This window comes from Streptomyces sp. CNH189, from assembly GCF_000527195.1.
In genome coordinates this window covers 57672-115342 of the sequence record NZ_AZUS01000025.1, presented here as the reverse complement: position 1 = coordinate 115342, position 57671 = coordinate 57672, and the positions used below count along the sequence as shown (strand labels likewise).

Annotated in this window: 44 protein-coding genes and 4 pseudogenes (1 of these 48 only partly in view); 28 read left to right on the top strand and 20 right to left on the bottom strand. The window is 68.2% G+C overall.

Annotation, left to right across the window (positions count from 1 at the left end; genetic code table 11):
• The first annotated feature begins 47 nt into the window (after window positions 1–47).
• From B100_RS0128990 to B100_RS0128970, 4 genes are all read left to right on the top strand, one after another.
• Window positions 48–515, top strand: a complete 468-nt coding sequence (locus tag B100_RS0128990) for a nuclear transport factor 2 family protein (protein WP_024887897.1) — start codon at window positions 48–50, stop codon at window positions 513–515.
• A 462-nt stretch (window positions 516–977) separates the two neighbouring features.
• Entirely contained in the window at window positions 978–1805 is an 828-nt protein-coding gene (locus B100_RS0128980; RefSeq protein ID WP_024887896.1) for an alpha/beta fold hydrolase, read from the top strand.
• A 286-nt stretch (window positions 1806–2091) separates the two neighbouring features.
• Entirely contained in the window at window positions 2092–5058 is a 2967-nt protein-coding gene (locus B100_RS0128975) for an SNF2-related protein (protein WP_024887895.1), read from the top strand.
• The gene (locus B100_RS0128970; protein ID WP_024887894.1) at window positions 5055–6419 is read left to right on the top strand and encodes a hypothetical protein; all 1365 of its coding nucleotides are present in this window, start codon (window positions 5055–5057) and stop codon (window positions 6417–6419) included. The genes B100_RS0128975 and B100_RS0128970 overlap by 4 nt, the downstream gene beginning before the upstream one ends.
• Before the next feature lie 230 nt (window positions 6420–6649).
• Here B100_RS0128970 and B100_RS0128965 read toward each other — a convergent pair whose 3' ends face one another.
• The 3 genes from B100_RS0128965 to B100_RS0128955 form a co-directional block, all read right to left on the bottom strand.
• Complete coding sequence (locus tag B100_RS0128965; protein ID WP_024887893.1) at window positions 6650–7102, bottom strand: DUF1801 domain-containing protein; 453 nt, start codon at window positions 7100–7102, stop codon at window positions 6650–6652.
• A gap of 159 nt (window positions 7103–7261) precedes the next feature.
• Window positions 7262–9292 carry a SpoIIE family protein phosphatase gene (locus B100_RS0128960; RefSeq protein ID WP_024887892.1) on the bottom strand — a complete coding sequence of 677 codons (2031 nt, stop codon included), beginning with the start codon at window positions 9290–9292 and terminating at the stop codon, window positions 7262–7264.
• 239 nt (window positions 9293–9531) lie between these two features.
• Complete coding sequence (locus B100_RS0128955; protein ID WP_024887891.1) at window positions 9532–10431, bottom strand: SDR family NAD(P)-dependent oxidoreductase; 900 nt, start codon at window positions 10429–10431, stop codon at window positions 9532–9534.
• Window positions 10432–10499: 68 nt separating this feature from the next.
• Between B100_RS0128955 and B100_RS0128950 the strand changes: the two genes are divergently transcribed.
• Both B100_RS0128950 and B100_RS0128945 read left to right on the top strand, forming a co-directional pair.
• Window positions 10500–11153 carry a TetR family transcriptional regulator gene (locus B100_RS0128950; RefSeq protein WP_024887890.1) on the top strand — a complete coding sequence of 218 codons (654 nt, stop codon included), beginning with the start codon at window positions 10500–10502 and terminating at the stop codon, window positions 11151–11153.
• 117 nt (window positions 11154–11270) lie between these two features.
• A complete protein-coding gene (locus B100_RS0128945) occupies window positions 11271–14033 on the top strand; it encodes a LuxR C-terminal-related transcriptional regulator (RefSeq protein ID WP_024887889.1) in 2763 nt (920 codons plus the stop codon).
• 462 nt (window positions 14034–14495) lie between these two features.
• On the opposite strand, the gene B100_RS0128935 is transcribed toward B100_RS0128945, so the two are convergent.
• Window positions 14496–15617 carry an aromatic ring-hydroxylating oxygenase subunit alpha gene (locus B100_RS0128935; RefSeq protein WP_024887888.1) on the bottom strand — a complete coding sequence of 374 codons (1122 nt, stop codon included), beginning with the start codon at window positions 15615–15617 and terminating at the stop codon, window positions 14496–14498.
• A gap of 928 nt (window positions 15618–16545) precedes the next feature.
• On the opposite strand from B100_RS0128935, the gene B100_RS37355 reads away from it, so the two are divergent.
• Window positions 16546–16701, top strand: coding sequence for a hypothetical protein (locus B100_RS37355; RefSeq protein WP_199785297.1), 156 nt, complete (start codon window positions 16546–16548; stop codon window positions 16699–16701).
• A 237-nt stretch (window positions 16702–16938) separates the two neighbouring features.
• Here the strand turns inward: B100_RS37355 and B100_RS0128925 are convergent, their stop codons facing one another.
• The gene (locus tag B100_RS0128925; RefSeq protein WP_024887887.1) at window positions 16939–18396 is read right to left on the bottom strand and encodes an oxygenase MpaB family protein; all 1458 of its coding nucleotides are present in this window, start codon (window positions 18394–18396) and stop codon (window positions 16939–16941) included.
• A complete protein-coding gene (gene uppS / locus B100_RS0128920; RefSeq protein ID WP_078541244.1) occupies window positions 18393–19271 on the bottom strand; it encodes a polyprenyl diphosphate synthase in 879 nt (292 codons plus the stop codon). Before uppS ends, B100_RS0128925 begins: the two co-directional genes overlap by 4 nt.
• Window positions 19272–19614: 343 nt before the next feature.
• Between uppS and B100_RS0128915 the strand changes: the two genes are divergently transcribed.
• On the top strand, window positions 19615–19827 hold the full coding sequence (locus tag B100_RS0128915) for a hypothetical protein (RefSeq protein ID WP_024887885.1): 213 nt from the start codon (window positions 19615–19617) through the stop codon (window positions 19825–19827).
• Between the two features lie 937 nt (window positions 19828–20764).
• Here the strand turns inward: B100_RS0128915 and B100_RS0128905 are convergent.
• Window positions 20765–21148: a contact-dependent growth inhibition system immunity protein gene (locus B100_RS0128905; RefSeq protein ID WP_024887883.1), complete on the bottom strand. Its 384-nt coding sequence runs from the start codon at window positions 21146–21148 to the stop codon at window positions 20765–20767.
• 89 nt (window positions 21149–21237) lie between these two features.
• Window positions 21238–21771: a hypothetical protein gene (locus tag B100_RS0128900; RefSeq protein WP_486585728.1), complete on the bottom strand. Its 534-nt coding sequence runs from the start codon at window positions 21769–21771 to the stop codon at window positions 21238–21240.
• 102 nt (window positions 21772–21873) lie between these two features.
• On the opposite strand from B100_RS0128900, the gene B100_RS0128895 reads away from it, so the two are divergent.
• Complete coding sequence (locus tag B100_RS0128895) at window positions 21874–22506, top strand: hypothetical protein (protein WP_024887881.1); 633 nt, start codon at window positions 21874–21876, stop codon at window positions 22504–22506.
• Window positions 22410–22819: pseudogene (locus tag B100_RS36000) on the top strand (DUF4259 domain-containing protein); the annotation flags it as partial. The gene B100_RS0128895 and the pseudogene B100_RS36000, both read left to right, overlap by 97 nt.
• Before the next feature lie 85 nt (window positions 22820–22904).
• On the opposite strand, the gene B100_RS0128890 reads toward B100_RS36000, so the two are convergent.
• On the bottom strand, window positions 22905–23489 hold the full coding sequence (locus tag B100_RS0128890) for a DinB family protein (RefSeq protein ID WP_024887880.1): 585 nt from the start codon (window positions 23487–23489) through the stop codon (window positions 22905–22907).
• 516 nt (window positions 23490–24005) lie between these two features.
• Window positions 24006–24302: an SDR family oxidoreductase gene (locus tag B100_RS34405; protein ID WP_078541231.1), complete on the bottom strand. Its 297-nt coding sequence runs from the start codon at window positions 24300–24302 to the stop codon at window positions 24006–24008.
• 283 nt (window positions 24303–24585) lie between these two features.
• On the opposite strand from B100_RS34405, the gene B100_RS0128880 reads away from it, so the two are divergent.
• From B100_RS0128880 to B100_RS35995, 3 genes are all read left to right on the top strand, one after another.
• The gene (locus B100_RS0128880) at window positions 24586–25239 is read left to right on the top strand and encodes an NAD(P)H-dependent oxidoreductase (protein ID WP_024887878.1); all 654 of its coding nucleotides are present in this window, start codon (window positions 24586–24588) and stop codon (window positions 25237–25239) included.
• A gap of 221 nt (window positions 25240–25460) precedes the next feature.
• Complete coding sequence (locus B100_RS0128875; protein WP_024887877.1) at window positions 25461–26111, top strand: NAD(P)H-dependent oxidoreductase; 651 nt, start codon at window positions 25461–25463, stop codon at window positions 26109–26111.
• Window positions 26112–26471: 360 nt separating this feature from the next.
• Window positions 26472–26603, top strand: a complete 132-nt coding sequence (locus tag B100_RS35995) for a CGNR zinc finger domain-containing protein (protein ID WP_106967118.1) — start codon at window positions 26472–26474, stop codon at window positions 26601–26603.
• A gap of 176 nt (window positions 26604–26779) precedes the next feature.
• On the opposite strand, the gene B100_RS0128870 is transcribed toward B100_RS35995, so the two are convergent.
• Window positions 26780–27880 carry a Gfo/Idh/MocA family protein gene (locus B100_RS0128870; protein ID WP_024887876.1) on the bottom strand — a complete coding sequence of 367 codons (1101 nt, stop codon included), beginning with the start codon at window positions 27878–27880 and terminating at the stop codon, window positions 26780–26782.
• Between the two features lie 232 nt (window positions 27881–28112).
• Entirely contained in the window at window positions 28113–28577 is a 465-nt protein-coding gene (locus B100_RS35990) for a hypothetical protein (protein WP_078541229.1), read from the bottom strand.
• A gap of 491 nt (window positions 28578–29068) precedes the next feature.
• Between B100_RS35990 and B100_RS0128865 the strand changes: the two genes are divergently transcribed.
• Entirely contained in the window at window positions 29069–31447 is a 2379-nt protein-coding gene (locus tag B100_RS0128865) for a SpoIIE family protein phosphatase (protein WP_051490090.1), read from the top strand.
• A gap of 427 nt (window positions 31448–31874) precedes the next feature.
• On the opposite strand, the gene B100_RS0128860 is transcribed toward B100_RS0128865, so the two are convergent.
• Window positions 31875–33359 (bottom strand): MFS transporter, encoded by a 1485-nt coding sequence (locus B100_RS0128860; protein ID WP_024887874.1) that lies wholly within the window; start codon window positions 33357–33359, stop codon window positions 31875–31877.
• A gap of 652 nt (window positions 33360–34011) precedes the next feature.
• The gene (locus B100_RS0128855) at window positions 34012–34593 is read right to left on the bottom strand and encodes a TetR/AcrR family transcriptional regulator (protein WP_024887873.1); all 582 of its coding nucleotides are present in this window, start codon (window positions 34591–34593) and stop codon (window positions 34012–34014) included.
• Between the two features lie 146 nt (window positions 34594–34739).
• Here B100_RS0128855 and B100_RS35985 point away from each other — a divergent pair.
• From B100_RS35985 to B100_RS35980, 5 genes and pseudogenes are all read left to right on the top strand, one after another.
• Window positions 34740–35118: pseudogene (locus tag B100_RS35985) on the top strand (transposase); the annotation flags it as partial.
• 53 nt (window positions 35119–35171) lie between these two features.
• Entirely contained in the window at window positions 35172–35687 is a 516-nt protein-coding gene (locus tag B100_RS0128845; RefSeq protein WP_486585727.1) for a zinc-binding dehydrogenase, read from the top strand.
• A gap of 732 nt (window positions 35688–36419) precedes the next feature.
• Window positions 36420–37016 carry a nuclear transport factor 2 family protein gene (locus B100_RS0128840; protein ID WP_078541227.1) on the top strand — a complete coding sequence of 199 codons (597 nt, stop codon included), beginning with the start codon at window positions 36420–36422 and terminating at the stop codon, window positions 37014–37016.
• A gap of 54 nt (window positions 37017–37070) precedes the next feature.
• Window positions 37071–38171, top strand: a complete 1101-nt coding sequence (locus B100_RS0128835; protein ID WP_024887870.1) for a Gfo/Idh/MocA family protein — start codon at window positions 37071–37073, stop codon at window positions 38169–38171.
• 285 nt (window positions 38172–38456) lie between these two features.
• Complete coding sequence (locus B100_RS35980) at window positions 38457–38933, top strand: SRPBCC family protein (protein ID WP_486585726.1); 477 nt, start codon at window positions 38457–38459, stop codon at window positions 38931–38933.
• Here the strand turns inward: B100_RS35980 and B100_RS35975 are convergent.
• A protein-coding gene (locus tag B100_RS35975) for an IS5 family transposase (protein ID WP_486585729.1) occupies window positions 38930–39738 on the bottom strand; the annotation gives its coding sequence in 2 pieces (ribosomal slippage) (window positions 38930–39423 and window positions 39423–39738; 810 coding nt in all). The two genes, B100_RS35980 and B100_RS35975, sit on opposite strands and share 4 nt — an antisense overlap.
• Window positions 39739–39867: 129 nt before the next feature.
• Between B100_RS35975 and B100_RS0128820 the strand changes: the two genes are divergently transcribed.
• Both B100_RS0128820 and B100_RS0128815 read left to right on the top strand, forming a co-directional pair.
• Window positions 39868–41073, top strand: a complete 1206-nt coding sequence (locus B100_RS0128820; protein ID WP_024887867.1) for an acyl-CoA dehydrogenase family protein — start codon at window positions 39868–39870, stop codon at window positions 41071–41073.
• A 154-nt stretch (window positions 41074–41227) separates the two neighbouring features.
• The gene (locus B100_RS0128815; protein WP_024887866.1) at window positions 41228–41665 is read left to right on the top strand and encodes a nuclear transport factor 2 family protein; all 438 of its coding nucleotides are present in this window, start codon (window positions 41228–41230) and stop codon (window positions 41663–41665) included.
• Window positions 41666–42410: 745 nt separating this feature from the next.
• Here the strand turns inward: B100_RS0128815 and B100_RS0128810 are convergent.
• From B100_RS0128810 to B100_RS0128785, 5 genes and pseudogenes are all read right to left on the bottom strand, one after another.
• Window positions 42411–45908 carry a S8 family serine peptidase gene (locus tag B100_RS0128810; protein WP_486585725.1) on the bottom strand — a complete coding sequence of 1166 codons (3498 nt, stop codon included), beginning with the start codon at window positions 45906–45908 and terminating at the stop codon, window positions 42411–42413.
• Between the two features lie 797 nt (window positions 45909–46705).
• Window positions 46706–47308: pseudogene (locus B100_RS36690) on the bottom strand (transposase).
• 198 nt (window positions 47309–47506) lie between these two features.
• Complete coding sequence (locus tag B100_RS0128795; RefSeq protein WP_024887864.1) at window positions 47507–48490, bottom strand: zinc-dependent alcohol dehydrogenase family protein; 984 nt, start codon at window positions 48488–48490, stop codon at window positions 47507–47509.
• A gap of 107 nt (window positions 48491–48597) precedes the next feature.
• Window positions 48598–49170: a TetR/AcrR family transcriptional regulator gene (locus B100_RS0128790; RefSeq protein WP_024887863.1), complete on the bottom strand. Its 573-nt coding sequence runs from the start codon at window positions 49168–49170 to the stop codon at window positions 48598–48600.
• A 542-nt stretch (window positions 49171–49712) separates the two neighbouring features.
• On the bottom strand, window positions 49713–50150 hold the full coding sequence (locus tag B100_RS0128785; RefSeq protein ID WP_024887862.1) for a DsrE family protein: 438 nt from the start codon (window positions 50148–50150) through the stop codon (window positions 49713–49715).
• 1730 nt (window positions 50151–51880) lie between these two features.
• Here B100_RS0128785 and B100_RS0128770 point away from each other — a divergent pair.
• The 7 genes and pseudogenes from B100_RS0128770 to B100_RS0128745 form a co-directional block, all read left to right on the top strand.
• Window positions 51881–52399 (top strand): cupin domain-containing protein, encoded by a 519-nt coding sequence (locus tag B100_RS0128770; protein ID WP_024887861.1) that lies wholly within the window; start codon window positions 51881–51883, stop codon window positions 52397–52399.
• 594 nt (window positions 52400–52993) lie between these two features.
• Window positions 52994–53983 (top strand): NADP-dependent oxidoreductase, encoded by a 990-nt coding sequence (locus B100_RS35960; RefSeq protein WP_486585724.1) that lies wholly within the window; start codon window positions 52994–52996, stop codon window positions 53981–53983.
• A 129-nt stretch (window positions 53984–54112) separates the two neighbouring features.
• Window positions 54113–54234: pseudogene (locus tag B100_RS37790) on the top strand (IS982 family transposase); the annotation flags it as partial.
• A gap of 452 nt (window positions 54235–54686) precedes the next feature.
• The gene (locus B100_RS35955) at window positions 54687–55226 is read left to right on the top strand and encodes a DoxX family membrane protein (RefSeq protein ID WP_486585723.1); all 540 of its coding nucleotides are present in this window, start codon (window positions 54687–54689) and stop codon (window positions 55224–55226) included.
• Between the two features lie 137 nt (window positions 55227–55363).
• Window positions 55364–55804 carry a nuclear transport factor 2 family protein gene (locus B100_RS35080; RefSeq protein WP_024887858.1) on the top strand — a complete coding sequence of 147 codons (441 nt, stop codon included), beginning with the start codon at window positions 55364–55366 and terminating at the stop codon, window positions 55802–55804.
• A gap of 297 nt (window positions 55805–56101) precedes the next feature.
• Window positions 56102–56932, top strand: coding sequence for an alpha/beta fold hydrolase (locus B100_RS0128750; protein WP_024887857.1), 831 nt, complete (start codon window positions 56102–56104; stop codon window positions 56930–56932).
• Window positions 56933–57438: 506 nt separating this feature from the next.
• A protein-coding gene (locus B100_RS0128745; protein ID WP_024887856.1) for a cysteine hydrolase family protein crosses the window boundary here: on the top strand, window positions 57439–57671 show its beginning. 415 nt of this gene lie beyond the right edge of the window; the window shows 233 of its 648 coding nt (coding positions 1–233); it begins with the start codon at window positions 57439–57441; its stop codon lies beyond the right edge, outside the window.

Genomic DNA, 57671 nt, shown 5'->3' with positions numbered 1-57671 from the left:
AGCCCTGCGGTGACCGGGCAGGCCGTCACGACAACGCTGGAGCAGCCATGGCAGACCACCCGCCGGTACCACCGTTCACCTACGAGACCGCAGTCCAGAAGGTGCGGATGGCGGAGAACGGCTGGAACAGCCGTGATCCGCACAAGGTGTCACTCGTCTACGCGGAGGATTCCCGGTGGCGTAACCGCGATGAATTCGTCACCGGCCGGGAAGGCATAGTCGAGTTCCTCACGCGCAAGTGGAGCAGGGAGCTGGACTATCGACTGATCAAGGAACTGTGGGCATTCGGCGGCAACCGCATCGCGGTGCGATTCGCCTACGAATGCCATGACGAATCAGGGCAGTGGTACCGCTCGTACGGCAACGAGAACTGGGAATTCAACAGGGACGGCCTCATGGCGGTGCGGCATGCCTCGATCAACGACCTCGCCATCAACGAGTCCGAGCGCCGGTATCACTGGCCGCTCGGTCCCCGCCCGGAGGGGCATCCGGGACTGAGTGATCTCGGATTCTGATCCGGCTGCCGTGAAGTGGGCGCGACCGGCGTCCGGTTGAACCACCAAGGCTCCGCCTGCGGCGGTCCCTCGTCGCCGACCGGGGCGGAACGAGGCGCGATGACCAACGGGGGGCTGGTGCTGGCGGAGGCGCGGTCGCCAATTCGTCGGTGCGATCGCCTATCTCTCGCTGTGCGTCGTCGTCGGATCGGTTGTCCTTCGCCGGTGCCGAGATCGCCAGGGCGCTGTGGTGAGCATCGCCACCGGCCGGCAGGGTTCGCCGGGGGCGTTCGACGTGCCGGCATTGCGCCAGCCGGGTTAGGCTGGCGGAAAGACGCGACCTTAGGCCGCCCCAGGCTATTGGCCCTGCCGTCGCCGACCACGCGTCAGGTGCGGTGCATGTGGATGAGGGGCCGGCGGCCGCAACAGGCGCTGAACCCCACCGCGGTGCGGAGTTCCCGGAACAGCATGAAGGAACAACTCATGTCCTTCGTAACTGCCGACGACGGTACGGACATCTTCTACAAGGACTGGGGGAGCGGCCAACCCGTCGTCTTCTCCCACGGCTGGCCCCTCAACGCCGATGCCTGGGATCCCCAGCTGAAGCTGATGGCCGACAACGGGTACCGGGCCATTGCCCACGACCGGCGTGGCGGTGGTCGTTCCGGCCAGAGCTGGGAGGGCAACAACCTCGACACCTACGCCGACGACCTGGCCGCCGTGATAGAGAAACTGGACCTCCGCGACGTGATCCTGGTCGGACACTCCACAGGCGGCGGCGAGGTGACCCGCTACATCGGCCGGCACGGCACGGACCGTGTCGCCAAGGCGGTGCTCGTGGGCGCCATTCCGCCCCTCATGCTCAAGACCGACGACAATCCCGAGGGAACCCCGATCGACGTGTTCGACGACATCCGTAAAGGGGTGGAGACCGACCGCTCGCAGTTCTACAAGGACCTGAGCGCGTCGTTCTACGGTGCCAACCGTGAAGGCTCCACGGTCACCCAGGGCACGCGCGACGAGTTCTGGCTCTGGAGCATGACCGTCGGCATCAAGGGTGCCTACGACTGCGTCAAGGCCTTCTCGGAGACGGACCTCACCGAGGACCTCAAGAAGATCGACGTACCCACGCTGATCATCCACGGCGACGACGACCAGATCGTCCCGATCGCCGCCGCCGGCGACAAGAGCTCCCAACTGGTCGAGAAGGCGGTCTACAAGGTGTACCCAGGCGCGCCCCACGGCCTGGCCATGGTGCCCAAGTTCGCCGAGACGTTCAACGCCGACCTGCTGGAGTTCGCATCGAGTTGAGCCGTCCTGCCTCGCCGTGCGCTCCGGCCACTACAGGGGCACGGCAGGATCTGCGGAATTCACGATCCGACTAGGAGTTGAGGGCACGTGGGGTCGGGTGCTGGGGGACGACGGGAGCTGAAAACTGCGTCCCACCCTGGGTCGGGCGAGCGGTCGCGCCGTCATGTGACGTACCGTCTGTGCCGTCTGTCCGCGACCGACTCGGAGCTGGTTGGTCGGCGGTAGGCATCCTGGCGGCGCGACCGCTGGGGCGGGCTGTAGTCGTCGGGGGAGAGTGTCGGGTCGCATGGAGTGGATGTCACCGCAGCAGGCGGCGCCGCTGGCGCGGTGCGCGGCTGTGTTCGAACCGAGAGATCCGGCCCGCACCGGCCGGATCGCCTTCTTCGACCCGGCCGGTGCCCCGCCGCCGCAGGTGCCCGGGGGCGAGCCGGGCGTGGCGGACCTGGTCGTCCCGCACGGTGACGGTCTCGCGGTGCGGACCCTGCCCGTGCTGCGCCTGACACCGGCCCGCGCCCTGCCCGTCCTCCTCCTCGCCCACCGCACCGCCACCACCCCGACCGCCGCCACCTCCAACGGGGTTGACGGCGGTCGGCCGCATCCCGCCGCCGCCTACTGGGGAGCCGTCCTCGCCCTCGCCCTGCACCTGACCGCCCGGGAGCGGCTGCTGCCCGGCGTCTCCCCGGCCGGTTACGACACCTGGCGGGCCGGACCGTTCGACGCCGCCGACATCGCCCGCCTCCGCGCACTGCAGCAGGCCGCGCCCGGCGAGGCGGTCGCCGTGCCCGGCAGCGACCCCGCCGTACTGGTACGGGCCTTCCTCGACGCGGTCGCCGACACCCTGCCGCGTACCCCCGCCGCCCGCCTCGCCACCGGGCGGGAGGCGTTCGCCGCGGCCGAACCGCAGCATGTGCCGCACCTGCGTACCTGGGCGGAGGAGATCTCCGCCGGCCTGGATTCCGGCCTGCGGATGTCCCTGCGCGTCGACCTCACCACCGGCCCGCCCGACACCCCCCACCCCGACCCCGGTCCCGACTCCCACCCCGGTCCCGACTCCCACGCCGGCCCCGGCCCCCACCCCGACGCCGGCCTCACCGCACGGGAACGGGACGGGTGGCCGCGGCCGCGTCTGGTGCCCCGCGCCCACAGCCTGGCCGACCCCACCCTCGCCGCGGACGCCGACGAACTTTTCGCCCGCGCCGACCACGCCCTCGGCCCCCGCGCCCAGGCCGACATGGTGTCCGCCGTGCGCCGCGCGGCCGGCGTGTGGCCGGCCCTGGAACGGCTGCTGCCCGTCCCGCACGCCCTGGACCTCACCGACGGGGAACTGCGCGAACTGCTGGACGGGGCTGCGGGCCGGCTGGCCGGGCACGGCATCGACGTCACCTGGCCCGAGACCCACGCCGGGGCGCTCACGGCCCGCGCGGTGGCCGGCGCCGACCGCGAACCGCCCGCCGACCTGCGGTCGTTCTTCACCGGGGACGGCACCGTCGACCTGCGCTGGCGCCTGGAACTCGACGGCGAACCGCTCACCGAGCGCGAGGCCGCCGCGGTCGCCGACGCCGGGGCCGTGGTGCGGCTGCGGGACCGCTGGATCCTGGTCGGCGCCGACATCGTCCGCAAGGCCCGCCGTCGCCGGCTGCCGCCGCTCACCGCGATCGAGGCACTCGCCGTCGCTCTCACCGGCTGCACCGACATCGGCGCCGAACGGGTCCGCGTCGCCCCCACACCGTGGCTCGACGCCCTGCGCCACGCCCTCACCACCCCCCACCCCGGCCCCGGGCCGGCCGGACAGCCCGCCCGGCTGGCCGCCACCCTGCGCGACTACCAGCTGCGCGGCGTGCACTGGATGGACCGCATGACCTCCCTGGGCCTGGGCGGCTGCCTCGCCGACGACATGGGCCTGGGAAAGACCGTCCAGCTGATCGCCCTGCACCTGCTGCGCCAGGAACGCCCCGCGGAGCGCGGCCCCACCCTGGTGGTGTGCCCGGCCTCCCTGCTGGGCAACTGGGAACGCGAGGTGGGACGCTTCGCACCCGGCACCCCCGTGCGCCGTTTCCACGGCCCCGCCCGCACCCTCACCGGCGCCGACGACGGTTTCGTCCTCACCACCTACGGCACCATGCGCCTGGACGCCCCCCGGCTAGCCGCCCACCCCTGGGGCCTGGTCGTCGCCGACGAGGCCCAGCACGTGAAGAACGCGCGTTCCTCCACCGCCGCCGCGCTGCGCCTGATCGGCGCCCGCGCCCGCATCGCGCTCACCGGCACCCCGGTGGAGAACAACCTCTCCGAACTGTGGGCCCTGCTGGACTGGACCACGCCCGGACTGCTCGGCACCCACCACCGATTCCGCACGCGCTGGATCGCCCCCATCGACAGCGAACGCACCCGCACCACCACAGCGGAGGCGGCGGGGGAGCAGCAGCCGACCGCCCGGCTGCTGTCGGAGTTGGTGCGGCCGTTCCTGCTGCGCCGCCGCAAGACCGACCCGGGCATCGCCCCCGAACTGCCGCCCAAGACCGAGACGGACCAGCCGGCCGCCCTCACCGCCGAGCAGGAGGCCCTCTACCGGGGGCAGGTGGAGTCGGTGATGGCCGAGATCAAGGCGGCAGCCGGCAGCGGCATCGCCCGCAGCGGCCTGGTGCTGAAACTCCTCACCGGCCTGAAGCAGATCTGCAACCACCCCGCGCAGTTCCTCAAGGAAGGCAACGACGCGGCGTTGGCGGGCCGTTCGGGCAAACTGGAACTGCTCGACGAACTCCTTGCCGCCATTACCGCCGGCGGCGGCGCGGCACTGGTGTTCACCCAGTACGTGACCATGGCCCGCCTCCTCGAGCGGCACCTGCGCGACCGCGGCATGCCGGCCGGGCTGCTGCACGGCGGCACCCCGGTCGCCAAGCGGGAGGAACTGGTGCGCCGGTTCCAGGACGGGGAGTTCCCCGTCTTCCTGCTGTCGCTGAAGGCGGCCGGCACCGGACTGAACCTCACCCGCGCCGACCACGTCGTGCACTACGACCGCTGGTGGAACCCGGCGGTGGAGGCACAGGCCACCGACCGCGCCCACCGCATCGGCCAGATGCGGCCGGTGCAGGTGCACCGGCTGATCGCCGAGGGCACCGTCGAGGACCGCATCGCCGCCCTGCTGGAGGCGAAGAAGGAACTCGCCGACGCCGTCCTCGGCACCGGCGAACAGGCCCTGACCGAACTGACCAACGAGGAGCTGGCCAACCTGGTGGAACTGAGGAGCACGACATGAGCCGGGCACACCACGCCGCCGCCCGCGGCTTTCCCGCCTTCCCGGCACGCCGCGGCGGGCGCGCGAGCGGCCAGTCCTTCTGGGCCCGGCAGTGGACGGCGGCCGTCGAGGACGTCTGGCCCGAACAACAGCCCCTCAGACAGGGCCGGTCTGTCGCCCGCAGCGGCCGCACCGGCCCGCTCACCGTCAGTCCCGGCCGCGTCGCCGCCCGGACGGAGGAGGGCGAGCGGACCTGCACCACGCGGCTGACCCTGACCGTCCTCGACGACGACGCCTGGGACAGCCTGTGGGAAAGGGTTGCCGACCGGCAGGCCGCCACCGAGGCGCTGCTCGCGGGCGAGCTGCCCGAGGACCTGCTGGAGGCCGTCGAGGACGCCCGGGCGCGGATGCTGCCCGGCTACGGCGACCTGGACGCCGACTGCGACTGCGACACCCTCGACCACCCCTGCCCGCACGCCATCGCCCTGGCCTACCAGCTGTCCTGGCTCCTCGACGACGACCCCTGGCTGCTGCTGCTGATCCGGGGCCGCAGCGCCGAACAGGCGGTGGAAGACCTCACATCGACTCTGCTGCTACGCGCCCTGACCGCCGACGCCGCCACCGACGACGACGAGGATGCCGACGGCGACGGCGGGGGACCCGACGCCCTCACACCGGCCACGGACGGCATCGCGCCGGACGGGCAGGGCGGGGCGTACGACGCCGACACCCACCCCCACCAGCAGGCCGCCTACGCCCGCCCCCGCACCGCGCTGCCCGCCCTGCCTCCGCTGCCCGAACCGCCCGCCGCGCTCGGTGAGCCGCTCACCGGCATCGAGGCCGATCCGCTGGACCGGCTCGCCGCCGACGCGGGTGTGTACGCCCGTGAACTCCTCGCCCACCTGCACGGGTTCGCCGACGCACCGCCGGAACCGCTCGACGAATGGCAGGACACGGTGCGCCTGGCGGCCACCCACCCCGCCCCGCGAGCCGTGGAGCGCCTGCGCGCCGGCTGCGGCCGCCCCGCAGGCGAACTGGACCGCGCGGTGGCCGCGTGGCGTACCGGGGGCCGGGCGGCCCTGGAGGTGCTGGAGCGGTCCTGGGAGCCCACCGAGCAGCAGACCGCCCGGGCCCGCACCGCGCTGGCCGTCGGCTGGGAGGAGGTGCTGCCCCGTATGGACATCGACGGCAACCACTGGACCCTGACCGGCCGCGGACTGCAGCTGCGCCTGGGCCGCGACGGCCGCTGGTACTCCTACCGCCTGCGCGACACCATGTGGTGGCCCGCCGGCCCCTCGTGCGCCGATCCGGCCGAGGCACTGGCCGAACTGCTGGCTCCGGCGGACGAAGAGGCTCCTGGCGGCGGCTCGGCAGGCGGCTGATCCCGGCCGGACGCGGTGCCGCCCTTGGGCATGCCGGGTGCGGCCCGTGTGGTTTCACCAGTCCGGGGCCGGCGGGCCGCGCCCTGGTGGCCGGCCCACCCGCGGCGCCCTGGGCGGTCACTGCCGAACTCGCCCGCGCCGGCTCGCTACTGGGACACGTCCTGCCCGACTTACCGCCGGGCAGCGCCCGAGGCCCGGGGGCCACGTTCCGGGGCACCCGGGGGACAGGGTCAGCCGACCGCCCGCTTAACCAGCGCGCCGATCTGTTCCGACACCTCGGGTGTCACCTCGGTGAGGGCGAACCCGGCCGCCCACATGGCCCCGTCGTCCAGCTTAGCGTGGTCGCTGAACCCCAGCGTCGCGTACCGGGCCTTGAACTTCGCCGCGCTCTGGAAGAAGCACAGCACCTTGCCGTCGAGGGCGTAGGCGGGCATGCCGTACCACAGCTTCGGCGCCAGCTCCGGCGCGGCCGCGGTGACCACCTCGTGCACCCGCCGGGCCATCACCTTGTCCTGCCCCTGCATCTCGTCGATCTTGGCGAGCACGTCCTGCGCCGCCAGCGCCGCCTTGTCCGCCCGCGAACCGCGCCGCGCCGCCGCCTTCTGCTCCTGGGCGTGCTCCTTCATCGCCGCCCGCTCCTTGGCGGTGAACCCCTCGTAGGTGCTGCTTCTCGTGCCGGCCATGATCTCTCCCGGTGCGGTGTGTACGCGGCTTGTTGTCGGCCCAAGCCTGCCCCGCACCACCCCCGACGGCCTCCGTGCCGACCACGGAACCCACCACGGAAAACGGCCTCCGCCCGGGCGCGAGCAGCATGATGCCGGCCAGGACACGCGCAGCGTGCGCTACGCGCCGGACGGGTGAGAGACGGACGGCCGCAGGGCCACCAGCGCCGTGTCGTCGTCGTTGTCGGCGGTCAGCAGCCCGCCGAGCAGGTCGTCACAGAAGGATTCGAGCGGGCGTCGGGCAGCGGCTGAGGCGTGACGGCGCAGCCGGTCCAGCCCGTCGGTGAGGTCTTCGCCCCGGCGCTCCACCAGCCCGTCGGTGTACAGCAACAGGGTGGAACCGGGGAGCAGGGGCTGCACGGCGGTGCCGTAGCGGGGGTCGGTGATGAGACCGAGCATCGGCGAGCGGCCCTCGTGCAGGAAACGCGCGGTGCCGTCCGCCTCGACGAGCAGTGGCGGGGGGTGCCCCGCCACCGAGTAGTGCAGCTCGAAGCGACCGGGCGCCCGGTGTTCGACGCGGGCCAGGACGCAGGTGGCGGTGCACTCCAGGTACAGAGTCTGCAGGGAGGTGTCCAGACGCCGCAGGATCTCACCGGTGGGCTCCTCACGGTCGAGGGCCAGCCCGCGCAGCATGTTGCGCAGCTGGCTCATCGTGACGGCGGCGGGCAGGTCGTGGCCGGCGACATCGCCGACGGTGAGGATGGTGGCGCCGTCACGCAGCACGAAGGAGTCGTACCAGTCGCCGCCCACCTCGGCGGCCGAAGCGCTGGGCCGGTAGCGGACGGCGATGCCGAGGCCGGGAACGTGCGGCGGTTCGGTGAGCAGGCTGTGCTGGAGGGCGTACGCCACCTGCCGGGTGCGCTGGTACTCCAGGGCATGGCCCAAGGGGGTGTGGGCCCGTTCCAGGAGCGCCTGCAGCAGACTGATCTCCGGCTGCCCGAGGGGCGGACGGTCGCCGTCGACGGAGGCGACGACCAGAGCGGCGGTGGTCCCGTCGACGACAACCGGGAGCAGGACGACGCTGTTGGCGTCGGGCGCCAGCCAGGGCGCGACGTCGGGCGGGACGAGATCCGGCGGCGGTGAACCGGGCGGGAAGACGGCGTGGACCGGCCGGCGCCGGTCGGCGGCGCGGGCAAGGGGACTGTCCGGCCCCAGGCGTTCGGTGTGGTGCGGGGGTGGGCCGGGCCGCCCCTCACGGGTCACGACGGCGACGCGTTCGGCGTGCAGGGCGGTCCCCGGCCTGCGGTGCAGGGCCTGCGGAAGGAGGTATGAGGTGCAGCTGTCGGCGAGATCGGGCACGATCACCGCGGTGAGGGCCGCGAGCATCTCGTCGGGCCGGGCGGTGTCGGCCGTCACCGCGGTCGCCCGCGCCAGCAGTTCCTCGCGGCGGGCGTCCTGCCACTCCTGCTCGACGTCCCGGCAGGTACCGATCCACTCGATCACCGTCTCGCCGTCGCGGACCGGTGCGGCGTCGACGGCGAAGTGCCGGTACCCGCCCGCGGCCAGCCGCAGCCGGTAGGTGTGGGTGAAGTGCGGCTGCACCTCACGCAGAGCCCGGCCCCACCGCTCGGTGACGGCGGCCCGGTCGTCGGGGTGGACCGCGGCGATCCATCCGTCGCCCTTGAACTCCTCCCAGCTCTGCCCGGTCACCTTCTCCCAGCCGGGACTGGGCTCGGTGACACCGCCTTCCGGGCCCGTCACCCACACCGTCTCCGACCCGGCCCGCACCAGGCTGCGGTACCGCAGCAGCGCGCGGCGTCGCTCTTCGTACAGGACACGGATCCGTCGTGCGGCGGTCACCTGTTCCGTGGTTTCCATGACGACGGCCAGCACCCCGCGACTCCCGTCGCTCATGGTCGCGCGGGAGACACTGAACGTGAAGTAGCGGGTTCCCTCCCGCGTGGAGTCCGGGAAGTCGAGGCCGATGGGCACGGCCGTGAGCACCTCGGCCCGGCCGGTGGCCAGGACCCGGTCGAAGATGTCGAAGTAGCCGGACTGCTCCAGGTCGGGGAAGGTAAGCCGGAGGGGCCGGCCCAGGGGGCGGTCGCCGAAGGTCTTCCGGTAGACGGCGTTGGTGTAGGCGAGCCGGTGCTCCGCCCCTTGCGTGAACACCACGCCGATCGGAGCGGGATCGAACATCTCCAGCCTCATATGGGCCTCCACCTGCCCGTACTCCGAAGCGAACGTGAGGGGCGACGTGTCCCCAGTACCCCATGCCCGAAGCCCGACGCGCGGCACCGGTCGGCGTTGCCGCCCCGCCCCGGGCCCCGGCGCGGTTCCGTTCGCCTCCGGCGGCGGGACGAAGACCAGGCCCGGCCCGCTCAGGCGGCTCCGACCACGTCCGCCGCTACCCGCCGCCCTGCGCGCCGCGGGGGAGGGGCACTGCTCCGTCAGGAGGTCAGTGGCGGCAGTTCGACCGGGTAGGGCTCGGCGAAGTCCGCCGAACGGCTCACCGCCTCCCACGCGCCCGCCTCGTCCAGCTGGCGGCGGGAGTAGTCGAGCGCCAGGGTCACCGCGTTCACTCCGAGCAGCAGATGGCCAGGAACCTCGCCGCGCCGTACGGTTCGCACGATGATCTCCGCGGCACGCTCCGGGTCGCCCGCACTGCCGGCCGTCCCCTGGCGTACCCGGCGGTTCATGGCGCCGACGGTGGCGTCGTAGGCGTCGGGGACCGGGTGGACGGTCATGGAGGAGCCGGCCCAGTCGGTGGCGAAACCGCTCGGCTCGACGACCATGAACCGCACCCCGAACGGCGCGGTCTCCGCCGCCACCGACCGGGTGAACCCGTCGACGGCGAATTTCGCCGACTGGTACGAGGCGATCCCCGGCGATCCGCCGACCCGCCCGCCCACGGAGGACACCTGCACCACGGTCCCCGACCCCTGACGGCGCAGCACCGGCAGCGCCGCCCTGGTCACGTGGTACACGCCCCAGAAGTTCGTCTCGAACTGGGCGCGGAAGTCCACGTCGTCCGCGGTCTCGGCCGGCGCCACGTTCGCGTAGCCGGCGTTGTTCACCACGACGTCGAGGCGTCCGAAGCGGCCGACCGCGGCGTCGACGGCCGCGCGGGCCGCGTCCGCGCTGGTGACGTCCAGCGGCAGGGCGAGAACCCGCTCCCCGTACGCCTCCAGCTCCGCGGCGAGCGCCTCGGGGCGGCGGGCGGTGGCGACGACGAGGTCACCCGCGTCGAGAACGGCGGTGATCAGGGCGCGCCCGAGCCCGCGGGAGGAGCCGGTGACGAACCAGACCCGCTGCTGCGCGTCGCGCGTGTTGTCTGCACTTTCCCTCATACATTTAGCGAAACACCGTTCTCCAAATAAAGCAACAGCGTTGCGCTACGTGTTTCTATGATGGCCCCATGACGCAGCCAGCCTCCTTCCAGCGGGCCCGCAGCCCGGAAGCCAAACAGGCACGCGAGACAGCGATCCTGGAGGCGGCCCGCACCCTCGGCCGCGCACGCGGCATCCGCGACGTCACCCTCACCGACATCGCCACCGAAGTGGGCATGCACAAATCGGCCCTGCTGCGCTACTTCGAAACCAGGGAACAGATCTTCCTGCAGCTCACCGCCGAGGGCTGGCGCGAATGGTCCGCCACCCTCCGCACCCACCTGCGAACCACTCAGAAAGCCGACCCCGCTGCCGTCGCGGACGCCTTCGCCACCACCCTCGCCGCACGCCCCGTCTTCTGTGACCTCCTCGCCCAGGCCCCCCTCAACCTCGAACGCAACGTCTCACTCGAGGCCGTACGCGACTTCAAACTCGTCACCCTCCACGAAGTCGCCCTCATCGGCGCCGAGTTGAACCGCCTCCTCGGACTCGACGAACAACACGTCCTCGACATGGTCTCCACCGCCACCGGCATGGCCGGCGCCCTGTGGCAGATGGCCAGCCCGGGCCCCCGCCTGCGCGAGCTCTACACCACCGACCCCCGGCTCGGACACGCCGTCGTCGAGGTGGAACCCCGCCTGCGCCGCATACTCACCGCGTTCCTCACCGGAACGAAAGCCTGACCCCCGCTCAAGACCCGTTGGGACAGGCTCAAGAACCACTCGGTCCCCGCACAGGCCGGACCGACCCGCCCACGGGCCACCCCGCCCCACACCCGCGCCCACACCCATAATTACCGAGTGACAACGGCGAGGATCTCAACCCGGGAATCAGACGTACTCACCCTGCTCGGGGAACACCTGAGCAACGCGGAGATCGCCGCACGCCTCTTCATCTCCGTCCGCACCGTCGAATCCCATGTCTCCTCCCTCCTGCGCAAGCTCCAGCTCCCCGACCGCCGCGCCCTCTCCCGCCACGCCACCGCACACGCCCGTCCCCATCCGCCCGCAGCGGCCACCCTGCCCGCCCCGCTGACCGCCTTCGTCGGCCGCGGACGCGAACGCACCGAACTCGCCGGGACCCTGCGCACACACCGCCACGTCACCGCCCTCGGCCCCGGCGGAGTCGGCAAGACCCGCCTCGCCCTCACCACCGCCGAAGACATGACCCGCGAATTCCCCGACGGCGTATGGTTCGTCGACCTCGTCCCCGTCACCGACCCCCACCGTGTGAGCGCCGCCGTCGCCGCAGCCCTCGGAACAGGTGAACAGCCCGGCCACGCCGTCGACGACGCCGTCCTCACCACCCTCTCCGACCACCGGGCCCTGCTCGTGCTCGACAACTGCGAACACCTCCGCGACGGCGTCGCACCCTTCGTCGAACGACTCCTCGCGGCCTGCCCCCACCTGAAGGTCCTGGCCACCAGCCGCGCCCGCCTCATGGTCCCCTTCGAACGCGTCTTCCCCGTGCCGCCCCTGTCCTGCGAGGACGGCGACGAATCCGACGCAGTCGCCCTCTTCATGGACCGAGCCGCAGCAGTCGGCTGGCCCCCCGGCCCCGCCGTCAGCGAAGGCGTCACCGCCCTCTGCCAAGGCCTCGGCGGCATGGCCCTCGCCATCGAACTCGCCGCCGCCCGCTGGCCCACCCTCGGCCTCGACGGCCTCACCACCGGCCTCAACGACCAACTGCGCATCCTCACCGGCGGAGCCCGCGCCGACGACCGCCACCGCTCGGTGCGCGCCGTACTCGACTGGAGCCACGACCTTCTCGAACCGCACGACCGCATCCTCCTGCGCCGCGTCTCCGTCTTCGTCGCCCCCTTCACTGCCGACGCCGCCACCCACACGGCCGCCTTCGCCCCCCTCACCCCCGCCACCATCCCCGACGCATTGGCCCGCCTGGCCGAACAGAGCCTCCTCACCGCCACCCCCACACCCGCCGGCACCCGCTACCACGCCCTGGAAACCATCCGCCAGTACGGCACCGAACAACTCACCACCGCCGCCGAGACCGACACCGTCCACGCCCGCCACCTGACCTGGTGCCTGACCGCCACCACCGCCCTGGCCGCCGACGGCGACCAAGACGACTGGCGCGCCCGCTTCGACACCCTCGCCGACGACGCCCGAGCGGCCCTGACCTGGGCCGCCGGCAAGCCACAACACCGCGAGGACGCCCACCGCCTCGCCCTGATTTTCGCCGGCCTCGCCTTCACCCGGAACCTCCTCGGCGAGGCCCAACAACGCTACGAACAAGCCGCGCGGCTCACCGACGCCACCGCCACCGCCACCGCCGGCGCCGAGGCACTGCGCCAGGCCGCCGCAGTAGCCGGATGCCGCCGGCTCGGCGACGACATCTACCGCCTCCACCGCGCCGCGGCCCAAGCGGCCCACGCAGCAGGCGACCACACCGCCGCCGCCCGCGACCTCGCCACAGCCGCGACAGCCGCCTACCGCTTCTCCACCTCCTTCACCCGCATCCCGCCCGTCACCGAAACCCACGCCCTGCTCGACCAGGCCCGCACCCTCGCCGCCCACGCCCACGCCCACGCCCCCGCGGCCCGGGCGGCCGTGGCCCTCGCCGAAGCCGCCGTCAGCCACGACGCGTTCGGCGCCCTCCAGGCGGACACCGCCAACACCGTCGACGACACGGTCACCAGCGCCGAGCGGGCCGTCCGCCTCGCCCGTCTCACCGGCGACGCCGTCACCGAGTCCGCCGCCCTCGACGCTCTCTCCGGCGCCCACAGCTGGGCCGGCAACACCTTCGCCGCGGCCACCGCGGCCCGCCGCCGCATCGACGTCCTCACCACCGCCCCCCACACCCCCGGCGCCGTCCACGAACACACCGACGCCCTCGCCATGGCCGCCGGCACCGCCCTCGGCACGGGCGACCTCCTCCACGCCCGGCAGTGGAGCGAACGGCTGGCCGGCCACCCGCTCCTCGCCGAGGCCGGCCACCAGGCCACCTCCTGGCTCCTGACCACCAGCGCCCTCGCCGGCCACACAGAAGACGTCCTCACCACCAGCGAACGCTTCCGCGACGCCTGGGAACACGGTGGACGCCCCCGCTCCCTCTCCCTCGGCGCCGCCGCCGCGTCCGTCGCCCTGATCCACGGCCTACGCGGCGACACCGATGCCCGCAACGACTGGCTCACCCTCGCCGAACGTGCCGACACCCCCGTCCAGCACCGCCTGGGCTACGGCGCCGTCTTCGACACCCTCGTCCTGCTGCACCACGGCGACACCGAGGCAGCTCTCGAACGCACCGCCCCCGAACCGCACGAAATATGGAAATGGGTGTGCTGGATCTGGCTCCACTGGTACCTCGCCCTGCGCGCCGAAGCCGCCGCCCTCACCGGCCACCCCGACGCCCGCACTCGCATCACCACCGCCCGCGCCGTCGTCACCGGCAACCCCGTCGCCACCGCCCAACTCGACCGCGCCGAGGCCCTGCTCGACGGGGACCCGGACCGCCTGACAGCCATCGCCGACACCTTCACCCGAGCCGGCTGCCCCTACCAGGCCACCCGCACCCGCCACCTGATCACCAGCCCACCCTGGTGACCACCGCCCGACCGCCTTCACACTCAGGCAGGAACCCGCTCCCGTACGCGGCACACCGTCCGCCCGTGCCAGCGCCGAGCCTCGGCCTCGTCGCGTCAGAGGAAACGACTACATCTGGATCTTCGATTCGTTCACCCGTTGCAGAGCGGTGGCCGCAGGGAAAGCCAGAGCGAGCTGTTCCCGCAGGACGGTAAGAGCCTGCTCCGCCAGAGCCGCCCACATGTCGAAGAAGGCCAGCCGTGGCACCGTACGCACGGCATCCCGAGCGGGGACGGAATCGCCCGCGCCTCGCCCTCGGTGTCTTCAACATTCGTGTGTTCGCCGCAGCGGGGTTCGGCCGTTTCCTGTGGCTCCGGCTCCGCTCAGCGGCTCCCTCCCAGGCGTAGTGCTACGCGCAGCGGGCGTGGCGGTCCTCGCGGCGACCGGCCCTTCGCGACCGGACCGAGCGTCTCTCTCCCGCGCTCACCCGTCGCCGCCGGCGGAGACCTCAGGACGCAGCGGCACACCGTTGGCGCGCAGCACCTCACGCACGTCCAGGATCAGGGGAAAGATCTCGTGGTTGCGGTCCTCGCCCTGTTCGTCCCACGCCCGTTGCTCGGCCTCGACGGCCATGCGGTCCTCGGCGAACACTCGCTCGGTGAAGCGCCTGATGAGCGGCCAGGCGAGGCGCAGGGCGCCCGGGAGCCCGGGCTTCTCGATCATGAGGAGACCGTAGGCGTGACACCGGCGCTGCTCGGCGTCTTCGGGCACGTACGCAGTCCACAGGCGGAAGGCCGGGCGTTCGGCGTTCTCCGGTACCAGGTCGAGTGTCTGGTACGGGTAATCCGTGCGGATCGTCATCACGTCGGAGGAGTCACTCCCCCCGATGCCCTCCCCGGCCAGCAAGCCGGCGCCACGGTTGCGCTTGCCTCCGGCGTGGGTGAACAGATACCTCGCTTCCACCGACTGCTCACCGGTGCGGTACTCCAGCAGCTCGGGGTGGAGTCTGCCGACCACGCCGCGGTGGAGGAACTGGTGGTTCATGTCGAGCAGGTTCTCGTGCATGAACGAGTAGTGGCAGCGCACCGTACGGGAGAATGTCATGGTCCGGTACCTGGGCGAGCCGAACGCCGGCAGTTCGGGCAGCGGGGTGACCGCCGCCTTCTGCGGGTCGCCGGGAAAGACGAAAACCAGGCCGTAGGCCTCACGGAGGGGGTAGCCGCGCACGCCGCGCGGCGGCCGGGCGTCGCCCTTGGACATGTACGGGATCTGTGAGATGCGGCCGTCGCCGCGATAGGCCCAGGCGTGATAGCAGCACCGAAGGAGCTCGCCCTCCACGACCCCCATGCTCAGCGGCACCTGGCGGTGGGCACACCGGTCCTCCAGGGCGTGGACGGCGCCCCTCCGCCCTCGGTAGAGGGCGATCCGCTCGCCGGCGAATGAGGTGGCGATCACCTGGCCCCTGCGGACCTTCCCGGACCGTGCGACCGGGTACCAGAAGTCCGGGTTCAGCCCGACCCGCCTCAAGTCCGCGAAGCCAGGGCTCCGCTCGCCACGATGCTCGGGCCGACCCCTCCCGTACGCGTCGGAGATGGCCTCGGTCATATCTCTCCCTTGGAGGTGGGGCAGCACGCCCCATAGTGGCGGCCGCCCCACGCCACGCCACTCAGTCGCGTGCGAACGGGGTAGTGAAGACCCCGGTGGTCTCGACATGAGCATCGTGCATTCCCTGCGCCGGCCAGCGGCTGCCGCCGGGGCCGCACATCGGGTGGCGCGTCCCGGCGACGCGTTCGACGAAGTTGTCCGACGAGACCGATCTCCGGGTGGTTGGCTCGCGGGGCGCACGAGGCCACGCCGACTGCTCCGGTCGAGGGCGGCGCCGGCTCATGATCGCGTATGCCGTGGGCCTCTCGGCGCTGGCACCGACGGCGGTGTGGCTGACCATGGTGATCACTCCGCCGGGGCCGGTGGTTGCAGCGGGCCAAACGGGCAAGGTCGGCGACGGCTCGGTTCCTCCCGTTGGCGTGCGGCGGGTTGGTTCCTGGGCTCAGGGAAGGACAAGAGGGACGTTCCCGTCGACGACGCCGTGGTGGCTTCACGAAGTGGCTGCGCCTACCCCGGTCTGAGGTCCCTGCGTGTTCACGGCCCTGCTCCACGACTTGCACCGAGACCTTGCCTTCCTGCCCCGGCACGGCCGGCGCCGGGCCCCGCGAGAGGGCCGCCGAGGTGGCCCAGGAGCTGGCGGTGGTCCTTATGGACGACGACGTGGTGGCGTGCGAACGCGCGCTGGACGGACCGGTCCGCCATGCCCGGCTCGACCGTACTGCGGTGTGCCGGGCGCTCGAACCGGTCATGCACAGGGAACCGGGCATGCCAGGAGGATGTCTCTCCCGGAACCCTGTTGCAGGGTTTCCGTCTGAAGCATGCTGTCTGCGAAGTCTGCGACCCGGGGCTGTCCCCCATCTGGCCGAGGGTCCTCGTCCTCTGGGCGGCATCCCTCTAACGTGGGCGCCAACCGCCGAAGGGAGGCGCCATGTCGGACGATCCGACGGGCCCGTTGGGTATGGCAATGCGGGAGGTCACGTTCCCGGACCAGTCCCGCGGGATCCTCTTGGTGCGCGCCGGGACACCGCAGGAGGAGGCCGAGGCAATGGCCGCCCGTATGTGGGCCAAGATGCCGAAAGGCTGACCTGCCTGACGTCCTCCACGCACCTTCTTGAGCTGTCGGCCATGGACCGGAACCAATCGCCGGCGGAGTACGCGCGGCAGCGGTCCCCGCGACGGGGTCCAGGCGCCTGGAGGATTTGTCCGGCCGATCATCGATGGACCTCTTCTTCCCCCCGGCAGTCCCGGGCCAGGCAGCCCTCCCTGTCGACGGCTCCGGGTCCTGACGGTCACTCCGATGTCCGCTGAGGAGAGACCTGCCTCAGGCGTCGGCGAGGAGGGGATCGTACGCGGTGTTGGTACGGCGGCCCGACATGAAGGAGAGGAAGTCGCCCACGAAGGCGCTTTGGCTGTAGGCGCCGTCGGTGGTGGTGAGGTCGCGGTGGAAGGCGGTACGGAAAAGGGTCCGGTACTCGTCGGCGTCGATGGTTCCGTTGCCGTCCTTGTCGGTGACGTCGAAGAGAACCTCGGCGACACGGATGAGCGCGGGTCCGGCGAGGGAGGGGACGGCGGTGGCGTACTCCTCGGCGCTGACGCGGCCGTCGTCGTCCGTGTCCAGGGCCGCCTGCAGCTCGCGCCACCAGGCGGCAAAGGCGTCGTAGAGCCGGGTCTCCTCCGGTTCGTCCAGATCGAGGCGGGTGCAGAGTTCACGGGCCATGGCGGCGAGGTCGGGCCAGTCGAGATGGCCGTCGCCGGTCTGGTCCAGCACCTCGCGGAAGAACTCCTCCGCCGAACGCCGACTCTCTCCCGTTCCCGCTGAGGGCGCGGGATCCGGGTGGGGGCCGCCGCTCAGGGGTGCGAGGAGGCGGAGCAGAGCCGACGCCCGTTTCATGCGGGCGGCCAGGGCGGCCACGGTCCGTGCCCGGGGATCGTCGCTGTCGGGCGACAGGGAGAGGGCCTCGATGATGCTTTCGGCGTTGACCCAGCCCTCGGGCAGGAAACGGGCGATTCCGGCAGCGCAGTAGGCGCCCTGCATGAGCGTGGAGGCACCGGGCATCTCCGGCAGACCCGCCCGACGCCGGTACGACTCGGGAAGCGAGGCGACGGTGATCGCGCCCAGCAGCGGACCGACGACCGCCCGGCCGGCCGCCCACAGCGTCGGTGCCCCGTCCAGCAACGCCGGGGCAGGCAGATGGTCGAAGAGCCGGTAGAGGATGACGCGGGCCGCCTCGGTGTTCTCCAGTTCCTCCTCGACCACCCGGTCGAAGTACCGCCAGAAGTCGTCCAGTTCCTCAGGGAGTTCCGAGGCGTCGCCGTCGAGGGCGGCGAGGAACGATCGGTACTCGGCGTACATCCGCTCCATGGTGTCCTGGTCGAGCGGCTGACCGCTGAGCCGGCACATGGTGACGGCGCTCTCGAAAAGAGTGGCGACCACCCAGGCCCGGGTCGCCCGGTCCATCGCGTCGTAGGCGCGGCCGCGGGAATCGGAGCCGCTCATGCGGGAGTGCAGCCTGTTGAGCCGGGCGGCTTCCCGCTCCCGTGCCGCGGGGTCGGCGCCGAACATGCGCCGCATACTCAGGAAGGTGTTGCGCAGCCGGCGCCAGGGGTGGGCGACGAACGTGGAGTTGTCGACGAGGGCGGCACCGATCTGCGGGTGCGCGGCCTCCAACACGGTGGCACGAATGATCGCCAGCGCCCAGCGCGGGTCGTCGAAGAAGCCACTGAACCGTGATTCCGGGCCGAACAGGGGCCTCTCGTCGGCCGTTCCCGTGGTGGTCATGAGGGCTCTCCCATCGTGCGGGGCGGCACGCCGCCGAAACGGCGATCGCGGCGCCGGTAGGTGTGCAGGCAGGCGAGAAAGTCGGGAGCTCGGAAGTCGGGCCAGAGCACCTCGGGGAAAACCCACTCGGCGTAGGCGACCTGCCAGAGCATGAAGTTGGAGATGCGCTGCTCGCCGGAGGTACGGATGACCAGGTCGACGTCGGGGGTGTCGGGGAACGGCAGGTGGTCAGCGAAGAGCCGTTCGGTGACCTCGTCCGCCGGTGTCTTGTTGCGGATCAGCGACCTGGCGGCCTCCACGATGTCCCGGCGCCCGCCATGGTCGAAGGCCACGGTCAGCGTCATCCCCCGGTTGTCGGCGGTCAGCGTCGCCAGGTCCTCGAAATCCCGGGCCAGCTCACGGGGGATACGCGAATCGGCGACTCCGAGGAAACGGCAGCGGATGCCCCGGGCCAGCAGCAACGGCGCATGCTTGCGCACGACCCGGCGGACCAGACCCATCAGGAAGTCGACCTCGGCGCCAGGACGCTTCCAGTTCTCGGTGGAGAAGGCATACAAGCTGAGCCACTCCACGCCGGCTGCCCGGGCCGCCTCGATGATGTCGATGACAGTGGTCTCAGCAGCTCGGTGCCCCGCCGTACGGGGAAGCGAACGCCGCTGCGCCCAGCGCCCGTTGCCGTCCATCACACAAGCCACGTGCCGCGGCACCGTACGGGCCGCCCCCTCGCCTTGTTGCTGCCCATCGGGGCCGCCACCGGACCGTCGCCCACCCGACCCGTCCCCCGTCGCCGCCCGCGCGCGCGGAACACCGCAATCCCTCGTGGCCTGCCCCGCCCCATCCGACACGGCGCGCTCGGCCATACCGCGTTCGGTCACACCCACCCCGTCTCACCAGGCGCCCCATTCACGCCCCACCGGCGCCTTCACTCCTGGAGTCTGACAGCGCGAAGGGCTGCCTGACCGGCCAAGCGGGGTACCGTCACCCTTGGCTCCTTTGTCCGATTTCCACCGCGGCAACGCCGCCGCCATCCACGACGCTCTTGTCGTCCTCGGCCGAGCCGGCGCCCCGGTATGACGCCGATACCTACGCCTGGGTCACAGCGCAGCGCACAAGCGCATGCTCGCCGAGCAAGTCGAGTCCGACGACACCGCACCAGCCCGGGGACTTGAAAGCTGGGCCGGGTGAGTCAAGACCTCGCGGTGTGCGTCACTGGCCTAGTTGCTCCTCACCGTCACGGCCGGCTTCGGTCGCGGCTCAGTCGTCGGCGATCATCCGGCCAACGACGTGTTGGCCGAGGAGGCAGTCAGCTTGCGGGCGGCCCGCATTCGCCGTGGCCCGTCGGGGGTACCTGTGGGCTGTGCCGACGACGTCACAGCGGCGGACGGGCGGATCGACAGCCTCACCCAGCTCACCGGGACCGTCCGCGCCTGACCGACGTGAAACGCCCCCGGCAGCCGGGCGGTTGTTGGGAGCGGCGCGCGCTGGCTGAAGACGCGAGTGCCGTTCGGATGGGTTGACATCGGGTGAACTCGGCTGCGCCGGAAGGGGCAGTCGGTATGCCTGCGGTTTCATGACGGCAGGACAGCGTGGCGCAAGCGCGCTCAGGAAGCCTGACGCGCGGTTGGCCCTTCTAGTGCCCATGGGGAGCTGCCGAGGGGCTTCGCCCCGTGGCCGACGGTGTTCTGGTGTCTCGCCTGGTGGCATGACGACGGCACCGTCGAGCGCAACCACGACGCTACGCGCGGCAAGGTCCGTGAAGCTGACGACCGCGACGTGGAGCCGAGCGCGGGCTCTGATCGACTCGCAGTTCGTCCGCACGGCCGACAGTCCCTGAGGCCGCCAGAGGCCCTGACGCGGGCGAGAAGGTGAAGGGCCGTAAGAGGTTCATCTTCACCGACACCCTGGGCCTGCTCCCGACCGTCCACGTCGTCGCGGCGGACATCCAGGACCGCGACGGTGCAAAGCCTTCGCTGTGGACCAGGCTCGACCCTCCCGGCGTCAAGAAGGTCTGGGCCAGGCCGGCCAGCGTTTTGCCGGCCGCCTGGTCGAGTGGGCCCGCAAAGATCCTCGGCCGTGACCGGGAGAGCGCCGAAAGGACGTTGAGCAGCGCGGCTTCCAGTTCCTGCCCAAGCGGTGGGCAGTAGAGCGCACGTTCTCGTGGCTTACCGCTCACCGGCGCCTGGCCGGGGACTACGAGGCCGATCCGGCCCCGCTCCGAGACGATGGTTCAATTGGCCATGATGCGTGTCAGGGTCCGTCGGCTCGCCCGGGGCCGTGCTGTGAGGCCGTCCTGGCCCGCGACCGCTCGTGCGACGCTTCTCGTGGAACAGTCTGTCGGCCGCTCGACGGGGTAGCTGCCGTCCGCGAGCTACAGGTACAGAAACCTGTCCACCTCGCGTTTCAGGGCGGGCGGTGCGTCGGCCAACGCTGCCACGATCAGGCGGACATCCTGCTTGAGTTCGGGGGACTTGCTCCAGGCCTCCGCACTCCTGGTGAGCACGGCAGCCAGCAGGTCGCCCTCGTACATGTCGCCTTCCGCCAGTGGGTCGGTCCGGAGGACTTCCACTGCCAGGGACAGGAGATAGGCAAGGCCTACGTCTTGCCTGATCAGTAGCCGCATGTCCTCGACCGTCAGGTCACCGACCGGTTTACGGCGAAGCTCACGCACGGTCGCCATCAGCCGGGTTTCACCGTCCGAGGGGGTCGGCCAGCGGTCGCGCTCAAGCTCCTCGAGGGAGCGGTCACGGTTCATGAGTGGAGTCACCAACCGAGCATCACATGTCAAACCTGGAGCAGGGTCTAATACTCCAGCCGTAGTTCGCGATCATGACGAGTCGCTGCTTATGTCCCGTAGACGACATCCGAGCCACCACTGGCCTCGATCAGCCAGGTCAGAGAGCCGCTGCCGAAGGGCCAGCCCGTGGTGGCCACCTGCGCCCAGCCGCCCGACTCGTCGGTTCCTGCCTGCCACCACCACCAGCTGCGATCCTCTCCCATTCCTTCTTCGGTCGGGTCGAAGTAGTACAACCATCCTGAGAGCGTCCACGGTCCCTGGTCGACGGCCGCTTTCTCCTCTGGCGTCATCGTGCGCCATTGACGCAGCCATGCCTCCATGTCGAGGGGCTCGCCATGTTCCGGTTCCGTGCGCTCGGGTGCGCACCGCTGGATGAACCAGTTCGGCAGCAGTTGCGGCCAAAGTTCATCTGCCGGCCAGTCATCCATGCGGGAGACCACGCACGTCAGCACCGCACGCGCGTTGTCGATGACCTGGGCCGGGTCCTGGGCAGTGAACCGGAGGCGCACGAGAAACGGCCGGAGCTCGTCGTCATCCTCGACGCTCGGTCCAGATCGAAGTCGCCGCAGCTCGCCTGTCATGATTTCCACGGTAAGGAAGTATGCACCGGCGCCGACCTCGCGACAGCTCGATATCGCCCCTGCTCAGGGGAGCAGGTCCGCTCCATCGGGCGTCAGCTCCAGATGACCCACCGCACCGTCAAGAGCCTCGCCGACGCGGCGAAGCCGGAAGACCTCTTCCGCGGCCAGTGGCAGCACAACCGGACCTCCGTCCTCGACGAGTACAAGCCCTACCTGGACGAACGCTGGGACGAGGGCTTCACCAACACCTGGAAGCTCTGGGAGGAGATCGTTCCCGTGGGCTATCGAGGCAGCTACGGCCGGGTCAGCGCCTACCTGCGAGAAAAGCGCACCTCGCCACGGCCCGTCACCGCGCAACCGCCGGCACCCCGCGTGGTGACGAGTTGGATCCTCAGCCGACCTGAGACTCCGACCGAGATCGAACAGCTCCGACTCAAGGCTGTCCTTGCCAACCGCCCCGAACTCGACGCCCTGACCGGTCACGTCCGGTCCTTCGTCCGCATGCTCACCGAACGCCAGGGTGAACGACTCCCGCAGTGGCCTGACGCTCTCCGTCAGGACGGCCTGCCCAGCCTCCACACTCTCGCGGCCGGCATCGCCCGGGACCGCGACGCCGTCATCGCCGGCCTGACGCTGCCCTGGACACCTGGGATACCGGTCCCTTCGCCAACGACACAGCCGCGGACCTCGCCAACGCACTCGACGAAGCCGAGCCCGAGGCACGTGAAGCTCTGATCCGAGGCGTTCTCGGACGGACTATCGACGCAACCGGCTACCTCGCGGAGGCGGAAGAGGCGGTGGCGGCCGCCGCTTTGATCGCGGCGCAATGCCCGGGAGGCGATCCCGTCGACATGTCCTACGGCCCGGAAACACCGATGCCCGTGTTCCCCTCCGACCTTCGGGCACTCGCCGACGAAGCCCTCGCCCGCATCGTCGGCGACGAGGATGGGCGGCCTCAAACTGGGTCGACCCGGAGGACTGGAAACAGTGGCGAGCCATACTGACGCGCCTTCGCGCAGTGCTTGCCCCGCCACCCCCTTCCATTGCGCGGAACCAGACGCTTCGACAGATCAGCACTCACGGCAGGCATCATGACGCTCGAACATCAAGGATCAAGTCACGGGGACAGCCTTCTATGCCTCTACTGATGCGGCCGATCTGGCGGCCTGCTCGATCTTTGCGCAGTAGGCGGTGCGGGCGTCTTCATCGATCCGCATCTCGTGTTCGGGGCGCATCCCGGTTCGGCCGTCCACGCCTTCGCGCAGGATGTCGGCGTGCCCGGCATGCCGGTTGGTCTCGCCGAGGACGTGGACCAGGATGGCGAACAGGTTCGTGTCGGAATAGGGCACCGGCCACCACGGCACGTGGCCCGGGGCATCGAGGGCAAGCTCGTCGATGGTCGCGTCTGAGTGTTCCCACGTGCGCCGGTAGGACTCGATGATCTGATCGCGCGCCTCGTCCTCAGCCGCCCACAGATCGCTGCCATCGGAGTCCTGCCACCTGCACAGCGGTTCCGGAGACGGGCGGTCGAAGACCTCACCGAAGTACCTGGCCTCGACCGTGGCCACGTGCTTGACCAGACCGAGGAGGTTGGTCCCGGTCGCCGTCAGAGGCCGGCGCGCGTCGTACTCGGACAAGCCATCGAGCTTCCACAGCAGCGCCTTACGGTCCCGTCGCAGTCGCCCGTGCAGGGTGCTCTTCGCGAATTCATCGATCATGCGGCATGAGCCTGCCATGGGCTACTCGTGGCCTCAAGATCCGTACGTGGATCGCGACGACCGGCAGTGCTGAAGCCCGGCCATGGCCACCGCCCCGAGCTACTGAAGAAGCTCGCGAAGCTTGCCACGTGAGACAGCCTCTGAATGCGCAGTCGGAGAGCCGGACGGAAACGCAACCGGACAAGCGCTGTGACACTCGTGAACCGATGGCGACCGAGCCGCACGTGCCCGTCCTGTCCCGCGCCGGGGCGATCCTTTGCCGAGTGGTTACGGCGCGGCGGTGATCGTCAGAGACACAAGCGACCGGCTCTGCATGTGCCGTCGTTGTGAGATCAGCTACGCCTCTGCATGCGCCGGAGCACGCCTTGGCCGGGGCAAAGAGCATGCCGGTGACGTGCGTCTGGTGCCGGGGGCGCAGGACGCGAAGCCCTGCACACCGGCTCATGCCCGGCTCGGCCGGTGGCCGCACCCGGGCGTGGGCCCGGCCTGTCCGGATCTTCCGGCGGATTCACCCCGCTAGCGTGGATCTGCACCGGGACCTGTCCCTCCGACGGCCTCCTTGGAGGCGAGGAGCACGAGGACGTCGGTGTCGAGCTGATGGCGGAAGTCCTCTTCGGCCGTCTCCTCAAGAGGGCCGAAGGCGTGGACGCCCGCGTTGTGGACCAGGATGTCCGCCGGGCCGAAGGTGCGCACCGCCTCGTCGAACAGCGTCCGCAAGCCGGACTCCTTGATGACGTCCGCAGGCAGGGCGAGTGTCCTTGTCCCGCGTCTTCGATGCCGGCCACGCTGCGGTGCCTTCTTCCCCGTCGCCAGGGTAGTGGCTCACGACGACCGCTGATCGGCCGCCAGGCTCTTCGCGAAAGCGGCACCGGTGCGCGAGGTGGGAGGCGTCGGGCAGGTAATGCCGCACGGCCTGTGCCGGCCGGGAAACCGTAGGCGCGGCCTCACCACTGGCAACGACACCGTTAGTCGCTTATGAGAAGTAAGCAGCTAACGGGTGCTTTGGCGAATGAGGGAGGGCGGGGCCAGTGTGGACGCAGGCTCCTCGCGAGTCGCCCGATCCGATCATCCGTACAGACCTGGAAGTACACACACCATGGCAACCCTGCTGCACATCGACTCTTCCCTGAACCCCGGCACCACCTCGAAGTCCCGCACCGTGGCGATGAGGTTCCGCGACGCGTGGCGGGAGCAGCACCCCGACGGAGAGGTCATCCACCGTGACCTCGCCGCGGAGCCCTTGCCGCACCTGGACCAGCACGCCTTCTCCGCGGCGTTCGTGGACGCGAAGGCACGTACCGCGGAGCAGGCCACGGCGATGGCCCGCCGAGTACAGCTGATCGAGGAGCTCGAGCGGGCCGATGCGGTGCTCCTGGGCGCACCGATGTACAACTTCACGATTCCTTCGACCCTCAAGGCGTGGATCGACCACGTCCTCATGGTCGGACGCACGACCGGAGACACCTCCAGCGTCAAGGGCCTCCCGGTGACCGTGATCGCCAGCCGCGGCGGGTCGTATGCGCCGGGCACGCCCAGGGAAGCGTCGGAGTACGTGCAGAACTACCTGCGGTCCATCCTCAACGAGTACATGGGCCTCGAACTGGACTTCATCGTCCCGGAACTCACGGCCGCGCACGCCAACCCGGACATGGCCGAACTCATCCCGCTGGCCGAGAAGTCCTGGGCACGCGCCCTGGACGATGCCGTCCTCAAGGGCAAGGAAACCGCCCGGCGCGTCACCGCCGCCTGACGCCTTCCGCCGCACACCGTGCCGCTGCCCTCGACCCGAGCGAGCGGCACATGCTCGCCCGGCCGCTGTCGGCGGCTGGGCGACCACCGCGGCGGCCCCGAACACGAGCATCCCCGGCCCCTCCGAGTGACCGGACGGCGAGCTCCGGCACACGCGCCGCTCAACTCCGCCGGCCGGCACGATCCCGGCTGGCACCCACCACACCCCGAAATCTTCCTCACATGGCCACGCTGCTGCACATCGACTCGTCCGTGTCCGCCCGCGATACGTCCGTCTCGCGCGGGGTGACGCAGACGTTCCGCCGCACCTGGGCGGCTCACCACCCCGACGGCACGGTGATCTACCGGGATCTGGCTGCGGATCCCGTCGCGCACATCACCGCCGATGCCTACGCCGCCGGTCTCGCCGACCCGCGCACCCATACCGCCGAACAGGCCGCGGCCTTCGCCCTCCGCCGGCGTCTCATCGAGGAACTGGAACAGGCCGACGCGATCCTCATCGACGCGCCGATGCACACCTACACGATTCCCTCCACCCTCAAGGCGTGGCTGGACAACGTGATCCTCCCCGGCCACACGGCTGCGGAAGACTCCACGTTCGCCGGTACACCGACCACCGTCGTCACAAGCCGGGACCTGTCCTACGCGCCCTACACGGCCGAAGAGGGGCACGACTTCGTGCAGAACTACCTCATCGCGGTCCTCGCTCACACGCTGCGCCTGGATGTCGGTTTCATCGTCGCGGAGTTCACTCGTGCCCCCCGGGATCCGGCGCTGGCCGCGCTCCTGCCGCTCTTCGAATGGTCCCGGGACCGCGCACACCTGGAGGCGGCAGCCAGGGCCCTGGCCGCGGCCCGGTACCGGGCGGCCTGAACCCGCGCCCTTGGCCGGCGCGCCTGTCGGGCGGCGACGGCCGTTCGATCGACCGGAGGACGGCGCGTACACCGGCAGCCCTAGGCGGCGCCCAAGGTGTGCGTCCGGTCGTCCCCCAGACGGTTGGGTGCGGGCCGGCGGGAGAACCGCCCCTCCGGGCTGTGCCCGATGCCGGGGGAGGACGCCAGGACGGTGTCGCGCGGATCGTCCAGCGTGGTGGTGGAGCACTGACCTCAACGAGCAGCCGCAGGGGCTGACCGCGGAAGGAGCCGTCCGCACCGACGATGAAGTGCTCGGAGCGGTGGCTCGGGACGCCGTGGATCTACTGGGCGGAGCCGGCTTGGCTCGCGTGAAGGATGCCTGAACGAGGATCGCACCCGTCTCTTCGTGGACCTGTCGCGGTCCGCCAACCGGCGCTGGTGCGGCATGTCCGAGTGCGGTAACCGACACAAAGTGGCCAACTACCGGAAGCGGCAGCGACAGCCGCGCTGACGACTTCCGGGCGCGGTCAAGTGAGGTCCCTGCCTTACGCGGCGGGCGAGCCCGCCCACACCGTCATCTGGGGGTGTCGACGACGACCGGCTACGTCGCACTCGATGGTGCGATGTCGCCTCGTGCAGGTCAGCCGCTGGTCCCGCAGTCTGGACTCAGGGTCGTGTTGCAAGGGACTACCCGAAGGTTTGACCGACGCGCTCGGCGGAAGAACGCTCCACCGCGTCTAGAAACTGGTGTCGGCGGTGGGCGTAGGCGAAGTCGGGGACCGTGTGCGTTCCGTCCCTCAAGTCCTTGGCCAGGTTCGTGTACAGCGCGGCAACATTACGGCTGGGCCCGACGAGGTCGACGGGTACGTCGCTCGCGTATTCAGCCGGGACTTCAAGGGGGGACACGCTCGTGTCCGCCGCAAAGCCGGCCTCCACGGCGACGTCGGTCACCTGAAGATTTCCCCATGGCGCGGTGACTACGACGTCTCCGTCGGTCCCGTTGATCTCCCAACGGAAGTTGTCACCGCGGGAGGTACCCCCGCGGTAGAACACGGAAGCCGCAGCGCCGCCTTCGAGCGTGCCGATGACGGAGATCTGGTCCGGGGCGGTTACCGGAAGGAGTTTGCCGCCGTCGTCGGTCACAGTGACTTCCTTGCGCCCCACGACGAGGTTGGCTGACAGATGTTCGAACTCCCCGAGCGTGACGTTGAGCGCGTCGATGGCGTGAAGGGCGGCACCGGTTAGCGGCGTGGCGCCTTGCGTGTTGTCGAACCAGTAGGCGTGGTCCTTGGTGGTCTGCGGTCCCCACACCATGCCGGAGGCCACCATAGTGGTGCCGATGACTCGTCCGATTCGCTCCTGCTCGATGATCTGTCGCACGTAACGCAGCCCGGGGTGGTAGCGCCCCTGGAGACCGATGACGGTGCGGACACCAGCGGCTTCGGCACGCTGTGTGAGCTCGGTGGCCTCAGCCAGATTCAGCGCCAGGGGCCATTCTGCGTAGACGGTCTTGCCGGCCTCGATGACCGCCGAGATGAGTTCGCGGTGATAGGGAACCTTCACCGCTACAACGACGACATCGACTCCTGGGTGCGCCAGGAGGTCGGCGTCATTGTCGTAGGCGCCCTGCACCCCGAACTCCTTTGCCGCTGCCTGTGCGGATTCCAGACGTGAGGTGCTGACGGCCCGCAGCTCGTAGTTGGGCAGCGCCTTGAGAGCGGGGACATGGCTGATGGAGGCCCAGCCTCCTTGACTGCCGCCGATGATGCCGACGCCGATGGTGCTCACTGTGTTGCCTCCTGGGCTGACGACTCATGACGAGCCGGGGGCTGGCGACCACTTGGCCGATGTGTTGGGCGGGGCCCGATTCGGGACGGGAGCCACTCGGAAGAGGGCCAGGAGACTGCTGGCGATGTACCAGCGACCGTTCATCCAGGTGTGCGCGTCGTCATACTCGCCGTAACCGTGAAAGCCCTCTTGTGATGAGAGCCAGGTGTCCGAACTCACCGGGCAGCCGCAACTATCGGAGCCCGTCCAGGACGCGGACGGTAACCACGGCGTAAGCGATGTGCGGGATCATGTCCGAGACCCACCCCGCTGGACCCCATGTGCGGGGATCGGTCACCCCTAGAACAGTCATCGGACCATTCGTGCCGATCAGTGCTCCCACGGTGGCGACCACGTACTGGCGCCGCAGAGACGGCCGCCAACCAGCGGCACGTGCGGCGCCCAGCACGGCTCCCATTCCCAAACCAGCGGCGAATCCCGTCATCGGAGCAAGCCCCGCGATCCGATCGTTGAGACGCTCGCCCGTACCCGGGATGCGGATGTGAAGTCTTTCCGTCAATTTGCGCAGAGTGTCTTCCGGTGTGGTGCTGGCCGGCCTGGCTCGAACCGCCATGTCGGCGTAACTGACCATGTTGAGCGCGGTCGTGCCCGCCGCTCCCGCCGCGGCGCCACGCAATAGCGAACTCGTCAGGTTCATGGCTCCTCCGCAGGTATGCCGTGCAAAGATGTCGGTGCAGACACGTGGTTGGCGCCACATGCCCAGCGTCTCACTTGACCGGGCGTAGTGCAGCGTGGACTGAAGCTGACTGCCTGCGTCCGCGGGGTATGGCCGTGCATGCCGGAAGCCTGGAGACATGTGTCCCAGGCGTCGGGACACTGGTGCGCCTGGGACTGCCTGCCCGCACCGTGGGGACGGCTGATCAGCTGGAGTGACAGTGCGGACGATGCGGTCCGTTGTGCCGCCCGCAGGCAGCACGGGCTGCCGGCATGGTGAGGGCGCGGACCCGGTCCGCAAAGGCCGACCGCGGAGCCTGCCCGAGGCCGCTAGCTGAGCAAACTCGTCGGCATCTCGTATGTCACGTATCGTGAGATGTAGCTGCGCTCGCACTGGACGAGGTCTTGGGGATGGGCATTCCATCGGAAGCTTCCCTCGCGCGTCGGCCCGCTGGGGACAACAACGCTCACAAGATGGCGACCTTCCTGCTGGACGGTAACGGCACGATCACCGCGTGGAGCGATGAGGCAGGTCGCCTGCTCGGGTACAGCGAAACGGAGGTCGTCGGCCGGCCCGCTTCGGAGGTGTGGCCACGTTTGTTCTCACCCGTCCCGGATGAGCCAGCCGCTCCCGGTGCAACAGACAGCACCTCCTGCCGTCGCGCGACCGCCGTCCACCAGCCCGGACGCGGCGATAGCAGCCTTGATGTCGTCCTCTTCACCGCCCCCGGTCCGGACGGAGAAGGCACCCTTGTTCTGGTCTTGCCCACGCGGCTCCTGGCCGACGAGGAGGACCAGGCCCTTCTGGACGCGGTGTTCACCCACTCACCGATCGGCATAGCCGTTTACGACACTCAGTTGCGCTTCCTGCGTATCAACGATGCTCTTGCTCATTTGTACGGGATTTCTGAAGCGCAGGCTGTCGGCCGGCGCATCGCCGAAGCACTCCCCGATGCGGACACCACAGCCGTCGAAGGCCGGCTGCGCAAGGTGATCGACACTGGTCTGCCGGTGTGGAACGCCTCTGGTCAGGGAATATCGTCCACTGACTCCGGTGGCGGCGGCCCCGGCGACGCACTCACCATCCCTCTCACCCTGCCGGATGGCCGTCTTATGGGAGTGGCTGATGTGTTCACCGGGGTGACCAGCCGCTACACCAGTGAGCAATCCGCCTTCCTCAGGAAGGCCATCGCCTGTGTCGGCACCACGTTGGACGTGACGCGTACCGCAGAAGAGCTGGCCGACCTCCTCGTCCCCTGCTTCGCCGACATCGTCGTGATTGATCTACTCGAGGGTGTCGTACGAGGCGAAGAACCCCGGCATCACGGCACCGATGGCATCTCCCTGCAACGCACCGTCCGTAAGGCCTACCGGCCCGCACTCGTTGACGCCGTACAGCAGTTGGGCGACAGACAGCATTTCCCCACTGACGCGCCACAGTGCCAGACGTTCACTGACGGTCAAGTGAGGCTCATCGAGGTCCTCGACCCACAAGTCGGATGGATGCGTGATTCTCCGCTCCGCACCCTGCTTCAGTCCGGCGCACATTCCTTGATCGTCGCCCCGCTGCGTGCCCGGGGCGTTTCCCTGGGCTTGGTGCAGCTGTATCGAGCGGAGGGCGAGCGCCCCTTCCGACCCGAGGATGTCGTCTTCACCGGAGAGGTCGCCGCCCACGCCGCTCTCAACATCGAAAAGGCCCGCTGCTTCAGCGGGGAGCACAGCGCCCTGGTCACGCTTCACGAGAGCATGTTGCCCCGTCTCGTTCCGGACCAGAGTGCCGTGCAAGTCTCCCACCATTACCAGCCCGCGCTGAGGAGCGCCGGTATGAGCGGCGAATGGTTCGACGTGATTCCGCTAGCCGGCTCCCGCGTCGCCCTCGTCGTCGGCGGCGTACCGGGGGCGGGCTTCCGAGCGGCCGCGTCCGTGGGACAAATATGCGCGACGGTTCGCACGTTGGCCCAGTTGGACCTGAGCCCTGAAGAACTACTGGCCGGGTTGGACGGCATGGTTCCGCGCCTCGCCGAACGAGAGCACAGCGCCGGATCCACAGCCTTCGCAGAGTCACTGGTCGGTGCAACGTGCCTGTACGCGTTGTACGACCCCGTTTCCCGGCATTGCGTCATGGCGAGCGCCGGCCACCCACCGCCAATCATCGCCGAGCCGACCGGGCAGGTATGGTTCCCCAGCGTGCCGACCCACGGTCCGCTCGGCCTGGGTGAGCCCGTCTTCGAATCACTGGAACTCGACCTCGTGGAAGGCAGCACTCTGGCGCTTTACACCGAGGGACTGCTCCAAGCCTGGAATGCGGACGATGCGCTGGCCGACCGGCTCCGTTTGCTCCTTGCCGACGGGAGCCGTCCCTTCGACGCGTCCAGCAGTACGGTCGCCGATGTCCTTGCACCTCACCTGAGCGCCGAAGACGGCTTGGCACTGCTGTTCGCCCGAACGCGATGGCTCGACCCCAGGCACGTTGCGACCTGGGACATACCGCACGACGGCAGCACAGTGGCGACCACCCGCTCGCTTGTGCTCAGACAACTCGATTCGTGGGGTCTTGCGCACCTGGCCTTCAGTACCGAGCTCATCGTCAGTGAACTCGTCACCAACAGCATTCGCTATGGGCGGGAGCCGATTGAACTGCGGTTGATTCACGATCGTGCACTGACGTGTGAGGTGAGCGACGCCAGCAGCACCTCTCCACACATCCGCCGTGCCGCCGTCACCGACGAAGGGGGACGCGGACTCTTCCTCGTGGCGCAGCTCTCGCACCGGTGGGGCACCCGCTACAGCACCACCGGCAAAACGATCTATGCGGAGCAACTCCTTGAGCCGCAAGACGACGGTCTTCATTGAGCGAGTGCCGAGGAAGCGCTACAGCGCACAGGGCAGGGTCCCCCCACCACCCCTGTCCAACCGGCGGCCCGCCTCACGTTTGCCGCCCGGTGATCCTGCTGACTGCTTCCGACAGCGGGACTGTAAATCGGTTCGGTGCAGGAGGCGTTCGGGACCAGCCCAGTTGGCGGTCGTCAGCCGCCGTTGTCGGCCTCGCCGACTACCAGGTCGAGGACACGGATGCCGGTCAGGTCGATCTCGGCCGCCGGATGCAGTCGAGGCTGAGGACCCGGTGGTCGAGACGCCGCCCGGCGACCGGTGCGCCCGTAAGCCGAGCATCGGGCTTGCCCGGCGGGTCGGCTGATGGTCAACCACCAGCCGACCCGCCAGGCCAGCGATCACTCGACAGCGGACGAAGTCGTCACCGCGTCGGTCGGCTCCGCGCCGGTCACTCGGCGGCTTGAGGCTCCGGGGTGTCGGCGCTTTGGGCCGCTATGACCGGCTCGCGCTTCGGTTTGCCGGCGTTGATGGCAAGGAAGGCAACCAGTGCCGCTGCGGCAAGGAATCCGGTAGCCCACCAGTAGGCAACGGAGTAGCCGTGCACCAGTGACAGACCGGTGAGGGAGGCAGCACCCTGATGGGAGGCGACGTATCCGGTCGTGGCGCTCGCGGCGATGGTGTTGAGCAGCGCGGTGCCGATGGAGCCGCCTATCTGCTGCGACGTGTTGGTCATGGCGGAGGCGACTCCGACGTCGCGGAGTTCGACACCATGGGTACCCAGGCTGAAGGCGGGCATGAACGCCGTGCCGATACCGGCACCCACGACGATTTCGGCCACTGCGATGTACCCGAACGAGGAATCGACGTCAAGCAGTGCGAGCATCAGCACACCGATACCCGACACGGTGTAGCCGGCGCCCATCAGCACGCCGGGGCGGACCCGGTGGGAGAGGCGGGCGCCGATCTGTGTGGATCCGATGGCCTGCGCGGCGGCCATCGGTATGAAAGCCGCTCCGCTCTGCACCGGTGAGTAGCCCTTCACCAACTGGAAGTAGTAGCTGAGGAAGAGGAACATGCCGAACATGGAAACGACTGACAGGGCTAGAGAGAGGTAGGCGCCTGCACGGTTCCGTTCGGTGAGGACGCGCAGCGGCAGCAGCGGCGATGTCACCTTTGCCTCAAGCAGGACGAAGGCCGCCAGCAGGAGAGCGGACAGGACGAACATGCTGACGGTCACGCCCGCACCCCATCCGTTGCTCTCCGCCTTGGCGAAGCCGAACACCAGGGCGACGGCGCCGCCACTGGCCAGCATGGCCCCCGGCACATCCAGCCGACCGCGGCTCGCGTGCGCACCCGGATCACGCACGACCGTCAGCACACCGATGATGCCGATGGCCGCGATGGGCAGATTGATATAGAACCCCCAGCGCCAGTCGGTGTACTCGGTGAATATCCCTCCGAGCAACAGGCCCAGGGCGCCGCCTGCGGTGGCGATGGCACCATAGATACCGAAGGCCTTGGCGCGCTCCCTGGCGTCGGTGAAGGCCAGCGAGATCAGCGCCAGAGCGGCAGGGGCGAGGAGCGCGCCGAAAACGCCCTGAAGGGCACGGGCAGTCAGGAGCGTGGGCAGGTTCTGCGCGGCACCGCCGATGGCCGAGGCCAGGGCGAAGCCGACCAGTCCGATCACGAACACCCTCTTGCGCCCCCAGAGGTCGCCCAGGCGTCCGCCGAGAATGAGCAGTCCTCCGAAGGCCAAGCCGTATGCGGTAATGACCCATTGGCGGCCGCCGTCGGTGAAGTGGAGATCATGTTGAGCGGACGGCAGGGCGATGTTCATGATTGCCCCGTCCAGGAAGACCATCAACTGGGCGATGGCGATGAACAGCAGGGCCAACCAGCGCCGGGGGACGGGCTTGTCGACGTCGTGGGACATGATGTGCATTCCTTTGCGGTGTCGTTGGTCGACCGGAATCCCCTGTCGCCCTGCGCCGGCGGATCCGCAGGGGCCCGGGCAACGTCCATGTGCCGGCGGCCATCAGACGATGCGTCGGGCACGGCATGGGGGACGTCACAGATGTGCGCTGCCGGCCCGGGATGTCGTGCGAGCCTGGCAGCAAGGCGGGATTATCACGGTCATGATGCGGAGCTGATCGGCGGTCAGTGCGTTGCGCACCGATGTCATTCGTCGACCGCGATCGCAGTGCTCCCGGCCGGCCGCGGAGCAGGAACGGTTCGTTGCCGGTCCAAGCGAGGACGACATTGTCCTCGGCGGCCGTCAGTCTCCAGCGAGAAGTGGAAGTGGTGGTGGAGGGCCGACACGGTGGTGGACTCCTCCCCGCATCCGATCATGTGCGAACCGACCATGGTGGGGCCGAACACATACACATATCGCTCTTCGAGGAGGCGCCAGTCGTGCTGGTTGAGGTAACGGGGCGATCTCGACCAGCCTCACGACGAGACTGCCGGCAGAGTGCTTCTTCACCTCTCACCTTTTCATTGTCGAACGATCGTTAAAATTAACGGGCAGTAGAACCTGACAAGGCCCGGCGCCGCGCTCCCGGGCCGACGGCCACGACGCCACATGCTCAACCAAGGCAGTGCAGGGCGACCTCCGCGGCCCGCGTCAACGCGCCGCGATCGGCGTTGATGGCCCCCATCACCCGCAATCCCTGGAAGGTCATGACGAGGAAACCGGCAAGATCCGCAGCGCTTCGGTCGGCCGCTATCTCGCCGCGCCCCTGTGCCTCGGTGATCACTTCGAAAAGTGTGAGTTCAAGCAGTTGTGTCGTCATGCGCAGCCGCTCGGCCACCTGGGTATCGCTGTGTGCTCGCTCCATGGCTGCGCCGACGATCAGGCAGGACGCCTGACCGGGGCCACGGGTGATCTCGTCGATCACCGCTTCGAAAGCAGCACGAACCGTCTCCCGAGCGTCACCGCCGGCGCGCAGCATCTCGATGAACGGCGTCGCGTAGCGCCGCCGGTACAAGTCCAGCGCCGCCAGGTAGAGGCCTTCCTTGTTGCCGAAGGCCGCATAGAGTGAGCCGCTGCCGATCTCCATGGCCTCGGCCAGATCCCGCACGGACGTGCCGCCGTATCCGGTGCTCCGGAACGCCTCCATCGCCGCGCTGACGGCGGCTTCGGTGTCGAACTCGCGAGTGCGTGCCATGCACCCAAGGTACCTCTATGAGGAACGATCGCCAAATAATTTTTGCTGCGATGGCCGCCCCAGTGATTTGGCTGGCTGGCGGTGAACTCCTCGGCCGACACGTGCGTTGCATTGCATACCAGGTCGAAGATGTCGGCAGCTGAGGCAGGCTCCGGTGGCGCGAAGAGGCCGGCGTGTGGTCCCGGCTGCACGAGGTCCTCCTCGCCAAGCTCCGCAGCGCGAACGCCCTGGACTTCTCCCGGGCCGCCGTCGACGGCTCCCACATCCGCGCCTGATCACCGACGCCACCGGGATCCCGCTCGCCGCCACCCTGACCGGCGGCAACCGCAACGACGTCACCCAGCTGATCCCGCTGCTTCAAGCGGTACCGCCAGTGTGGGGCAAGCGCGGTCGGCCTCGGCGTCGCCCGGACGTGGTCCTCGCGGACCGTGGTTACGACCACGACAAGTACCGCCGCTTGGTCTGGACCTCGGCGTGAAGCCACTGATTGCCCGCCGCGGCACCGAACACGGCTCCGGTCAGGGCACCCATGCGACACGGAGACCGGCGGCCTGCGGGTGGGGGACCGGGTGATGGCGATGGCTGACCCGACCGGTCCCTTGGGCGGCGCCTACGCACAGTACGTCGTCCTGCCTGCGGAGCACGTCGCCCGGGCGCCTCGAGAGCCGTCGCATGCCGAGGCGGCCACCTTGCCTATGAACGGGTTGACCGCGCGGCTCGCCGTCGACCTTGCCGGACTCTCGTCCGGGCAGACGCTAGCGGCCACCGGCGACAGGGCTGATCGAGCTGCGGCCATCGGTTCGGCGGCGGTGGCCTCGGCCGTCCATGACGGCGGCGTCATCGTCACCCTCCTCGGCGAAGGAAACCGGGCTCTCAGCCCTGACGAGATGCAGCGGCGGCATCTGCGCCTGCGCATGGCCTTCGTCCCGGACTACCTGGGTGACCGCAGCCGGCTCGACCGGCTGCGCGATCAGGTCGAAGCTGGAGGACTCATTCTTCGCGTGGCTCGCACCTTCCCTCCCGAACAGGCAGCCGAGGCCCTCCGTCTGATGGAGGCTGGCGGCGTCCGCGGACGCCTCGTCCTGGAGTTCTGACTCTCTACACCTGCCATCGGCAGTGGCTCCTGCTGAACGCAGAAGAGCTGCCGGGGGACGGGGAACGACACTGCATCCTCCGCTTTGCGCTCCACCCCTGCACCACCTTATGGATGCTGTCCGGTCTCTGAGCCGCGCACGGAGACCGGACACGCTGAGGACCCACCTGGGTGTACACAAAGGAACACAGTGGCCGGCCGGGCAACGCTGTCGAGGCACACAGAAGCAGCAGAGCGGAACATCGGAGACGGTGGGTCGCGCTTCTGCAGGGCTGCCGGCGGCACACTGCGCCTCCGGCAGCTTCCCACCCGTTGTTGTCCGCACCGTCTCGGGGCGGGCCTGGACGGCCCCGCAGTCCGAAGGCCGAGCGTAGTGGCCGCCCCCGGGTGTGCTTCTGCGGCGTGACGGGCGGCGATGCACCGCCAGTCCGGCGACCAGCGGCCGTCGCCAAGACTTCCTCAGCCTGCCGCGGGCTGCCCGCACTGCCGCCCTCGCGGGCGCGGTGTCGCGCCTCATGGGCCGGATCGCCACCTCTCCAGAACGAGCGATACAGATAACTTCTTCTTTTCTTGCCATTCTGTTCCACATAGGGTTCACTGAAGTAACAGCGCTTGATCGGCGGCAGGCCGAAAGCGCGGCGCTCCCCTCGGACGGGTGCCAGGCGGGTCACTCAGGACCCCCGAAGTCAGTGACCGTCGCCCATGTGGCAGGCGGAGGCGAAAGGTAATCGGCATGAACACGCACGAATCCCGCAGGTCCTCAGCGTGGCGCTCACGTACGGTCGGCGCGGCCGCAGCAGCCGCACTGCTGGTCGGAGGGGGCGCGGGCGCGACGGCCTGGGCTTCCCAGCCGGAGCCCGCGCCCCGTACCGCCGCGGCCAGCGACGCGGCTACGGTGCAGCGACTGGCTGACATCGAGGACATCCGTCAGGTCAAGGCGCGCTACTTCCGCTACCTCGACACCAAGCAGTGGTCCAAGCTGGCCGCCCTGTTCACCGCCCATCCCACCATCGACGTGGGCGCGAAGTACAGCAGTGGCAAGGAGCTCGCCGAGAAGACGGCGGCACTCCTGGGTGACGCCCCCACCGCTCACCAGGGCTTCCTGCCCGAGATCCAGGTGCACGGAAACCGTGCCACGGCGACCTGGGCGATGGAGGACTACGTGAGCTTCCCGCCCGGATCCAGCTACAAGAACGGGTTCCACGGCTACGGTGAGTACCACGACACCTATCAGCGGATCAACGGCCGCTGGTACATCTCCAGCACCGAGCTGTCCCGGTTCCGCGTGGACACCGTCCCCAACTGGACGCCGCCCGCCGCGCAGAAGTAGTCCTCGACCGCAATCCCTCGGCCCGCGCAGGGCCACTCACACAGGAGTGAATACATGAGCACCATCGGTGTCGGAATCATCGGCGGCAGCCCAGGTGGCTGGGCCTCCATCAGCCACATTCCCGCTCTGCAGGCCCTGCCTGACTTCGAGCTGCGGGCCGTCAGCACCTCGCGGCGCGAGTCGGCGGACGCGGCCGCGCAGGAGTTCGGTGTCGATGCGGCTTTCGACAACCACGCCGGGCTGCTGGCCCACACGGGAGTTGACGTCGTCGTCGTAGCAGTAAAGGTCCCGCACCACCGGGAGCTGGTCTCCGCGGCGATCGACGCCGGGAAGACCGTCTACTCCGAGTGGCCGCTGGCCCTCAACCTCGCCGAGGCCACCGAGCTGACCCGGCGCGCACAGGCCGCCGGTGTACGCACCGTCATCGGCCTCCAAGGGCGCTACCACCCCGAGCTGCGCTACGTACGGCGCCTGATCGAGGACGGCCGGATCGGCCGGGTCATCGGCACCACCTTGGTCGGGTCCGGCATGGTGTGGAACGGGCAGACCACCAAGGCGCACACGTACTGGTTCGACGACGGCCAGGGCGCGACCCCCCTGTCCGGCGCCGCTCTGCACGCCATCGACGCCCTCAACGTCACCCTCGGGGAGTTCCAGCACCTGTCGGCCAATCTGGTACGCGGCCGCACGGAGGTGACTGTGACCGACGACGGCAACACCGTCATCCCGGTGACCGCCCCGGACCAGATCTCTGTGCTCGGAACTCTCGAAAACGGCGCCGCAGCTTCGATCTTCTACCGCGGTGGTGCTTCGCGTGGCGACAACTTCCGCTGGGAGATCAACGGCACGGACGGTGACATCGTCCTGACCGCCCCTTGGGGCAACATCCAGGTGACCGACCTCACCCTCCAGGCCGGCTTCGGCGACGATGCGACTGTGTCCCCGCTCGAAGTGCCCGCCGAGTACTCGGCAGCCATCCCTGAAGGACTTGTCGGCCCTGCCAGGAATGTGGCCGCGATGTACACCCACCTGGGACAGGACCTGCGCGAGGGTACCCGCACCGTTCCCGACTTCGCTTACGCCTACACCCGTCACCAGCTCCTGGACGCCATCGCTGATGCATCCAGGCAGAGGACTGCGCGGACCCTCGGCTAGGAGGCTGAACGGTACACCGCAGGACGCAGTGTGTGCCGTTGATCTACGGTTATTATGGAACGAGCGGGCGATACTGAATAGCCCTCAGGCCTAAGCTGCCTGTGCACTGGAGCCGAGATCGCGTGCGCCAGGAAACAGGCAGCAAGGAACGGCATCTATCGCCGCGGATGTCCGGTCACAGCTTCGGCCAAAAGCCTGCAGGCCGCTAGACGACACGGCCGCATCGCGGTCGTCCGTTGCCACCGTCTGTATCAATCACACGTCCTATGAGCTCGTAACACGATCATGGTTGAGACGCGGTCTACCCTTGATGGGGTGACGTCCCTCGCTGTTACTGCTTCTTCATACTCATCGGCGTCTGCCGCCATCGTCTACGCGGCGCTCCTGGATGCAGAATGCTGGCCGTTGTGGTCCCCCTACGCTGACGTCGAGTGGGATGTGCCTGCAGGAGTCGACCGACCGGCACGTGTGGGTGACCTGCGCACCATCCGTTCCAGCACTGGACGTACGTGCTGCCGCGAGCGCGTCGTAGAGATGGTTCCTGACCAGCGGTTCAGCTACGACCAGAGCGCAGGGCTGTTCGCATCTCATCGAGGGTCTGTGGACCTGGCCGGAGCCTCCCAAGGCGGCACCAACATCACCTGGTCAGCGACCTACCGACACACCCTTCCCCTCGCGCACAGATTCAGGACACGGCGTCTGCAGGTTTGGGTCCACGATCTCGCGTCGTACGCCAACTCGATCGTGATTCGTAACGCCTAGAACTTCAGGACAAGTCGGGATTCGATCTTCTTGAGCCGTCTCCAGCAGATGAGGCAGCAGGCCAGGGAGATGAAGGCGTCGTGTAGTTCGGTGCGGCGTTCCCAGCGGACGGCGAGGCGTTTGAACTGGTGGAGGAGGGCGAAAGTCTGCTCGACGACGTAGCGGAGCTTGCCCAAGCCCTGGATGTTCGGGGCGCCCTTGCGGGAGATGACGGGCAGGATCCGGCGCTTGCGCAGTTCGCGGCGGTTGGGGTTGGAGTCGTAACCCTTGTCGCCGAGCAGGGCGTCGGGGCGCCGCCGGGGTCGGCCGGGACGGCCGGCGACGGGCGGGACTCCGTCGACCAGGGCGAGCGTCTGGGTAACGTCGTTGACGTTGGCCGCGGTGGTGATGACCTTGAGCGGGGTGCCGCGTCCGTCGCAGATCAAGTGGTGCTTGCTGCCCGTCTTCCGCCGGTCGACCGGTGACGGACCGGTGTCGGCGCCCCCTTTTTCGCACGGACGTGGGAGCCGTCTACGCATGCCCTCGACCAGTCCAGCTCGCCGGCCGCGTTCAGTTCGGCGAGCAGGATCCGGTGCAACTGGTCGAAGACCCCGGCCTTCTGCCAGCGGTCCAACCGCCGCCAGCACGTCTGCCCGGAGCCGAACCCGAGTTCCAGCGGCAGCAGTTGCCAGGCAATGTCGTTGTGCAGCACGTACAGAACGCCCTGGAGGCACAGCCGGTCCGGCACCGGCCGCGGCCCCGGCGACCGCTCGGGCCAAGGCGGCAGCAACGGCTCGATCAGCGTCCACAAGTCGTCGTCCACGATCCATGGTCGGGTTGTCACACCATCCCGAACGGCCGAATCGTCACACCGGTCACGGCCGACCAGGACCGCTCAACAAGATCGTGTTACGAGCTCTATGGCACAACGGAGAAGACGAGCATGCATGGTCCCATGTCCACGAACGGTGTGCCTGGCGTGCCGGCCGAGGCTGGCCCAAGGGCCGAGTTGGTCGCAGCAGCGGCCGCTTTGCAGCCGCTGCTGCGGGAGCACGCCGCGCGTGGTGACGACGATCGCGCTGTACCGGCCGAAGTCATTCGGGCACTGTCCGACGCAGGCATCTTCCGATTGCTGACCCCGAAGCGGTATGGCGGCCAGGAGGCAGACCTGCGCACTCTGACCGCGGTGTCGGAGGTGCTTGGCGAAGCCGATGGCTCGGCGGCTTGGGTTGCGATGATCATCTCTGTGACGAATTGGCTGGCTTGCCTCTTTCCAGACCAAGCGCAGGAGGATGTGTTCGGTGCCGACCCCGATGCGCGGGTCACCGGTGTGGCGGCGCCGACAGGTATCGGGGAGCGGGTGCCGGGCGGCTGGCGGGTCACCGGACGCTGGACATACAACTCCGGTGCGCCTTATGCAACTTGGGCGGCCGTTGGTGCACTGCTGAAGGACGAGAACGGCGCGGTCGCGGATCAGGCTCTGGTGCTGATTCCCGCGTCGGAACTGGTCATGGAGGACACCTGGCGCACGGCCGGGATGCGGGGCACCGCGAGTAACACCCTTTATGGTCAATTCGTGTTCGTCCCAGAGCACCGAGTCCTGTCGGTTCCGGCAGCTTCGGAGGGGCTCTACCCGCGTACAGCCCGCGAGGAGGTCCTGTACGGCGCCTCCTTCGGCCCCATGTTGCTGCTGTGCCTGCTCGGCCCGTTGCTCGGACTGGGCAAAGCGGCTCTGGACGTGGTGGTGCACGCTGCCGACTCCAAGTCGCTGTCGTTCACCGTCCACGGCCGGCAATCGGACTCGGTGGGCATCCAGATGCAGGTGGCCGAGGCCGCGATGAAGATCGAGACAGCCCGGCTGCACACACACCAGGCGACTTCGCAGGTCGACCAGGCCGCCGCAGCCGGTCCGCTGGACTACCCAGCGCGCGCCCACCTGAGGGCCCAAGCGGGCTACGCGGCTCGGCAGATAGTCGAAGCCATAGCCGTCCTGCTGGACGCACACGGGGCCTCCGCCTTTGCCGAGACAAACATTCTGCAGCGCATTTGGCGCGACGCCAACACCGCAGCACGACATGCCGGGCTGATCCCCGCCGTCGGCCTGGAGGTCTACGGCAAGACATTGCTCGGTGTGAACGAGCGAGTGAGCCTCATGGTGTGACGTCGCAACCGGTCGGCCTCAACAAACCTCATCTGAACCGAGGCTGGCCGCATTCTAGCCAAGACCACCGTGAATGTCGGGGTCAGGGGCGGCGATCGAGTTGACACATCCCGCTCTGCTGAGCCCACACATCAGAACACCGACGGAGAATGCCATGTCCGAACAGACGCTGTCAGACATCGAGGAGATCAAGAAGCTCAAGGCGCGCTACTGCCGCTTCGTCGACACGCGCAACTGGGAGGGTCTGCGGGCCCTGTTTACCGACGCTGCTCGCTCCACCCTCGGGGGCGACGATCACTCCGCCGACGAGTTCGTCTCCCTCGCCCGGGAGTGGCTGGCCGATTCGACGAGCGTGCACAGCGTGAGCATGCCGGAGATCGAGATCACTGGCACCCACACCGCCCGTGGAATCTGGGGCATGGAAGACATAGTGACCTTCCCTTGTAGCCCCGGCGAGGCGCCCAAAGGCATCCACGGCTGGGGACACTACAGGGAGGAATACCGCAAGGTGAACGACCACTGGCTGATCCACCGGATGGACCTCCAGCGTCTGCGGCTCGACCCCCTTGAGGGCGGCTTCCCCAACGACTGACGGCTGGACACCACTGCGGCACGGCAGTCGGGACCGGAGCACGGTGCGCGACCGCGTGACCTGCGCGGCGACCTGGGACACCCGCCGGAATCTTCATGGTGGGCTGGCGAGAGGCCCGGGGGCCGGCGGGCGTAGCTTTCCCGTCGTACTCACCGCCCGGCAGACGCACCGTCCGGTGTCCTGGACGGTGCACGGCCGCAGCGCCCCGGCGGCGCCGGCTTTCGTTGGTGCGCTTCGGGTGGTCGCCACGTCCCGCCATCGCGGAGCATGTGCACTCATCCGCTCACCCCCGCCCAACCCGTAAGCGGCGGACGCGGATCAGCGCTTCGGGTGCCATGCTCGCGGTCGACCGGTTCAACCTGGTACACCGGACGGGAGATCGGCGGTTGGCGGACGTGGGCGGGTGATCCGCTGGAGATCCCCAAGGGCACTTATCATCGCGTCCGCCGACTGGAGTTGGGCGCTGCCCCTGTCAGGCCCCGCGGATGCCGCGTTCGATGCGACGACCGCAGTCGACGTCCGATCCCGGACGGCACGGCCCTGTGGCAGCCTCGCGTACCCGATCCTTACCGGCTGCTCGGTGAGAGGGACGCGGCGCGATCGCGAACGCCGGACCCTGCTTCAGGGACGGCCGGGGCACCGGTCGGCGAGGGGCCGTGTGCCCGTCTCGCACACTTGCAGGCGGTGAGTACGCGGCTGGTGGTGAGTCGCCACTGCCGGCGACCCACCACCGCACTTCGAACCGCTACTTCAACCCGAAGGCGCGAACCACCGTCTGACTCACGCTGTTTCCCTTCGTGTCACGCGCAGTGGTACGCAGACTCGCGAAACGAGCCTGGTGCGGGCCGTCGAGTTGTGCCTTCCAGCCGCCGTCCGATTGCCGCAGTGTCGTCTTGCGCCACGTGACACCGTCGTCATAAGAGATCTCCAGCGTCACCGTACGGATCGCTCCCGCGCCCACGGCTCCCTCCAGGTGCGAGGGATTGACCGTCAGCCCGGTTCGCCGGTGTGCCTTTCCGGACAGGTCGGTGGGCACCACGTAGTCGAGCTGCACCAGTGGCAGAGGCGTGAGAACCGTGAAGTCCGTGGTGCCGGAAGTGAAGTCCCACTCGGTGCGCGTGCGGGTCGAGTACGGCCGATCAGGCAGATTCCGTCGGCCCTCGAGCACAAGGCGGTAGGGCAACGGCTCAGGTGCCACGCCGTCGACGGTGACGATGTGCTCGTTGACGTCCTCGCCGAGGAGCCGGTCGCCCTGGTACAGCGAGGTTTTCGAGGTGTCCCCGGCGGCCCAAACGACGCCCGCGTGAGCGCCGGAGTCTCCCCAGGCCGGCAAGACGGACGTGCTGATGATGTCGCCGGTGCGGAAGGGGGCCCGCAACCTGATGCCGTCGTTGACGGCCCTCGGACGCTGGATGGGTGAGAACCAGTTCTCGCTCGTGCTACCGCGCGGCTTGTAGGAGCGCACGGCGCTCCGCTGGCCGAGGTCGGCCGTGGTCGCGTCGGAGACCCAGCGGACGTCGGGGCCGGCTGTGACCCATGAGGTCAGTGTTCCCTGCCTCGCGACCGGGGTGGCGTTGCTGAGCATGGGGGTATCCGCGACGGCGAACACGTCGGCGCGGACCTGGTGTGCCTCACCCTGCTTGGTGTCGCGGAACGACTCGTCGATACGGGCCAGTTCAGCGGGCCCGGGGCGGTAGGACGGATTTCGGGGGACGGAGCCGTCGTGCCGGCGGACCAGGTCGTACAGGTAGCGCGGATGCGGGTGCGAGACGACCTTCAGTGTCGTGGTGCCGCTCTTGCCGAGCCGGTTCAGCAGTCGTGTGGCGTCGTCGGTGCCGAGCGAGGCCACCGGCAGGGGAGCGGCGGGCAGCTCGGTCCAGGCCCAGGGGTCGAACTTGCCGAACCCATTGTTGAGGATCAACAGTTGCCGGGCGCCGGCCTTGGCCGCGGCTTGAGCCTGTTCCGAGGGGGAGACGGTGTCGTTGACCCGGACGACCGCCACCTGGCCGCGTACCGTCACCTTGCGGAAGTCCGCTGCCGATCCGTTTCCGGCCCAGACGGCCCGGTACACGCCCGTGCCTTCGGTTAGGGCGGGGGACTGGCTCTGCACAACGACGTCGTCATAGGTCTGCGCGCCTGAGGAGAACGACAGTGGCGGCTGGATCTGCCGCCAGCGGGTCGCGAAGGAGTACGAGCCCTCCGTCACCTTCGGGGCCGGGGACACCCAGAGGCTGTCGTACCGCCAGGTGTCGGGCAAGTAGCTGTCCATGAAGGGGGCCAAGCCGCTGTTGCTCCGGTACTGGTCCACCCGCATGAACTGGTTGGCGGTCCTCTGCGGGGTGAGGGCGGCCGCCTTGCGTAGCGCCGCAGCATTGAAGTGGACGGTGCGCTCGGCTTCGAGGTCGATCTGCGGCGCGGAGAACATGGCGAAGCCCAGTGTGTGCGTGCCGTCGATTCCGGGCACATCGGAGTTCATCCACGCCGAGTAGGTGCTCGGGGGCAGGCGCAAGGTGAGGCTGCCTGAGGCGTCGACCTCGTAGATCTTGGGCTCGGTGTCCCGTTTGACGTCCTTGAGGACGAGTGTGCCAGGCAGGGGAGCGCCGTGCCGGTCCTTCGCTGTGACGGACAGCTTGACCCGCTGTCCCTCCTTGTTGACGCCGACCGTCGTGCGGGTGAGGACCGTTCCGTCGGCGCCGCTGGCGGTGAGCAAGCTGGTGTAGGCGCCCTCGTCCTGGGCCGCGTCGAGATGGGTGATGACGCCCACTGTGGCGGTGCCGTGCGCGGGGACGGTCACCGGGGAGTCGGAGACGGTGAACAGCCCCTCCGGCAGGTTGTCTCCGACCAGACTCAGGTCCACGGTGACCGGCTGGGCACCGGTGTTCGTGTACGTGACGTCCTTGCGGACCGTCTGGCCGGGTGTGTACGGGTAGTGCGCCTGCGCGTACGCGTTCCCGGAAGCCACCAGGGTGGTCTTCGCGGCTGCCGCGATGTCCAGCCGACCGCTGCCAGCCTCGAAGGGACTGTACCGCCGGGTGCCCGACGTGGTGCTGACCAGAGCGTTCTTCAGCTGCTCCCCGGTCCAGTCCGGGTGCTTCGCGGCGAGCAGGGCCGCGGCACCGGCAACGTGCGGAGTGGCCATCGAGGTGCCGCTCATCGTCTGGTAGGCGCCCTCGCCCTCCGGGGCGAACTGCGAACGCGCTGCCAGGATGTTCACACCCGGGGCGGTCAGATCGGGCTTGACGGCGTTGTCACCGACGCGCGGGCCGCGGCTGGAGAAGGACGCCAGTTGGTCCACTCCCTTGCCCGGGCCGTTGACCGCGCCGACAGTCAGCGCGGCGTCCGCCGCGCCGGGCGCGCCCACGCTGTACGGCTCCGGACCGGAGTTGCCCGCCGCGATGACGAACAGCGCCCCGGTCTCCTCGCTCAGCCGGTTCACGGCCTCGCTGAGCGGGTCGGTGCCGTCGGTGGGCTCGCCACCCAGGCTCATGCTGACGACCTTGGCGTGCTGGTCGCGGGCGGCCCACTCCATGCCGGCCAGGATCCAGGAATTCTGGCCGCTGCCGTCGTTGTCCAGGACCTTGCCGATGTGCAGTGCCGCGCCGGGAGCGACGCCCTTCTCCACACCGCCCGATGCCGCACCCGTCCCGGCGACGGTGGAGGCGACGTGCGTGCCGTGGCCGTGCCGGTCGGTGACGCCCTGATCCGGCACGAAGCTCTCCGCCGCCGCGATACGGCCGGCGAAGTCGGGGTGCGCGACGTCGATACCGGTGTCCAGCACGGCCACGTCCACGCCCTGTCCGGTGTCTCCGCCCGCCCACACTTCGGGTGCGCCGATCTGCGCGACGGTGTCGGACAGCGTGGCCTTCACCTTGCCGTCCAGCCACACCCTGGCGATACCGCCGGCGAACCGTCCCCCTGATGGCGCGGTACCGTCACGGTGGGCGTCGGCACCGGTCAGGGAGGACCAGAAGGTCGCTGTCTCCGCATGATCCGCCGATATCGCCGCGCCCCGAATGCTGCTGAGCGTCAGCAACTTGCGTGCCCCCTGCGGGGTCTTCGCGGTGCGGGACCGGGCCGCCGCGTCGGTGTAGGTGACAATCAGGGGCAACTGGTCGGTGTGGGCGTCGTCGTAGCCGTCCGCGAGCAACTCCGAGACGTTGAACAACCTCTCGTCCAGCGCTCCGGACGCGATGTACGGCAGAGCCGCGTCAGGGTACACGTACGTGTCGGCACCTACTGTCATGACCCGCACGCCATGGGACCTGCCATGAGCGTCGGTCACCGACGTGACGGCGTGCTTGTCGCCCCTTGAGGTCACCGTGATCTTGTCGCCGGTGATCAGCGTGACGGTGCGTACGTCCGTACGCTCGACGCCCACTACGGTGGGAGGGGGAGGCGACTGAGCGGTAGCGGCAGAAGCGGCTGAGCTGGTGGTCGTCAGCACCACCAGGGTGGCCGCGGCAGCGGCAGTCAACCCGCGTCCGCGGGACGGAGACATAAGCAAAGGGACCTCTGTACAAGTTGTGCGGAAGATGTTCGCAGTCAGTCATCCGTTCGCGTCACTGTAAAGGCCCTGCTTTGACGCATCTGTGCCAAGTCACCAAGCAGACAGGCAGTAAAAGGGCACGAAGACCGGCATCTTGGGCAAGGTGGGCGATGGAAGGGGAAACAAGCCACCCACCCGACCGATCCTGTGTGCCGTGCCTGAGCGGGGCGACGGGCCAAGGTGAAGCATCTTCGCCCGTTACTCCCGTGCCAACGTCTGCAGACGGCTGTCGCATGTGCGCGACACAACAGATCCGATGGGCCGTCATATCGCTCCGTGCTTCGACGTTCACACCGGCCTGCCCTGTATCCGTCCACCGACGAGCCCGCGGACGCCTGTGCGAGCTGTTCACACTGAAGCAGGGCAGCCGACGGGGTCTGCCTCAACAGGCCTTGTCATGGGTTTCAGGGCGTCGGCCACCTGAGATGGCCGACAGCACTATTCGCTGACCTGTTGGACCGGTCGTGGTCCCAGCGGCTGTCGTATAACACCATTCACCTGGTCAGTCTGCGGTGGCAAATGAGGGTCACGGCGATGGCTGTGAAGACGAGAGAATGTTCCCGCTTGCGCTCGTAGCGGCAGTGCCGGACAGCCAGGACACGGTCCGCTTCACGTCACCGCGCAGCTTGCTGGGCCGTCTGCGCGCCGTGGGCCGCGCCATGAGCGGATGGGCGGGTTCCCGCGGACGAGTGGGGGCCAGGCGGAGGCTGTCGCGCATGTCGGCGCCAGAGATGCCCAGCGACAGCGGCACGCCGTCTCGGTCAGTGATGAGTTGGGTAGTCGGTACAGGCTCGCCGCGGTCGGTCGGGTTCGGACCAGCCGCCGGGCCCGGTGCTGGTCCACACCAGAATCAGTGGATCGCGCGCTGCGTCCGGTGCAGCTCGCCGAGTTCGTCGAGCATCACCGGTGCGGTCGGACCCACGTCCGCTCCCGGCTCCACTGGCCGAATCCCCGGTAGCCCGTGGACCAAGCAGGTCCGAGCCCTGGAGGCAGCTGCCGCCAGGTGCAGCCCGAGGGGGCACGAAGATGATCGCTGCCAGGTGTTCGCAGCCACCGCCGCCGTCCTACGGACACATGACCTCCGTCGGCGGGACCATCCGGTGGAAGAGCACCCACAACTCGTCCCGTACCAACCGCTCCACCAGATCCGTCACTCGCGACTCAACGAGCGATCACACCATGAGAAGCAACGCCGTACTTCGGAGATCAGCCGGTGGCCGTTCGCCTATGCAGGCATGAAGCTGGTAACCGCCCAACTCTGGGTGCACCGCCGTACGGGCAGGCTCAGTCGGCGGTCAGTCGACGTCGACCACGATTTTGCCCTGTGCGGCGCCGCTTTCAACGGCCTCGTGGGCTGCGGCGATGTCGGTGAGGGTGAAAGTCCTGGGGTCGAGCATCGGCTTGAGCGCCCCCGCGTCGGCGAGGGCAGCAGCCTCACGCATGATTTCTCCGTGCCGTTCCCGCCCGCGCCCGGTGAGCAGCGGCAGCAGGGTGAAGATGCCGGAGTAGGTCGCCCCGCGGAAGGAGAGGGGTGCGAGAGCGTGGGTTCCCCAGCCCAGAGCGCTGACTACATGGCCAGTGTAGGTGCGGGCAGCCTTGAAGGAGTTGTCGAGGACGGCCCCACCGACGGTGTCGAAGATGACGTCGAATCCCTCTCCACCGGTGTACTTGGCCATGTAATCCTCCACAGGAGTGGTCGTGTAGTCGATGGGAGTGGCTCCCAACCGCTCGACGACCTCCAGCCGCGAGGAGGATGCTGTGGCGAAGACTTCAGCACCGCGGGATCGGGCGATCTGCACGGCCACATGACCGATACCGCCGGCTCCGCCGTGAATGAGGACCTTCTGTCCCGCGTGAACGTGAGCCCGGTCCACCAGTCCCTCCCACGACGTGATGAAGACCAAAGGCAGAACTGCGGCCTCACGCAGGGTGAGGGAGGCAGGCTTGCGTGCAATGAGACGGGCGTCCACCGCCGCGTACTCGGCGAGCGAACCCTGCACATCTCCGACGCCTCCGGTCATGCCGAAGACCTCGTCGCCGGGGGTGAAGTCGTCGACACCGATGCCGACCTCCTCGACCACGCCTGCCATGTCCAGCCCCAGAACGGCTGGAGGCGTGCGCTTCGCGTGGGGCGCCTTGCCGGCCCGGATCTTGGCATCCAGCGGGTTGACGCCACTGGATACGATTCTGACCAGTACCTGGCCCGGTCCTGGAGCGGGCTTTTCGATCTCCCGAAGGACCAAGGGCGTGTCGAACTCTTCAAGGATCATCGCGCGCATGAGCGTGCCTTCCTGTGTATCGGATGTTGAGAGGGATGGCGACAGCGGGACCGCTGCCTGCGTCGGGCCGAGCAGCCTGCATCGGTGGGGCTGCTCGCATGGGTTGGTCAGGCGTGGTCGGCGATCAAGCGCCGTGCTGCGGACTTCGCCTCGTCCACGACGGCCTTGTCCTGCAGTAGGCGACCAGAGGTCAGAGCACCGTCGATGAGGAGCCCTATGTGCCGGGCGAGGGCAGCCGGATTGTCAGCACCTGCCTGCTCGCTCAACTCGGTCAGCCACGCCTGACGTCGTTGGGTGTGCTGCAGAGTGATGGCGCGGGCTTCCGAGTCGAGGTCCGTCTCGATCGCTGCGCTCACGAACGGACAGCCAAAGAATCCGTGGCGGTCGAAGGCGTCCGTCAGAGCATCGAACAGCCCGACAAGATGATCTTGAGGGCCGTCGCCTGCGCGGGCGGCAGCTTCCTGCAGCTGCGCCATCCATGAGTCGTCTGTCTTACGTAGATACGCCGCGATCAGCTCCTCTTTGGTGTGAAAGTGGACATACAGGGTCGACTTCGCAACACCTGACACCTCCAGGACCTGATCGATGCCAACGCCGCGCAGCCCGTGGGCGTAGAACAACTCGGCCGCCGCAGCGAGAATCCTCTCCCTCGACTTCGTCTTCCTGACCTGCGTAGCCATCCCTCACCTCCTAATCAAACAGACTAGTACGTTTGATTAAGGAATCCAAGGCGGCACGTGGCGGCTGCACACCCTGTCGCGTCCCGAACTGCTGATGTCATCAGATGGAACGCACGTCGCCCTGCTCCGGCAGACATGGCATAGGGCATGGGGCACGGTCCAAGCCTGATCCGGTGAGTGCTGCCGTCCCGGTTCGGAGGGCACTGGACCCGCAAAGCGTCGCCGGCGCTCCCGCGCTGTCGCCGCACGTTGGCCTGGAGGCGCCTTGGCGGGCAACCGGTAGCTGGGAAGACTGCTCGGCGGTGGTGGAGAGCGGGAGAAAGGTGGAGCAGGCACGCTTTACGGCCGGTGTCCGCCGCGGGGCAGGGACGGCAAAGATGTGCCTGCCTGCACCATCACTGCTTGCCCGGACCGCCGAGGTGGTCACCCGCGCGGCTACAAGGGCGCAGCCTGGGCCGGGTTCCGCCTGAGGCTTTTCCGGGTTGGGAAGAGTCGCGGATCGGGAACACGGTGATGAAACCGGGGCGTGGTCAGGTGGCAGCTTACTCCGTGCTTTTCACAAACCCTTCCTGCACAAGCTGTACGGTCCTCGCCATGGCGTTTCTGTTCACTGCGACCCCGGGAAGCAGTTGACTATTTCCCCATCCGTGCGCCTTCGCGGTCGCCCCGCACAGCTCAACTTTCACGCCACGCTGGACGAGGTCGGCAATCATCTGCCTGTAAGGATTTCCCTCGGTGATCTTTCGCTCAACATTATATGCGGCGTCATTCAGTACTACATGGCCGGCGTTGGTGTGGAAGATGGCGATGATTTCGGACTCGGCATTCCATTCCGTGACGTCGTCCGTGATGAGGCGCATATGGAAAATGGAAGCCGGTAGATCCCCTTCGAAGGCCAGCGATGGGATGCTGAAGACCATCTTCACGTTTGTCAGCTCGACTGGAATGTCGATGTGTAGCTCGTTCTCCGTCTCGCTCATTTTCTTCCCTCCTGGGGTGACAACGGTGGAATCACTGTCCGTTCTCATAATGAGACAACAAATCCCGCCTGCTCGCATCAGCGGTCAGGCGCCAGGGGAGTTGCGTCCAGCACTGAAGGGCTGGCGTGACGGGCTCACCAGATGAGCAGAGCGGAGTGTGGCGTATCGATTGCGGACGGACAACGCTCAGGTGTGTCTTCGAACAGCTCGTTCCTGGGGGGAATGCGAGGCGCGTCGCCGCTTCGTCCAGGTCGGCCTCCCAGTTGGCGAGGAATGTGCGGCTCCAAGGGTACGTCGCCACAATGGTCACAGGCCGGATTGACGAGTCGCTGATGCCGTGTGCCCGGAGATGCAACCATGCCCGACTACGGCCACGACCTCCTGCTGGGTACGTTCATCACTCCTACGGCACATGCTCCAGCACGGGTGCTAGCGCTGGCTGAGCCGCGGCCACCGGCGATGCTTGCCCGAGCGACGGCAAGCTTCGGTCTCCTTTCTCGTGGCCGATTCGAATTGACCGTGGCCGATTAGAACTCGGGCTCGATGCCGACGCCTTCCCTGAGGCCGTGCACGGCATGGGGAGCATGCGCTTGACGCCCGGTCAAGCCGTCGATGGACTGGACGAGGCCATCAACATCATCCGCGGAGCATGGAACAGTGCGGAACCAGGACCCCTGCGCTGCAAGGGAGAGCACTGCACGGTCCCGACAATGAAACGCGGACCACTCCCCGCTCACCACATCGAAATCTGGCTCGGAGCCTAGACCACGATGTCGGCCCCGAAGGAGCGTACGAGGTCCTCGTCCTGTGGCGACGTATCCGAGACCACTGTGAGTCCGTCGGCGGCCTTCGCCATCTGGATCACGTAGCCGCCGACCACTCCCGCGCCACCGGTGACCGCGATTGTGCGCCCGGCGGGCAGGGCCGGCAGGTCCGGGGCCTATCGGGAGGGCAGGCCGTTCATGGGCAGGGCCGATGCTTCAGCATGGGTGGCCCGCCGGAGGCGGGTACTCCTCCTGCTTTCATCTTTGCTCGATCTTGACTGAACGTTCTGCCTGTCGCCCCTGTGTGGCCCCCTGGAGGGTGTGGTGTGCTGGGAGGGGTCGTTTGTCCGCAGTGCCGCCTGGCGGGCATGACGGTGGCAGGCGACTGAGGCGGACTGCTTGGGAAGTCGCCGTTGTGTGTGTGGGCGAGCGGTGTGTACCGGCCCGCCGACTCGGCTGTCAGCCACTGGCGCTTGGACCCGCCACTGTGCTCGGATGCCCGGTGCCGGGCCCCTGAGGCGCTGCGACTCAGGGACCTCGAGACCACCTACCTGTGCCCGGACGGACTGACATTACGGTTCCACCCTCGCGTCCCTGACCTCGGTGACGAATGGGGGCGCCAGTTCGGGCGGACAACCACGGCAGCGCCGCTATCCACGAGCCGGGGCAGCACTCGTAGGCTCGGAACTAACTCTTAGTAAGCCACTCACTGCTGCCTTGGGCTGCAGGCCCGAGTGTTGCTTCACTGTGCGTGCGTCACCTCCTGCTTTCCGCCTGGACCTTCAGTGTCGCGGGAGGGGTCGCACTCAGCGTCTGAGGGGCCTTCAGTTGCGTCAGTAGACGACTCCGGCAGCTCTTTCCGGCACTGCGGTGATCCGGGCAGTGTCGGCGACGGCGTGCGCCGAACGCAGTCACAGCGCACCACCAGCCCCGCAGCAACGTGCCTGTATGAACCCAGGAGAACACATGAGCTTCCCATTTCCTGTACCCGACAAGAACGACCCTCGTTGGACACGTGAGGACGGCATCCATGTCCGTCGAGGCGAAGGAACTTCTCGCTGGCTCGCCGGCGACACCTATACGATCATGGTCACCGCCGATGACACCAACGGTTCCCTGGGGTTCGCCAAAGCCGTCGTTCCGCCGGGCGGCGGACCGGTGGCGCACGCACACGGTAATGAGGATGAGGCGTTCTACGTCCTGGATGGCACGCTTGAATTCCTCCTCGGCGAGCGCGTGTTCACGGTGAACAGCGGAGACTTCGTCTTCGTACCGCGAAACACGCGCCATAGATTCAAGAATGTGGGGGACAAGGAAGCGACGTTCCTTTTCATGTACACCCCGGGCGGGCACGAGGGCTTCTTCATCACGCACGGTGATGCGCCTGTTCAAGGAGAGACGTCACCACTCTGGGGGCCTGAGAGGTACGCGGCCCTGGTCGACGGCTTGCTCGCGGAGAACGTGTCCATCCTCCCCGAGGCATAACCCGAGACCGAGGGCCACGATCTCCATGCCTAGGGGGGCGTTCGTCGCGTCGGCGGGGGAGTCGGACGAGCTCGCCGACGCTGACGTGGGCTTCGATGTGACCGGCCAAACCGAGGTGGTCGACGCTGCGCACCATCGACTCGAGGGACCCCGGCCCTGTTGGTGTGCGGCAGGCTGACGGGATGGCGCCGTGCGGAGTGGGCACAGGCCGCACCCATCAGGACCGGTCAGGGATGCACGATTCTGAATCGGACCAGCGCCACAGCAGCTGCTCCTGACCTGGCGGGCGAGAAAGTGCGGCACTCGTCCCATTGAAAGGCCCCCAGGCAGTGCTCTGTCTGAGCGGTCGTTCCTGTCCCCAGCGTGACCATCCAGCCCTCCTGCAGCCATCCTCAACGATGGGAGGCGGCGGCACGCCCGGGAGGCGGCCGGCACGCCCAGACAGTCGGTGGCCCGAGCGCCCCGAAGCCGACCCCGGTGCGCCTCCATACCCCACCGCATGGGGGACGTGGCCGGGGTCCGTAGATGCCGTCGCTGCGCTTCAGTCGGCGGAGTGCCGCAAGCACTGAGAGCATCGAATGAGAACCCCATGCCATGCCACTCCACGTCTTCCTTGGATCCGCCATGAAAGCAGTAGGCCTTTTCAGCTTCGGTGGCCCGGAGGTGCTCCAGGTCGTTGATCGGGATACACCCCACGCGGGCCCCGGTGAGGTCCGAATCCGCGTCGGAGCGGCGGCCGTCAATCCGGCGGACACCGTGATCAGAAGTGGCGCCTCACCCTTGCGGTTCCAAGGTTCAGAGCCCATCATTCCTGGGCTTGACGTGGCCGGCACGATCGACGAGGTTGGGGTCGGCTCTGATGTCGGCCTCTCCGTCGGCGATCGAGTGATAGCCATGGTGAATCCGACATTGCGCAACGGCGGCGGATACGTTGAACAGGTCGTCCTTCCTGCCTCTTGGGTCGTACCAGCGCCGGCAGGAGCCGATGACGCCGAGGCGGCCACGCTCCCGCTCAATGGACTGACTGCCCTGCGAGCCCTTGATCAATTGGACTTGGCGACGGGCAGCACTCTCGCGGTGACGGGTGCCGCCGGAGCGGTGGGAGGGTTTGCGGTGCAACTAGCCAAGGTAGCTGGACACCGCGTACTGGCCGATGCGTCGTCGGCAGATGCAGAGTTGGTTGCCGCGCTGGGCGCGGACGAAGTCGTTCCCCGCGGCTCTGCTGTGGCGGAGCAGTTTCGCGCTCACGCCCCCGACGGCGTTGATGCCGCAGTGGACGCAGCGGTCATCGGAACTCCCTTGCTAGGCGCGATCCGCAAGGGTGGCCGGCTCGCCTCCGTACGTGGTGTGTCTGGGCAGCGAGCGTTCGAGAAGGCAGCCGAGAGGCATGGTGTGCAGCTTTTCGCAACGTTCGTCCACGACTACGACGGCCGTCCTGACAAGCTCGACCTTCTCCGTCAGCTCGCTGGTGAGGGAAAGCTGACCATGAGGGTCGCGGGTCGTTTCCCGCCTGAGGAGGCGGCGCATGCCCACCGTCTCCTCGAAGCTGGGGGGGTGCGCGGGCGCCTGATTCTCGAGTTCTGACCAGCGGATCGGTGGACGCTGGTGAACCCGAAGCTGGACGGGCGGAAGGTGTTCGAGCAGGAGCTCACCGAGCTGGGCGTTAGTTGCTTCGGCGAGGCCTGTCTGACCTGTCTGACCTGTCTGACCTGCGGGCGGCCCTTCGAAGGCGTCGCGATCCTGGTGGCTCAGCGGGCCCTGGCGATGACTGCCGGGACCTGGCACAACAACCAGATCGGCGAACCGTCACCCGCTCGCTGATAGCGCTTGACCACCGACAGCATCTGGCAGTGACCGCCCAAGCAGGCTCCCTCCGAGTCAGAGGACCTCCTCCGAGAGACCAGGAACTCCGACGACACCTGCTCGGGCCAGGGAGTCTCGTCCCACAGCCACCGACGGTCGACGGTCATCCGCCCGTCCTGCTCATGGCCTCGGCGAACCACCACGCCATAACGACGGGCGGTCGATCATCGCGCCCGCATACTGACCTCCAGTCAACCCATGAGCCCAGCGCACCCCGACCCATGCGGTGCGCGCGTTGACCGCGTCCGCGTCCTGCCGGCTGCTCGCTCGGCATCGTCCTCCTGCACAGGCGTCGGCACGGGATGCTGGAGGTAGGAGCCGCTCGCGTATGCCCCGGTACACGCTGGGAAGGCGTATTGGGCCAACAGGTGGAATAGTAAGTACAAACCGGATTCCCAGCCCTTGACTGCCCTGGGAGGTTGCTGTGTCCTGTAACGCCTGTCTGGGCCGACCTGACCTGGGGCTACTGCTCCTCCGCCTAGGAGCGGGCGGCGTGCTCGCTGCGCATGGGGCACAGAAGTTGTTCGGCTGGTTCGGAGGTAGTGGCGGCCTTGAGCAAACGGGCGTTGCCATGGAAGCGGTGGGCTATGTCCCCGGAAAACGGTCAGCGGCGGCCGCAGGACTCACGGAATTGGGTGGCGGTGCCCTGCTGGCGCTGGGCCTGGCGACACCGGCGGCCGGCGCCGCGGCGGCAGGTGCGATGACGGGCGCCGCGGCCGTGCATGCACCGAACGGCTTTTTTGCGCAGGAAGGTGGATATGAGTATGCGGTTTCGCTTGGCTTGACGGCCACTGGCCTAGCGATCGCGGGTCCAGGCCTGTTCTCACTCGACCATCTGCTGGGTCATGCGCTCAACCGACACTGGATGGTGCCGCTCTCGATGGGTGTCACGGCGGCAATCACTACTCTGGTCGTCGGAGCCCGCAATAGGAGGGTCCGCAGCCAGGACGGAGGCGACGAGTAGACGCCAAACGCAGGGCGGCTGATCATCACCCAGTGTTCTGGCGGAATGGGAGACGGTTGCTTCCGTGTTGCGAAACGGGGCTGCGGCAGGTCGAGTGTCGACGACAGTGCTGGTTTCCCCAAGTTGCGGAGAAACGCATGTGGGATCTGCAAACTCTGGCAGACGTCGAGGAAATAAAAAAGACAAAGGCCCGCTACTGTCGCTTTGTGGACACGCGAGAATGGGCTCAGCTTCGGAAACTGTTCACCGATGACTGCCGTTTCGCCATAGCGGGAAACAGTCAGTCGGTCGAAGAGTTTATCTCCCTCGCTCGAAGATGGTTGGGAGATTCGACGAGCGTGCACAGCGTGAGCATGCCGGAGATCGAAGTCAGGGGCGCCACCGAGGCGACCGCGATTTGGGGGATGGAAGATATCGTCTCCTTTCCCGCGGAAGGTGACCAACCACTGAAGGGGATTCACGGCTGGGGGCACTACCACGAGGAGTACCGCAGGGAAGGCGGCCACTGGTTGATAAGTCGTCTGACCTTGACGCGTCTGCGCCTCGATTCCCTTCCGGGCGGTTTCCCCGACGCTTGACCGGTTGCCGCAACGGAGTTGCTGCCATGATGCGCTCAGGTGAAGCCCAAACCTGCCGAATCATCTTGGCATGGGCATGTGGCGGGTGCCCGAATGGGGGTCAGGAACTGTGCTTGTGTGAGACATAGCAGCCGAAGTGTGAGTTAGCTCATGTGGGCGTACGCTTGCGAGACATGCATCGCGCCAACGACCCAAGAGGTCAAGGGCAGCGACGGGCCCGGTCGCCGCGATCCGCTGCACATTCCGCTGCACATTGAGTGCGAGACCGGGCAGCCTCACGGAAGAACGGGCACAGCAATGGGCACAGTCACCACCAACGACGGCACAGTCATCTTCTACAAAGACTGGGGTCCCCGCGACGGCCAGCCGATCGTCTTCCATCACGGTTGGCCGCTGAGCGCCGACGACTGGGACAACCAGATGCTCTTCTTCCTGGAGCATGGTTTTCGAGTCATCGCGCATGATCGCCGAGGCCACGGCCGTTCCAGCCAGACCGCAACTGGCAACGACATGGATACCTACGCCTCCGACGTCGCAGCTCTCACCGACGAACTCGACCTCCAGGGTGCCTACCATGTTGGGCATTCGACAGGTGGAGGCGAGGTCACACGCTACGTCGCCCGCGCCAAGGCCGGCCGTGTGGCGAAGGCAGTGTTGGTCAGCGCGATCCCACCCGTCATGGTGAAGTCGGATTCCAACCCTGGAGGTACGCCGGTCGAGGCGTTCGACGAACTGCGGTCCGCTCTCGCCGCCAATCGCTCTCAGTTCTACATTGATGTCCCCTCGGGCCCGTTCTATGGCTTCAACCGGCCTGGGGCGACCGTCTCGCAGGGGCTGATCGACGATTGGTGGCGACAGGGCATGATGGGAAGCGCCCTGGCGCACTACGAGTGCATCAAGGTGTTCTCTGAGACCGACTTCACCGAGGACCTCAAGCAGATCGACATTCCCGTACTCGTCGCGCACGGCACCGACGATCAGGTCGTCCCCTACGATGACTCCGCGGTTCTCTCGGTCAAACTCCTCAAAAACGGAACCCTCAAGACCTATGAGGGACTGCCCCACGGGATGCTGTCGAGCCATCCTGACGTACTTAACCCCGACATCCTTGAGTTTTTGAACTCCTAGCACACGGCGGCCGCCGGGCGAGGTCTCAGACAAACGCGACGTGACGTCCGGTGAGGGGCTTCCCGGGCGCAATTGCGACATGGGCGGATGCTCCCTTGAGCAAGGGGCGTCAGGCATCCGCCAGCGACTGACCGTCTCGAGGTCAGTCGCTGGCGCGCGGCCGGCCCTTCCCTTGGAGTACGCACGTCAGGGTTGTCCACGAGGGCCACGGCTCACGTAGGTTGCCGTGCCCCGATGGCCGGTAGACAGCACCCGAGGTGTGGCAATTCGCCGATGCGCGATCCCCCGTGATGGGTCACAATGGAACGCGGGACCGAATGGCCGGATCAGCGCCCCCTCAAGGACCAGGAGCCCGAACTCGAGCACGGCCTTGAATGATGTTGCTAGGCGTCTGGTAATCGCCACCCAGGAAACGGCCTTGAGTCACCCGGCCGGAATGCACAGGGGAGGCTACCGCCGTGCCGAATAGGTAGCCTACAGCGTTCGCTATCGTGTGAGGAGTCCAGGTGGAAATCGACAGGACCAATACGGCAGTCGTGTTCATTGACCCACAGAACGACGTCCTGAGCGAGAGTGGGGTGAACTGGGACGCCGTGGGAGCGAGCGTCACGGAGAATGGAACCGTCGAGAATATGGAAAGGATATTCGAGGCGGCGAAGGCGGGTGATTACGAGGTGTTCATTTCGCCTCACTACTTCTACCCGACCGACAACGGATGGCGAATGAACGGGCCGCTCGA

Excerpts from the sequence above, each read along its gene's own strand:
- B100_RS0128900 (WP_486585728.1), bottom strand. The coding sequence starts at position 21,771 with ATGACAGGCGAGCTGCGGCGACTTCGATCTGGACCGAGCGTCGAGGAT.
- B100_RS0128980 (WP_024887896.1), top strand. The coding sequence starts at position 978 with ATGTCCTTCGTAACTGCCGACGACGGTACGGACATCTTCTACAAGGAC.
- B100_RS0128795 (WP_024887864.1), bottom strand. The coding sequence starts at position 48,490 with ATGCGCGCGATGATCCTTGAAGAGTTCGACACGCCCTTGGTCCTTCGG.
- B100_RS0128810 (WP_486585725.1), bottom strand. The coding sequence starts at position 45,908 with ATGACAGTAGGTGCCGACACGTACGTGTACCCTGACGCGGCTCTGCCG.
- B100_RS0128845 (WP_486585727.1), top strand. The coding sequence starts at position 35,172 with ATGGCTGACCCGACCGGTCCCTTGGGCGGCGCCTACGCACAGTACGTC.
- B100_RS0128785 (WP_024887862.1), bottom strand. The coding sequence starts at position 50,150 with ATGAGCGAGACGGAGAACGAGCTACACATCGACATTCCAGTCGAGCTG.
- B100_RS0128865 (WP_051490090.1), top strand. The coding sequence starts at position 29,069 with ATGGCGACCTTCCTGCTGGACGGTAACGGCACGATCACCGCGTGGAGC.
- B100_RS0128855 (WP_024887873.1), bottom strand. The coding sequence starts at position 34,593 with ATGGCACGCACTCGCGAGTTCGACACCGAAGCCGCCGTCAGCGCGGCG.
- B100_RS0128960 (WP_024887892.1), bottom strand. The coding sequence starts at position 9,292 with ATGAGGCTGGAGATGTTCGATCCCGCTCCGATCGGCGTGGTGTTCACG.
- B100_RS35990 (WP_078541229.1), bottom strand. The coding sequence starts at position 28,577 with ATGAACCTGACGAGTTCGCTATTGCGTGGCGCCGCGGCGGGAGCGGCG.
- B100_RS0128815 (WP_024887866.1), top strand. The coding sequence starts at position 41,228 with ATGTCCGAACAGACGCTGTCAGACATCGAGGAGATCAAGAAGCTCAAG.
- B100_RS0128990 (WP_024887897.1), top strand. The coding sequence starts at position 48 with ATGGCAGACCACCCGCCGGTACCACCGTTCACCTACGAGACCGCAGTC.
- B100_RS0128790 (WP_024887863.1), bottom strand. The coding sequence starts at position 49,170 with ATGGCTACGCAGGTCAGGAAGACGAAGTCGAGGGAGAGGATTCTCGCT.
- B100_RS0128875 (WP_024887877.1), top strand. The coding sequence starts at position 25,461 with ATGGCCACGCTGCTGCACATCGACTCGTCCGTGTCCGCCCGCGATACG.
- B100_RS0128890 (WP_024887880.1), bottom strand. The coding sequence starts at position 23,489 with ATGATCGATGAATTCGCGAAGAGCACCCTGCACGGGCGACTGCGACGG.
- B100_RS0128950 (WP_024887890.1), top strand. The coding sequence starts at position 10,500 with ATGACGCAGCCAGCCTCCTTCCAGCGGGCCCGCAGCCCGGAAGCCAAA.
- B100_RS0128835 (WP_024887870.1), top strand. The coding sequence starts at position 37,071 with ATGAGCACCATCGGTGTCGGAATCATCGGCGGCAGCCCAGGTGGCTGG.
- B100_RS37355 (WP_199785297.1), top strand. The coding sequence starts at position 16,546 with ATGTCGGACGATCCGACGGGCCCGTTGGGTATGGCAATGCGGGAGGTC.
- B100_RS0128935 (WP_024887888.1), bottom strand. The coding sequence starts at position 15,617 with ATGACCGAGGCCATCTCCGACGCGTACGGGAGGGGTCGGCCCGAGCAT.
- B100_RS0128970 (WP_024887894.1), top strand. The coding sequence starts at position 5,055 with ATGAGCCGGGCACACCACGCCGCCGCCCGCGGCTTTCCCGCCTTCCCG.
- B100_RS35980 (WP_486585726.1), top strand. The coding sequence starts at position 38,457 with ATGGTTGAGACGCGGTCTACCCTTGATGGGGTGACGTCCCTCGCTGTT.
- B100_RS0128820 (WP_024887867.1), top strand. The coding sequence starts at position 39,868 with ATGTCCACGAACGGTGTGCCTGGCGTGCCGGCCGAGGCTGGCCCAAGG.
- B100_RS0128880 (WP_024887878.1), top strand. The coding sequence starts at position 24,586 with ATGGCAACCCTGCTGCACATCGACTCTTCCCTGAACCCCGGCACCACC.
- B100_RS0128750 (WP_024887857.1), top strand. The coding sequence starts at position 56,102 with ATGGGCACAGTCACCACCAACGACGGCACAGTCATCTTCTACAAAGAC.
- B100_RS0128975 (WP_024887895.1), top strand. The coding sequence starts at position 2,092 with ATGGAGTGGATGTCACCGCAGCAGGCGGCGCCGCTGGCGCGGTGCGCG.
- B100_RS0128955 (WP_024887891.1), bottom strand. The coding sequence starts at position 10,431 with ATGAGGGAAAGTGCAGACAACACGCGCGACGCGCAGCAGCGGGTCTGG.
- B100_RS0128770 (WP_024887861.1), top strand. The coding sequence starts at position 51,881 with ATGAGCTTCCCATTTCCTGTACCCGACAAGAACGACCCTCGTTGGACA.
- B100_RS0128905 (WP_024887883.1), bottom strand. The coding sequence starts at position 21,148 with ATGAACCGTGACCGCTCCCTCGAGGAGCTTGAGCGCGACCGCTGGCCG.
- B100_RS0128895 (WP_024887881.1), top strand. The coding sequence starts at position 21,874 with ATGACCCACCGCACCGTCAAGAGCCTCGCCGACGCGGCGAAGCCGGAA.
- B100_RS0128860 (WP_024887874.1), bottom strand. The coding sequence starts at position 33,359 with ATGTCCCACGACGTCGACAAGCCCGTCCCCCGGCGCTGGTTGGCCCTG.
- B100_RS0128840 (WP_078541227.1), top strand. The coding sequence starts at position 36,420 with ATGAACACGCACGAATCCCGCAGGTCCTCAGCGTGGCGCTCACGTACG.
- B100_RS35080 (WP_024887858.1), top strand. The coding sequence starts at position 55,364 with ATGTGGGATCTGCAAACTCTGGCAGACGTCGAGGAAATAAAAAAGACA.
- B100_RS0128925 (WP_024887887.1), bottom strand. The coding sequence starts at position 18,396 with ATGACCACCACGGGAACGGCCGACGAGAGGCCCCTGTTCGGCCCGGAA.
- B100_RS35960 (WP_486585724.1), top strand. The coding sequence starts at position 52,994 with ATGCCACTCCACGTCTTCCTTGGATCCGCCATGAAAGCAGTAGGCCTT.
- B100_RS0128965 (WP_024887893.1), bottom strand. The coding sequence starts at position 7,102 with ATGGCCGGCACGAGAAGCAGCACCTACGAGGGGTTCACCGCCAAGGAG.